The organism is Enterobacter chengduensis (assembly GCF_001984825.2).
Lineage (GTDB): Bacteria > Pseudomonadota > Gammaproteobacteria > Enterobacterales > Enterobacteriaceae > Enterobacter > Enterobacter chengduensis.
Genome location: NZ_CP043318.1, coordinates 1 through 57,540 on the forward strand (window position 1 = coordinate 1; position 57,540 = coordinate 57,540).

Genomic DNA, 57,540 nt, shown 5'->3' on the forward strand with positions numbered 1-57,540 from the left:
GTGTCACTTTCGCTTTGGCAGCAGTGTCTTGCCCGATTGCAGGATGAGTTACCAGCCACAGAATTCAGTATGTGGATCCGCCCGTTGCAGGCGGAACTGAGCGATAACACGCTGGCTTTGTATGCGCCAAACCGTTTTGTGCTCGATTGGGTAAGGGACAAGTACCTTAACAACATCAATGGACTGCTGAACGATTTCTGCGGGTCAGATGCCCCACAGCTGCGCTTTGAAGTGGGCACAAAGCCGGTCACCCACACCGTTCGTGAAACCGTAAACGTCGCAGCGCCAGCGCAGGCCGCTCCTGCGCCAGCGCCTCGCGTCGCACCCGCTCGTCAGGGCTGGGATAACGTGCCTGCACCGGCAGAGCCAACCTACCGCTCCAACGTTAACGTCAAGCACACGTTCGATAACTTCGTTGAAGGTAAATCGAACCAGCTGGCGCGCGCGGCGGCTCGCCAGGTGGCTGATAACCCCGGTGGGGCCTACAACCCGCTGTTCCTCTATGGCGGCACGGGTCTGGGTAAAACGCACCTGCTGCATGCGGTGGGTAACGGCATTATGGCGCGCAAGCCCAATGCCAAAGTGGTGTATATGCACTCCGAGCGCTTCGTTCAGGACATGGTAAAAGCCCTGCAAAACAATGCGATCGAAGAGTTTAAACGCTACTATCGTTCCGTTGACGCGCTGCTGATCGATGACATCCAGTTCTTTGCCAATAAAGAACGATCGCAGGAAGAGTTTTTCCACACCTTCAATGCCCTGCTGGAAGGTAATCAGCAGATCATTTTGACCTCGGATCGTTACCCAAAAGAGATCAACGGCGTTGAAGATCGTCTGAAATCCCGCTTCGGCTGGGGCCTGACCGTGGCGATCGAGCCACCGGAGCTGGAAACCCGCGTCGCGATCCTGATGAAGAAAGCCGATGAAAACGACATTCGCCTGCCGGGTGAAGTGGCGTTCTTCATTGCCAAGCGTCTGCGCTCCAACGTGCGTGAGCTGGAGGGGGCGCTGAACCGCGTTATCGCCAATGCCAACTTCACCGGTCGTGCGATCACCATCGATTTTGTGCGTGAAGCGCTGCGCGATTTGCTGGCATTGCAGGAAAAACTGGTCACTATCGATAATATTCAAAAGACGGTGGCCGAGTACTACAAGATCAAAGTGGCAGATTTACTGTCTAAACGTCGTTCCCGCTCGGTGGCGCGTCCGCGTCAGATGGCGATGGCGCTGGCAAAAGAGTTAACCAACCACAGCCTGCCGGAAATCGGCGATGCGTTTGGTGGCCGTGACCATACGACCGTGCTGCACGCGTGCCGCAAGATTGAGCAGTTACGCGAAGAAAGCCACGACATAAAAGAAGATTTCTCCAATTTAATCAGAACACTATCATCGTGACGCTATGAAATTTACCGTTGAACGTGAACATTTATTAAAACCGCTGCAACAGGTGAGTGGCCCATTAGGCGGCCGCCCAACGCTGCCTATTCTCGGAAACCTGTTGCTTCAGGTCGCGGACGGTACGCTGTCGCTGACCGGTACAGATCTGGAAATGGAAATGATAGCGCGCGTTACGCTGACGCAGCCGCACGACGCGGGCGCGACCACGGTTCCGGCACGTAAATTCTTTGATATCTGCCGTGGGCTGCCGGAAGGCGCTGAAATTGCCGTGCAGCTGGAAGGCGACCGTATGCTGGTGCGCTCTGGCCGCAGCCGCTTCTCGCTCTCCACGCTGCCTGCCGCAGACTTCCCGAACCTGGACGACTGGCAGAGTGAAGTTGAATTCACCCTGCCGCAGGCAACGATGAAGCGTCTGATTGAAGCCACGCAGTTCTCCATGGCGCATCAGGACGTTCGTTACTACTTAAACGGCATGCTGTTCGAAACCGAAGGTGAAGAGCTGCGTACCGTAGCCACCGACGGCCACCGTCTGGCGGTCTGTTCTATGCCGATTGGCGATTCGCTGCCGAACCATTCGGTGATCGTGCCGCGTAAAGGGGTGATTGAGCTGATGCGTATGCTCGACGGTGGCGACACGCCGCTGCGCGTGCAGATCGGCAGCAATAACATCCGCGCCCACGTGGGCGACTTTGTCTTCACTTCGAAGCTGGTTGACGGCCGTTTCCCGGATTATCGCCGCGTGTTGCCGAAGAACCCGGACAAGACGCTGGAAGCCGGTTGCGACAGCCTCAAGCAGGCCTTTGCCCGTGCCGCCATTCTCTCTAACGAGAAATTCCGCGGCGTGCGCCTGTTTGTTCATGAAAACCAGATCAAAATCACCGCCAACAACCCGGAGCAGGAAGAGGCAGAAGAGATTCTGGACGTCACCTACGCCGGGGCTGAGATGGAAATCGGCTTCAACGTCAGCTACGTGCTGGACGTGCTGAACGCGCTGAAATGCGAAAACGTGCGCATTCTGCTGACCGACTCCGTTTCGAGCGTACAGATTGAAGATGCGGCCAGCCAAAGCGCGGCTTATGTTGTCATGCCAATGAGACTGTAATGTCGCTCACCCGTCTGTTGATCCGCGACTTTCGCAACATCGAAAGCGCGGATCTCGCTTTATCCCCCGGCTTTAACTTCCTGGTTGGCGCAAACGGCAGCGGCAAAACCAGCGTGCTGGAAGCCATCTATACGCTCGGCCACGGTCGGGCGTTTCGCAGTTTGCAGATTGGTCGCGTCATTCGCCACGAGCAGGAATCCTTTGTTCTGCACGGGCGTTTGCAGGGAGCGGAGCGGGAAACCGCCATCGGCCTGACTAAAGACAAGCTGGGCGACAGCAAGGTGCGCATCGACGGCACCGACGGCCACAAGGTGGCGGAGCTGGCGCTGTTGATGCCGATGCAGCTGATCACGCCCGAGGGGTTTACTTTACTCAACGGCGGCCCCAAATACAGAAGAGCGTTCCTCGACTGGGGATGCTTTCACAACGAAGCCGGTTTCTTTAACGCCTGGAGCAACCTGAAGCGCCTGCTCAAGCAGCGCAACGCCGCGCTGCGCCAGGTGACCCGTTACGCCCAGCTGCGTCCGTGGGACATGGAGTTAATCCCTCTCGCGGAACAGATCAGCCGCTGGCGTGCCGAATACAGCGCAGGTATTGCCGAAGACATGGCCGACACCTGCAAACAGTTTTTACCCGAATTCTCTCTCACCTTCTCCTTCCAGCGCGGCTGGGAGAAAGAGACGGATTATGCCGAGGTGTTAGAGAGAAACTTCGAGCGCGACCGCATGTTGACCTACACCGCGCACGGCCCGCACAAGGCGGATTTCCGCATTCGTGCCGACGGTGCGCCGGTGGAAGACACGCTGTCGCGCGGGCAGCTCAAGCTACTGATGTGTGCGCTGCGCCTGGCACAGGGGGAGTTCCTCACTCGCGAGAGCGGGCGACGCTGCCTGTACCTGATAGATGATTTTGCCTCGGAACTTGACGACGCGCGGCGCGGGCTGCTTGCCAGCCGCTTAAAAGCCACGCAGTCGCAGGTTTTCGTCAGCGCGATTAGCGCTGAACACGTTATGGACATGTCGGACGAAAATTCGAAGATGTTTACCGTGGAAAAGGGTAAAATAACGGATTAACCCAAGTTGAAATGAGCGAGAAACGTTGATGTCGAATTCTTATGACTCCTCCAGTATCAAAGTCCTGAAAGGGCTGGATGCGGTGCGTAAGCGCCCGGGTATGTATATCGGCGACACGGATGACGGCACCGGTCTGCACCACATGGTATTCGAGGTGGTAGATAACGCTATCGACGAAGCGCTCGCGGGTCACTGTAAAGACATCGTGGTCACCATCCATGCGGACAACTCCGTCTCCGTCACCGATGACGGTCGCGGCATCCCAACCGGTATTCACCCGGAAGAAGGCGTCTCCGCGGCGGAAGTGATCATGACCGTGCTGCACGCAGGCGGTAAGTTCGACGATAACTCCTATAAAGTTTCCGGCGGCCTGCACGGCGTAGGCGTCTCCGTGGTTAACGCCCTGTCGCAGAAGCTGGAGCTGGTTATCCAGCGCGAAGGCAAAATCCACCGTCAGCTCTATACGCACGGCGTGCCGCAGGCACCGCTGGCCGTCACGGGCGATACCGACAAAACCGGTACCATGGTGCGTTTCTGGCCGAGCCTCGAAACCTTCACCAACGTCACCGAATTCGAATACGACATCCTGGCGAAACGCCTGCGTGAACTGTCGTTCCTGAACTCCGGCGTCTCGATTCGCCTGCGCGACAAGCGTGACGGCAAAGAAGACCACTTCCACTACGAAGGCGGTATCAAGGCGTTCGTTGAGTATCTGAACAAGAACAAAACGCCTATTCACCCGAATATCTTCTACTTCTCCACCGAAAAAGACGGTATCGGCGTGGAAGTTGCGCTGCAGTGGAACGACGGTTTCCAGGAAAACATCTACTGCTTCACCAACAACATTCCACAGCGTGACGGCGGTACGCACCTGGCGGGCTTCCGCGCGGCGATGACCCGTACCCTGAACGCCTATATGGACAAAGAAGGCTACAGCAAAAAAGCGAAGGTCAGCGCCACCGGCGACGATGCCCGTGAAGGCCTGATTGCCGTTGTCTCCGTGAAGGTGCCGGATCCGAAGTTCTCCTCGCAGACCAAGGACAAGCTGGTCTCCTCCGAGGTGAAATCGGCGGTTGAACAGCAGATGAACGAACTGCTGAGCGAATACCTGCTGGAAAACCCGTCCGACGCGAAAATCGTGGTGGGCAAAATTATTGATGCGGCGCGTGCCCGTGAAGCGGCGCGTAAAGCCCGTGAAATGACCCGTCGTAAAGGCGCGCTGGACTTAGCCGGCCTGCCGGGCAAGCTGGCTGACTGCCAGGAACGCGACCCGGCACTGTCCGAACTGTACCTCGTGGAAGGGGACTCCGCGGGCGGTTCTGCGAAGCAGGGCCGTAACCGTAAGAATCAGGCGATTCTGCCGCTGAAGGGTAAAATCCTCAACGTTGAGAAAGCCCGTTTCGACAAGATGCTCTCTTCCCAGGAAGTGGCGACGCTCATCACCGCGCTGGGCTGCGGCATCGGCCGTGACGAGTACAACCCGGACAAACTGCGCTACCACAGCATCATCATCATGACCGATGCGGACGTCGACGGCTCGCACATCCGTACGCTGCTGTTGACCTTCTTCTATCGTCAGATGCCTGAAATCGTTGAGCGCGGCCACGTCTACATTGCACAGCCGCCGCTGTACAAGGTGAAGAAAGGCAAGCAGGAACAGTACATTAAAGACGACGAGGCGATGGATCAGTACCAAATCGCGATCGCTCTCGATGGCGCCACCCTGCACGCGAACTCTCACGCCCCAGCCCTGGCCGGCGAGCCGCTGGAGCGTCTGGTGTCCGAGTTCAACGCCACGCAGAAAATGATTACGCGTATGGAACGCCGTTATCCGAAAACGCTGCTGAAGGAGCTGGTTTATCAGCCAACCCTGACCGAAGCCGATCTGAGCAACGAGCAGACCGTCACCCGCTGGGTGAACGCCCTGGTGACCGATCTGAACGAGAAAGAGCAGCACGGCAGCCAGTGGAAATGCGACGTTCAGCAGAACGCCGACCAGCAGTTTGAGCCGATCGTTCGCGTGCGTACCCACGGCGTCGACACCGACTACCCGCTGGAGCACGAGTTTGTCACCGGTCCGGAATACCGCCGTATCTGTACCCTCGGCGAGAAGCTGCGCGGCCTGATCGAAGACGATGCGTTCATCGAACGTGGCGAACGTCGTCAGCCGGTAGCCAGCTTCGAGCAGGCGCTGGACTGGCTGGTGAAAGAGTCCCGTCGCGGCCTTGCGATTCAGCGCTATAAAGGTCTGGGCGAAATGAACCCGGACCAGCTGTGGGAAACCACCATGGATCCGGAAAGCCGCCGCATGCTGCGCGTCACCGTTAAGGATGCGATTGCTGCGGACCAGCTGTTCACCACCCTGATGGGCGATGCGGTTGAGCCACGTCGTGCCTTCATCGAAGAGAACGCCCTGAAAGCGGCGAATATCGACATTTAATTGTCGTTATGCCGCACGAAAACCGGCCGCGCGTTTAGCGCGGCTTTTTTATGGGCGCAGGCATATCCAGCGACATCACGGACGGTAAACGGCTGGCGAGCGTATCTATCGCCATTCTTACCCTCAGCGGCAGATGCGGCGTCTGCTGCCAGACAGCATGAACGTCGAAACGCACTTCCGGCGCCTGCTTTAACAGCGGGACGAGCTTTCCCTGATGAATCTCTTTGCTGACCATCCAGCAGGGCAGCCATGCAATGCCGTGTCCGGCCAGCGCGGCGTCGCAGATCGCCTGTAAGTCATCCATATTGAGCGATGAACGGGGAGTAAAAGTGTGCGACGTCCCGGCGTTATCCATCAGCTGCCAGGATAACACTCTGCCTGCACGGAGATAGTTAATGGCCGCATGCTGGGTTAGGTCAGCCACGCTTTGCGGCTGACCTTTCTTGAGCAAATACTCCGGCGCGGCGCACAGCACCATGCGGTGTTCTCCCAGCCTTCTGGCGACCAGCACGCTGCTGTCCTGCAGCGTGCCGTTACGCACCGCCATATCAAACCCCTCCTCGACGAGATCCACCACGCGGTCGCTGAATGACATTTCCAGATCAAGTCCGGGGTGTTCCTGCGCCAGTTCAATCAACAGCGGGGCGACGCACTGGCGACCAAACAGCACCGGCATGGCAACGCGCAGGCGGCCGCTGACCTGCTGTTTCCCCGTTTCAAGCAGCGACTCTGCGCCCCGAATCTCCTCCAGCGCGCGCAGGCAGCGTTCATAAAAAAGGGCGCCGCTATCGGTCAGCCTCTGGCTGCGTGTGGTGCGCTGAAACAGACGGACCCCTAGCCGTTGTTCAAGGCGAGCGATGCTTTTACCCACCGCCGAGCGTGATAAATGCAGGCGAATGGCGGCCTGAGCAAAACTTCCCGCCTCAACGGCGGCGACGAAAATAGGAATATCCTTCAGCGTATCGGTCATGGATTGTATCTATTAGGGCGTCAATATAGAGAAAAACTATCGCCACTGGTGACGTTAAGTCAACGCTAGACTTAACGTTCATCTGATGGCAGGAGAAATAAAATGACAGAAACAATGCAGCGCTGGTCCATGGACGCTCTCGGGCGCGAGAGCCTCAGGCTCGTTCAGGAGCCTGTTCCCGTGCCCGGCCCGCGTGAAGTGCGCGTAAGGGTGAATGCCGTTGCGCTCAACTATCGCGATAAAATGGTGATTGAAGGCACGATGCCGCTCCCGCTCTCCTTCCCGTTTACCCCCGCGTCCGACATGGCGGGCGTGGTGGACAGCATTGGTGAAGGCGTCACGCGTTTCCAGCCCGGCGCGCGCGTTATCTCAACCTTCTTTCCGGAGTGGATCGACGGCAGGCCGCAGGCGGACGCGCGCAATTTGCCCTATAGAACGTCCGGCGGATACTTTCAGGGAATGCTGGCCGAGCATGTGATTGTGAAGGAAGACGCGCTGGCTGCATCGCCGGAGACCCTGGATGACGCAGAGGCCAGCACCTTACCGTGCGCGGGGCTTACCGCCTGGTTTGCGCTGGTGGAACGCGGCCAGCTGCGCGCCGGGCAATCGGTGCTGGTGCAGGGGACGGGCGGCGTGGCGATATTCGCCCTGCAAATCGCAAAAGCGCACGGCGCAGAGGTGTTTGTCACCTCGGGGAGCGATGAAAAACTGGCGCTGGCCAAAAAGCTGGGCGCCAGCCAGGGCATCAACCGCCTGAAAGGCGACTGGGCTGAACATGCCCTGGCGCTGTCTCAGGATCGCGGCATTGACCATATTATCGAAACCGTGGGGGGCGATAACCTGAAGCATTCTCTGCGCGCGGTTGCCGTTCACGGACGTATCTCGGTCATTGGCATGCTGGCCGGGACGGACATTTCGCTGCCTGCTGGCGAACTGTTGCTGAAATCCCCGGTTATTCAGGGGATTGGCGTCGGACACCGCCGGGCGCTGGAAGATTTCGTTCGCGCCGTGGACGTGACGAGGCTGAAGCCGGTGATTGAGCATCGCTACCGCTTTGATGACCTTGAGCAGGCGCTCGAACATCTGGATCGCGGCGCGTTCGGTAAAATCGTTCTCACCCGCGAGTAAGTCTTTGTTCTCCGGGGTAAGGGTAAAGTGGCTTAATCTTGTAAGCATGAAGCTGCACTCATTTACTCCGGGGAACTCATGGCCAGCTAACTCATCGCTGTCGATATGGATGGCTCTGACTATCCTGTTCCCCGTTTGTTCACAGAGGGGCGGTTAGGATGATGGATATAATTTCTCCAGAGCCTGCTGTATCACAGCCATCGAAATATATTCCTGTTCCAGACGTATCTTCTCACCAAAGCGATCATGCACTAGCGCCTGATAAAGCTGCTGCTCATGCTCTGTCAGGTGAGACAGTAACCGTGAGCAGGGTTTGTCTTCTTTTACCCACGAAGCCCGGTGCGTTAGCAGGGTGTTTTCATCCATCAAAAAACTTTGGGTATGAGGGTAAAGTTGACGGAACTGGCTCAGTATCGCAAAGCCATGGGTGTCAATATCTCCCCAATAAAAGAGCTTTTGACGACAAAGCCAGCGGGCAGATGACAACATGTCAAAGCCATATCCTCGTCCGAAAACCGCCATACTTCCTACTGGCCCAGAAAAGGTCAAAAAATTGATTTCATTTTCAATCACAAAAACGCTGGTGACGGGTAAAGACAGCGAGGAGAATTCATGACTATCAATTTCCCTGTCCTGACGGGCAAAGCGATATCTGACGCGCTGGGGTTTGTCGCGAAAGCCAAAGCGGCGATTAAACTGAAGAATACCACGCGCCGACGGGTCAATGGTTTCTGGCGGTAGGGTCAGATCCAGTAATTCCGTTAAGATACCTCTGTGTTGCTCAATAAACTTACTGTTGATGTCAGGTAGATCGAGTTGGCGCAAGTAAATGCCCGGACGAGGATTTAACTGTAACCAGCCGATAATCGACAGCAGCTTTGTCCAGTCTTGTTCCAATACGCGTAAAGGATACTTGATTAACCAACTGCGCAGGACGGGCTGAGCGACAACAATGTACTGGAATAGATGCAGATAGCGCTCGGAAGTTTTTCGCAAGCCAAGAATTTTCACAGCGTCAAAGGCCGAATCCACCCAAATTTTAGCCGGGAGTCGATTCATGCCAATTACGCGATGCCTGACTTCCCGCCATTCAAGGTGATAGCCTTTCTCTGCACTCTCAGACAACAAGCTGATCCACTGGCGAACTTCATTAAAACGTGAAGAGAGGTCGTCTGAGGTCGGTTTTTTACAGGTCAACTGCCGCGGGAAATAGCCGCTATCCTCCACCAACTCACGTAAAAGCACTCCTTTTTCCCACAGTTTCTGTAACTGCTTTTTTAGCGCCTCAGGCGTTGTCCAGCTCATGTTTTTTCTCTGCTTTTTCCTGCTGATAGACGTCAATACTGATGTTACGCAGCCGAGAAATCTTTCCGGCCTCGTTGTGCACAAACCCCACGTTGGCGACATACGGTTCGATAATATGGATTTTTTGCAATGGTGTGACGATCAGTAATTGCAGATTTAAGCGCTTAAAGAGCTCCAGACCATACTCCGCAGATTCATCTGAACCCCGGCCGAATGCCTCATCAATGACGACGAAGCGGAATGAGCGTGAGCGTTTTTCACCCCACTCAAGGCCGAACTGATAAGCCAGGCTGGCGGCAAGAATGGTATAGGCAAGTTTCTCTTTCTGACCGCCGGATTTACCGCCAGAGTCTGAATAATGTTCATGCTCGGTATCATCTTCTCGCCAGCGTTCGGAAGCTGAGAAGATGAACCAGTTACGCACATCCGTCACCTTCGTGGTCCAGCGCTTGTCATGATCGCTTAACCCTTCCCGGCCCCTGAAGCGTTCAATAATACGTTTCACCTGCAAAAATTTGTCTTCTGAATACTGTTCATCTTCTGAGCCCGTCAATGCACCCTCTGTGCAGACGCGTAGTTCATTCTGAAAATCACGAATATCTGCATCAGCGCTGAGTTGAGCCACCAGTGAAATATAGCGCCCGGGGTTGTAATCAATAGGGACCAGAGAATCATTAATTTTTTCGATACGCTCTTTGATGGTCTCTCTTTCCCGGTTGAGATGGCTTTGAAAACTGGCGATATCATTAATAGTATTTTCATTTAGCAACTGCTTAAAGCGAGCCTCGAAACGGGGGAGATCGTCAGCCTGCAATGCGTTTAGCATTTGACGATATTCATGGGCGGATTCAATATTTGCGTCGATCTCCTGCGTCTCAAGCGGATACTGATGATTATAACCCGTCATACTGTTGATAATTTTGTCACGGGACCGGCCAATTTTTTTATCTTCGTTGTCGATTTTATCCTGCAACCAGTTGCGCATCTCCTGCTGACAATTATCACAAGACTCGACGTTGATTTGCCTGCTTGGGAGAGCCTCTCCACGCCAGTGCTCCAGCTGAGGATAATAGCGAGGCATGTTCTGTTCATTTGCTGTTATTTGCACAGCTTGTGCTTCCTTTAGGCTCTCCTCTGCGCGATCGATCTTTTCCTGCGTGCGTCCACGTAAATCAATTTTATCCGCATGGGTTGTCTCCAGCGTCTGGATTTCCGTCAGGATCTTATTCAGTTGTTGGCTTAACACCGCCAGGTGATCGGACGTCGCTTCAAGTTCGCGTTTTTCAATTTCCAGTCGGGCGATTTCCTGCGCCAGCGGCTGCCAGTCCATAGCCTGATAATCGTTATGTTCACTGAGGCGATTATAAATATCGCGTTGTTGTTGCAGGTTTTTAAGGTTTACATCAATTGATGTTATCTCTTTTCCGAGCTCTGCTAGCTCTTGCTCCAGATCCCCTGCCTGTTTTTCCAGTACGGCGATTTTCTCCAGGTTGCTCCATCCCAGAATATAGCGACTGCGGTCATTAATATTATGACGGTCATCTTTTTCGTGGCGATCTCCTGGGGATTTGATCTGACCGCTACGGGTAATTGCCTTAGTCTCACGACGAAACTGCTCCAGCGTGTCACAACAGATATGGTTAAATTGTAGTAGTCGCCTTTCCAGCCAGTCATACCAGAGAGTATCGGGCTTTATCTGTAGCTTTTCGCTAATCGCGCCAGGAAGCGGGGATAAAGCAGCATGATGCATACCAGCATTTACCCTGAAGTAACTTAACCGACCATTGAGATGGTGATTTTCAACCCACTGCGAGACTTGGGGGTAATGTTCGTCGGAGACCAGAATGGAGAGACCAAAGCCGTGTAAAAGCCGTTCCGCAGCCCCTTCCCAGGCTTTTTCCTCTTCACGTATGGCGATCAACTCACCGACAAAGGGAAGATGTTCTTCATTGAGCCCGAGCGCCTCACAGATAGCGGCGCGTAGCGTAATTTGTCGGGCATCGATATTGCTGCGTCGTGAACGAAGATTGTTTATTTCAGCGCTCAGTTGCTGGTGTATTTCACGTTTGCGAGTAAATTTGAAATGTAACTCGTGTTTTTGTTGCTGCAACTCGGCTTCGCGGTCGGTAAGCTCATCAGAATGAATTTGCAAAAGCTGGCGTGTCGCCAGCCATTCATCATGATCTTTAACCGCTGAGAGATTAACTTTACCTAATAGCTCGTTATAGTTATCTGCCGCCTTCAGACGACGATTTTTCTCTTGCTCGCGATGGCTGATGTTCAGGCGCAGTTGTTCCAGTCGATCGCCGCCATTAGCGGCAATATCAGCACGTAACTGCCTTTCCTGGCTTCGTTTTTCGTACAGTTGTTCAGCCGTTACCGCAAGCGTATTTTGATAGCGCTGTAGCTCATCTTTGAGGTTAAGCAGCCGTTTTTCGAGCAGTGTTTGCTTCAAACTGGCAAACCAACCTGCGAGGGCATCACGGCAGGCGCGCATGGTCTCTGTTTCCTGAATCAAAAGCGCATGCCTGTCGCACTCATCAACAAGTGGCCTTAATTGGTCAACCTGTCGACGAGCTTTCAGTATCGACTCATGCGCGCGATTGAGATCGTCAAAATGTTCAATCAGATGCGTAATCCGCTGGGCCACATCAAACGGCTCCAGCATATGGCTACGGACGAACTCAGTGAGATTACCGACTGATTTCATCGAAACGGTCTGATGAAACAGCTCCAGTGCTTGTTCATTGTTTATGCCAAAGCGGCGACGGAACCAGGTACCGTAAGGTGGGAATGAATCAAATATCTCTGCGCTGTTTTTTCTGAGTTTTTTACGCAAGTTATTAATATCGGAACCGAAACCAGAAAAATCTTGTGCGATAGAGAGATCATTATCCGTAACGACGTAAAAAGCGACCGGTTTTCCTGCCGGTTCTTTTAACGAGAATACCTGCGCCAGAGTAACGGTTTGACCAAAACCTTCATTACGAAAAACACCAAGAATAACGGAATAATTTCGATGATCACGGAGTGCGACGGGTTTTCCCCCCATGCTGTTTTCCAGGCGCTCTGATTTGTAGTACCCCAGCACGTACGATCGGAGAGAGCGTTCTTTATTTTCCGCTCCAGCGGCTTTGTTGTAGGCAATACGATGAGATGGCACCAATAATGTGGTTATCGCATCAACAAGGGTTGATTTTCCGGAACCAATATCGCCTGTGAGAAGAGCATTTTTTCCCTCCAGGTTAAAGGTCCAGACCTGATTGTTAAATGTACCCCAGTTAAAAATTTCCAGGCGTTCGAGGCGAAAACCGGCAGATGACTCGTCGCTGCTAAAATCGAGCTCCAGTGCATTAGTCATTATTTTCTTTCCTGAGATGTTGGCTATAGGCCTGCAAGCGCGTATCGAAATCAGATAACCACTGCGCATCGACAAACGCTTTCAAAATACGTCGGACTTCCCAAGTTTGATTTTGGTTACGTAGCGGGCGTAAGAAACCCATTTCAACGATTTTGTTGATATGACGGCCAATCTGATCGACCAGACGAGCTTCGTTGGTGCTTTCAGCCATGAAGACCCGCAGTAAATCAACTATCTGTTCTTGAGTAAGAATCAAACGTGTTTCGCTACCGCTGGCGTCGAATTCCGCCATTTTTTTGCGTAACAACGCCAGTAAGAGGCTCACGGGAAACGAAAGCGGTCTTCGGGAAATAAGGCGAGCAGCGGATTCATCATCGGCATTATCAGGATCTGAACGCAAAAAAGCGTAACCTTCCGCTTCGTCAAGATGAAGTTCCAGATTCATTACCCGACAGTAATCCCGAATCTGAATTTGTAAACGCAGTAATGCTCCCCACAGATGAGGATCGTTTTCCTGATAAATAACCCCTTTTAGTAATGAGATAATGAGCGTTGAAAGCGCGCTATCCGGTGAAAATGAGGCATCATTCTGTTCCATTAATTATCTCCTGTGCTCGGGTAAAAATGACGGTGTTGATGCGCGCCATTTTTTCTTCACCCGTTGCGGTAAACCAATAGATGCTTTCACTACTACATTCATCAAACGTTGCGGTAGCGGACTCGCTGGCGAGTTGTATATAGGTGACCAGTTCAGCCAAGCCCTGCTGCAGGGGATACAGGGATACCAACTCATGTAACGTGATTTGGGACCGGGTTTGTAGTTCTTTGCGAATATTGCGCACTAAGCGAGATTTGTCGACGGTGATTTGCGAAAAAAGAATATCAATATCTATTGATTCATCACCCTGCTCAAGTATCTGCTGAATTATTTGGGCTTTAACAGGAGGGGTGTAAAGCGGACGTTCGCAAGGCAACATTATCTGTGGCTGAGCATCACTGATATCCATTATGTCGCCTTCTGGCGGCGCTTTTTTTAAGGCGATGGCATGATGTTCAATATTATGTAAAATTTCCATAATACGTTTATTTTCAAGCCACGCCTGATCGTCAAGGAAACGTCGTAATTGTTGTGAGAGTTGCGCAACGGTGCGTTGCGTATATTCCCCGGCTTCAAGCCAGTCATAGTGAATACGTTTGATGCGAGAATCGGGCTGTGTTTCGGCAATAGCGTCAAGGGATAATAACTTTTCAAGCAATCGAGAGAACTCTTCCTGTCTCGATTGTGACATCAAAAAGTCCCAAAAAGCGCGAAAGCTTCGCCCTTGATCTGATTCCGTGATGGCATCGCGCTCACCCAGTACTTGCATTAACAGGTCGCCTTTAGCCCCGTTCCATAAGGCAATTCGCTCGCGAACATTTCGATCGAGTTGGCGGAAATTATGCTCAACCTGTCGGAAGTCTGAGAGTAATTCACGCGATAATTGCACAATTTGCTGGAAGCGCTCTTTTTGCGCGGTGCTGTCTAATAGTGACAGTTTGCCGTTGCGGATTGCCATTATCTCTGCATCAATCTCGTTACGCTGTTGCTCAAGCTCCTGAATGCGCAGTTCAGGATTATGTTCACTGCCGGAGATCACTTGTTTGAGCAGCTCAAACAAAGTGACCAGCCTGGATTCAGTACCGATAAAAGAAGAATCACCCAGTTTATCCAGCCAGCTTAATGCCTTTTCCGTCGCAGGTGTAAGATCGAACCAGGGGCGGTCATCTCCCGGAAGATAAAATTTTCGTAACCAGCCGCGCTCTGGCGCTGCCCAGTCGTTCAGATAATCCCGTGCAGCACGAGGATAAAGCTCATCTCCGTATTGTTGGCGTAAGACATAGAGCGTGTCTTCGAGTTTTTCTGTCAATGCTTCCTGTGTAATGCTGCGGGCGTTCGGTAATGCAAATGCGTGCCAGAGAAAGCTGGCAATAAGTGCGGCGGAATCTGCGCGTAGTAATTTCCATGCAGGGTGGTTTGTGCGCATGGTATCCAGAGTGTCAAAATCCATAAATGCGCATCTCCCGAAAATATAAGGTTATTTCCTATCTTATCTTGATTATCTTCTGCCAAAAAAGAGGGACAGATCGCATTGCTATAATCCCCTTTTAATCTGCTGTTTTTTGAGCGGAATCGCGTTAGCATGAAGTAGCACTCATTTATCCCGGGGAACTCATGGCTATCAAACTCATTGCAATCGACATGGACGGCACGCTGCTGCTGCCAGACCACACTATCTCTCCAGCCGTTAAGAACGCGATCGCCGCGGCACGCGCGAAGGGCGTGAATGTGGTGCTGACCACCGGACGTCCGTATGCGGGTGTGCACAGCTACCTGAAAGAGCTGCACATGAACCAGCCTGGCGACTACTGCATCACCTATAACGGCGCGCTGGTGCAGAAAGCCGCGGATGGCAGCACGGTTGCGCAAACCGCGCTGAGCTACGATGACTATCTGTTCCTGGAAAAGCTGTCCCGTGAAGTGGGTTCCCACTTCCACGCGCTCGATCGCAATACGCTCTATACCGCCAACCGCGATATCAGCTACTACACGGTACATGAATCTTACGTTGCGACCATTCCGCTGGTGTTCTGTGAAGCGGAGAAAATGGACCCGGCGACGCAGTTCCTGAAAGTGATGATGATCGACGAGCCGGAGATACTGGATAAAGCCATCGCGCGCATTCCGGCAGAGGTCAAAGAGAAGTACACCGTGCTGAAAAGCGCGCCGTACTTCCTCGAAATCCTCGATAAACGCGTCAATAAAGGCACGGGCGTGAAATCGCTGGCCGACGCGCTGGGTATTAAACCTGAGGAGATCATGGCGCTGGGCGACCAGGAGAACGACATCGCGATGATTGAATTCGCCGGTATGGGCGTGGCGATGGATAACGCGATCCCGTCGGTGAAAGACGTGGCAAACTTCGTCACTAAATCCAATCTGGAAGACGGCGTGGCGTACGCCATCGAGAAGTTTGTGCTGAACTAATCACCCGCTTGCTATACCCTGATGCGATAACTGCGCATCAGGGTATCCTCATGAAACAAATCACCTTCGCTTCCCGCAACCACCAGCTAACCAACATCAATACCTGGACGCCGGACAGCCAGTGGCTGGTCTATGACGTGCGCCCGTCTGGTGCGTCGTTTACCGGTGAAACCATCGAACGGGTGAACGTCGGTACGGGGGAGGTTGAGGTGATTTATCGCGCCACCGACGGTGCGCACGTTGGCGTGGTGACCGTTCATCCTGCACAAGAGAAATACGTTTTTATCCACAGCCCCAAAAACCCGGATGCGGACTGGCGCTACGATTTTCACCATCGCCAGGGGGTGATTGTGCATCAAGGCCAGGTGAGCAACCTGGACGCGATGGATATCACCGCGCCTTACACCGCCGGCGCGCTGCGCGGCGGCAGCCACGTCCATGTCTTCAGCCCAAACGGGCAGCTCGTCAGCTTTACCTATAACGACCATGTCTTGCATATGCGCGATCCAAAGCTTGATTTACGCAACGTTGGCGTGGCGGCGCCTTTCGGCCCGGTGAATCCACAGGGGAACCATCCGCGTGAATATCCGGGGGCTTACTGGAGCGTGCTGGTCAGCCGCACAACGCCAACGCCAGAGCCGGGCAGCGACGAGATTAACCGCGCCTACGAAGAGGGCTGGGTGGGCAACAGCAGGCTGGCGTTTATCGGGGATACTCTCTCTACGAAGGGCGAAAAAATACCGGAACTGTTTATCGTGGACCTGCCTGAAGACGAACAGGGCTGGAAGCGTGCGGGCGATGCGCCGCTACAGGGCACGCCAGAAACGCTGCCTGCGCCGCCAGCGGGCGTGATGCAGCGTCGGTTAACCTTCACGCATCACAATCGCTATCCGGGCCTGGTGAACGTGCCGCGCCACTGGGTTCGCAGCAATCCGCAGGGAACGCAGATCGCGTTTCTGATGCGTGATGATAACGGCATTGTGCAGCTGTGGCTGATCTCGCCTGATGGCGGCGAGCCGCGCCAGCTGACGCAGACCGCGAGCGGTATTCAGTCTGCGTTTAACTGGCATCCGGCGGGTGACCGTCTGGGGTTTGTGCTCGAAAACCGGATCGCCTGTTGCGACGCACGGACCGGAGAAGTGACGTTTTTGACGTCCGATCGCGGCAATCCGCCGTCTGCGGATGCGGTCGTGTTTTCCCCGGACGGGCGCTTTATTGCGTGGATGGAAGAGACGAGCGGTTTCCGTCAGCTTTGGGTAACGGAAACCGCACAGAACTAGCGTGGAGGCAGGTTTGCGGGCGGGATGACGGCGTTTGTCGCCAGATTTTCCTGCTCGCTTTTCTCTACCCGTGAGCGCACGGAGCTGTCCTTACGAAACATATCCCACGGCAGCAGAACCGTATCCGCCACGGCCGTAAAGGGCATATCCAGGATAACCAGGGATTTGGTGCCCCAGTTTGTATCGTCATCGGAGATCATCGCCGCGCTGGCGCGCGTCCCCGGATATGTTCCTTCTTTACCGCCGGTGTGAGACATCACGCTCGAACACCCGCAAAGTAAAACTACCCCGCTGAACGTCGTCAGCTTTATCAGAACATTTTTCATCATCACTCAGTCATCGTTAATGGCACTGCATAGACCTGCAACTCAGGGTTATAGCGAGCCTTATCCCAAATGGATAGCCCGATAACCCCGCACTGTGGCAGCCATCGCAATTTAACCCTTTGTGCTGTTGTCCCAGAGTCTATGCGACAACCAGCAAAGTGCAAAAAAATCTCACATAAATGGCCTTGAAAAGCGCGGTTGCAGACCCATTTTAAGAATACGACCCGATAACGAACTCGCCTGATGGGTTTTCGGGGTCGCAAGGCCTGTCCATGGTGGAAGGCTGCAATTTCTCGCTGATTTCAGGAGTTTTATTTATGCGTAACTTCGATCTTTCTCCGCTATACCGTTCTGCAATTGGTTTTGACCGCCTGTTTAACCATTTAGAAAATAACCAAAGCCAGAGCAACGGCTACCCTCCATACAATGTTGAGCTGGTTGACGAAAACCACTACCGCATCGCCATTGCCGTCGCCGGTTTTGCAGAAAACGAACTGGAGATCACCGCGCAGGACAACCTGCTGGTGGTGAAAGGTTCCCATACGGCCGAGCAGAAAGAACGTACCTACCTCTACCAGGGCATCGCCGAGCGCAACTTTGAACGCAAGTTCCAGTTAGCCGAGAACATTCACGTCAAGGGCGCGAACCTGGTTAACGGCCTGCTGTTTATCGAACTGGAACGCGTGATTCCGGAAGAGAAAAAACCGCGCCGTATCGAAATTAACTAATTATGCGGGTCGCAAACGCGGCCCACACAGACTTGCTTGCCGTAACGGGAGCATATGCGAATCCATCCGGATTTGCAGGAACAACTGCGCACAAAATTAAACTGTGCCGAACTCGCTTCTCAGAAGGAGATTTAGTATGCGTAACTACGATTTATCCCCCCTGCTGCGTCAGTGGATTGGTTTTGACAAACTGGCTAACGCCCTGCAAAGCACCACCGAGCAACAGACGTTTCCGCCGTACAACATCGAAAAAAGCGACGATAACCACTATCGCATCACCCTCGCGCTGGCCGGCTTCCGCCAGGACGATCTGGATATCCAGCTCGAAGGCACGCGTCTGACCGTGAAAGGTACGCCGGAAAAACAAGAGACCGAAACCAAATGGCTGCACCAGGGGCTGGTTAATCAGCCGTTTAGCCTGAGCTTTACCCTGGCAGACCATATGGACGTCTCCGGCGCAACCTTTACCAACGGGCTGCTGCATATTGACCTGACCCGTAACGTGCCGGAAGCCATCGCGCCGCAGCGTATCGCCATTAGCGACCGGCCAGCGTTAAACAGTTAATCGTGTGCGGGCTGGTGCCCTCACCCCGGCCCTCTCCCTCAGGGAGAGGGTGAAAAGATAAGGCCCTGCCCCGGCAGGGCTTTTTTGTGCGCCATCGCCCATACAACGCCCCACGGCTCTGAGAGAATCCCTGGTATAACTAAGGTTATGGGCAGGGAGTGGATCATGAGTGATATCGCGTTAACCGTCAGCGTGTTGGCCCTGGTCGCTGTTGTTGGCCTGTGGATAGGGAATATCAAAATCCGCGGCGTCGGGTTTGGGATAGGCGGGGTGCTGTTTGGCGGCATTTTTGTCGGGCACTTTGCCGACAAGCTCGGGCTGGTCCTCAGCGCCGAAATGCTGCACTTTACGCAGGAGTTCGGCCTGATCCTCTTCGTTTATACCATCGGTATTCAGGTGGGCCCGGGGTTTTTCGCCTCTCTTCGTGTCTCCGGATTACGGCTTAACCTGTTTGCTCTCGGCATTGTGGTGATGGGCGGGCTGGTCACCGCCATTCTGCATAAAATCTTCGATATCCCGCTGCCCGTGGTGCTGGGCATTTTCTCCGGGGCGGTCACTAACACGCCCGCGCTCGGTGCCGGGCAGCAAATCCTGCGCGATTTGGGCATAGAACCCGGCATTGTCGACCAGATGGGGATGAGCTACGCCATGGCCTATCCGTTTGGGATTTGCGGCATTCTTCTCTCCATGTGGCTGGTGCGCGTCCTGTTTCGCATTAACGTCGACAAAGAGGCGAAAGACCACGAAACCACGCTTACCAACGGCCATATGCCGATCAAAACCATCAACATTCGGGTCGATAACCCTAACCTGAACAATATGGCGATTCAGGACGTGCCGATCCTGAACAGCGCCAATATCATCTGCTCCCGCCTCAAGCGTGACGATATGCTGATGGTGCCCGCGCCCGGCACCGTTATTCAGCAGGGCGATCTGCTGCACCTGGTCGGCCAGCCGGGGGACTTAAACAACGCGCGGCTGGTGATTGGCCAGGAAGTGGATACTTCGCTCTCAACCCGCGGCACCGATATGCGCGTTGAGCGCGTTGTGGTGACGAACGAGCACGTGCTGGGCAAGAAAATACGCGATTTGCAGGTAAAAGAGCGCTATGACGTGGTGATCTCCCGCCTCAACCGTGCGGGTGTCGAGCTGGTCGCCAGCCCGGAGGCCAGCCTGCAGTTCGGGGATATCCTCAACCTGGTTGGCCGCCCGTCGTCCATCGACGCCGTGGCGGATATGGTGGGTAACGCCCAGCAAAAACTGCAGCAGGTGCAGATGCTGCCCGTGTTTATCGGCATCGGGCTCGGCGTGCTGCTCGGCTCTATTCCGCTGTACGTGCCGGGCTTCCCGGTGGCGCTCAAGCTGGGCCTGGCGGGCGGGCCGCTGATTATGGCGCTGATCCTCGGGCGCATCGGCTGCATCGGTAAGCTCTACTGGTTTATGCCGCCGAGCGCCAACCTGGCGCTGCGCGAGCTGGGCATCGTGCTGTTCCTGGCGGTGGTCGGGCTAAAATCCGGCGGGGATTTTGTCGATACGCTGGTCAAAGGCGAAGGGTTGAGCTGGGTCGGCTACGGCATATTTATCACCGCGATTCCTCTGCTGACGGTGGGCATTCTGGCGCGGATGTTCGCCAAAATGAACTACCTGACGCTATGCGGGATGCTGGCGGGCTCCATGACCGATCCGCCCGCGCTGGCCTTTGCCAACAACCTGCACACCACCAGCGGCGCGGCGGCGCTCTCCTATGCTACCGTCTACCCGCTGGTGATGTTCCTGCGCATCATCACCCCGCAGCTACTGGCGGTGCTGTTCTGGGGGATGGGCTAGCAGGTCGTCCGGGTGGATGCGCCGCAGATGGTAGTCCACCTGATAATCGCTGGAATTTCGGAACATCACGGAATAATTGAGGAACTCGCCGCTGTCGCTGTAGGAAAGGGAGGTGATACGCAGCAGCGGCGTCTGTTCCGGCAGGTTCATATAACCCGCCAGCTGCTTATCGGCCAGCACCGGCGTCAGGCTCTCATAGTTGCCGCTGATGGTGATCCCGCACTCCTTCTCGATGTAATCAAACTTTGACCCTTCCAGATGCGCCAGCGACAGATTGCGAAACAGCTTCACCGGCATAAAGCTGTCCTCCAGCATCAGCGGCTTTCCGTCCACGTAGCGCACCCGTCGGGAAAAGTAGATCCGCTCATCCACCTGAATCCGCAGCTGGCTGGCGATGGCGGGCGGGGCGGGCATCACTTCGAACTGCAGCACCTTGCTCTGCACCTCTTTTCCCTGCTGGCGCAGCACCTCCACCAGCCCGGTCAGGTTGGTGGTTTCGTGGTGAACGTCTTTGCGTGACACAAACGTTCCGCTCCCGTGCCGCCGTTCAACCAGCCCCCAGCCCACGAGGAGATCCAGCGCCTTGCGAATGGTCATGCGCGCCACGCCGAACTCCTGTGCCAAAGCCTTCTCACCGGGCAGCGGGCTGCCGATGTTGTAGTCCGACGAATTCAGCCGCAGCCGCAATCTGTCGGCGATAGATTTGTAGATCACCAGTAGACCTCTCTGCCCCCATTATGGCGTCGGTTACGTCTTAACATGTCCATATTTACAACGAAAAGTAGACCTGATTGGTCAAAATAAAACCATGAATGCGATCACGAATCGCAGCGGCACGCCATGTTCGCGCATCAGTAAGTTCTTATGCTCACCTCAGGCCAGCAAAAAACCATAAAGGCCTCTACCCCTACAGGTTGTTTCATGAGGATTTAAAAATGCTCAGTCAAATACAACGTTTCGGCGGTGCCATGTTTACCCCGGTGTTGCTGTTCCCCTTCGCCGGGATCGTGGTGGGAATCGCCATCATGCTTCGCAATCCGCTGTTTGTCGGCGAAGCCTTAACGGCCCCCGATCATCTTTTCGCGCAGATCGTTCACATCATTGAAGAGGGCGGCTGGGCGGTGTTTCGCAATATGCCGCTGATTTTTGCCGTGGGCCTGCCGATTGGCCTGGCGAAGCAGGCGCAGGGCCGCGCCTGTCTGGCGGTGCTGATTAGCTTTCTGACCTGGAACTACTTCATCAACGCGATGGGGATGACCTGGGGCCACTTCTTTGGCGTCGACTTCTCCGCCGAACCGACGGCGGGAAGCGGGCTGGCGATGATTGCCGGCATCAAAACGCTTGATACCAGCATCATCGGCGCCATCGTGATTTCGGGCATCGTGACCGCCATCCACAACCGCTATTTCGACAAGCCGCTGCCGGTTTTCCTGGGGATTTTCCAGGGAAGCTCCTTCGTTGTTATCCTCGCGTTTTTCGTCATGATCCCCTGCGCCTGGCTGACGCTGCTGGGCTGGCCGAAAGTGCAGATGGGCATTGAGTCCCTGCAGGCGTTCCTGCGCTCCGCCGGGGCGCTGGGCGTGTGGGTGTATACCTTCCTGGAACGCATTCTGATCCCAACCGGATTGCACCACTTCGTCTACGGCCCGTTCATCTTCGGCCCGGCGGCGGTTGAGGGCGGAATTCAGGTCTACTGGGCGCAGCATCTGCAGGAATTCAGCCAGAGCACCCTGCCGCTGAAAACCCTCTTCCCGGAAGGCGGGTTCGCGCTGCACGGCAATTCAAAAGTGTTTGGCTCGGTCGGGATTGCGCTGGCGATCTGGTACACCGCGTCGCCGGAAAACCGCGTCAAGGTGGCGGGCCTGCTGATACCGGCCACGCTCACCGCGGTGCTGGTGGGCATTACTGAACCGCTTGAATTCACCTTCCTGTTTATCTCACCGCTGCTGTTTGCCGTTCACGCCGTGCTGGCGGCCACCATGGCAACGGTGATGTACGCCTTCGGCGTGGTCGGGAACATGGGCGGCGGCCTGCTGGACCAGTTCCTGCCGCAAAACTGGATCCCGATGTTCCACAACCACGCCTCAACGGTCTTTACCCAAATCGGCATCGGCATCTGCTTTACCGGCCTCTACTTCGTGGTCTTCAAAACGCTGATCGTGCGTCTGAACCTCAAAACGCCGGGCCGGGAGGAGAGCGAAATCAAGCTCTACAGCAAGGCCGACTATAAGGCGGCGCGCGGGCAAACCACCGCCCCGGCGGCGGCCAGCCAGCAGGTCGGACAGGCCGCCGGATTCCTGCAGGCGCTCGGCGGCGCGGCCAACATCGAAAGCATCAACAACTGTGCTACCCGCCTGCGTATCGCCCTGGTCGATATGGCCAAAACGCAAAGCGATGACGTCTTCAAAGCCCTCGGCGCCCACGGCGTGGTGCGACGCGGCAACGGCATTCAGGTGATAGTTGGCCTGCACGTTCCTCAGGTGCGCGACCAGCTGGAATCGCTGATGAAAACCCCTTTATCGAATGAACAAACCACCCTGACAGAGGCTATATCATGAAAAAATTCTCAGTTGTCATTGCCGGCGGCGGCAGCACCTTTACGCCTGGTATCGTCCTGATGCTGTTAGCCAACCGTGACCGTTTCCCGCTTCGCGCCCTGAAGTTCTATGACAACGACGGCGCGCGTCAGGAGACCATCGCCGAAGCGTGCAAAATCATCCTTAAGGAGCAGGCCCCGGAGATTGAGTTCAGCTACACCACCGATCCGAAAGCGGCGTTTACCGATGTCGACTTCGTGATGGCGCATATCCGCGTGGGCAAATACCCGATGCGTGAAAAGGATGAAAAAATCCCGCTGCGCCACGGCGTGCTGGGCCAGGAAACCTGCGGGCCGGGCGGCATCTCCTACGGCATGCGCTCTATCGGCGGCGTGCTGGAGCTCGTTGACTATATGGAGCAGTACTCCCCGAACGCGTGGATGCTGAACTACTCCAACCCGGCGGCGATTGTCGCAGAAGCCACGCGCCGTCTGCGCCCGAACGCCAAAATCCTCAACATCTGCGATATGCCGATCGGCATTGAAGGGCGCATGGCGCAGATTGTCGGCCTGAACAGCCGTAAAGAGATGCGCGTGCGCTACTACGGCCTGAACCACTTCGGCTGGTGGACCTCGATTGAAGACCTGAACGGCAACGATCTGATGCCGAAACTGCGCGAATACGTGGCGAAAAACGGCTATGTTCCGCCTTCGGAAGACGCCCATACCGAAGCGAGCTGGAACGATACGTTCGCTAAAGCAAAAGACGTGCAGGCGCTGGATCCGGACACCATGCCGAACACCTACCTGAAATACTACCTGTTCCCGGACTACGTGGTCGCGCATTCCAACCCGGAACGCACCCGCGCCAATGAAGTCATGGATCACCGTGAGAAGAACGTGTTCAGTTCCTGTCGGGCGATTATCGAGGCGGGAAAATCCTCAGCCGGGGAACTGGAAATCGACGAACACGCGTCGTACATCGTCGATCTGGCGACCGCGATTGCCTTCAATACCCAGGAACGCATGCTGCTGATCGTGCCAAATAACGGGGCCATTCATAACTTTGATGCCGATGCGATGGTGGAAATTCCGTGCCTGGTGGGCCATAACGGACCGGAGCCGCTCACGGTGGGCGATATTCCGCACTTCCAGAAAGGGCTGATGAGCCAGCAGGTGGCGGTGGAAAAACTGGTTGTGGACGCCTGGGAGCAGCGCTCGTACAAGAAACTCTGGCAGGCGATTACCCTGTCGAAAACCGTGCCGAGCGCGTCCGTCGCGAAAGCGATTCTGGATGACCTGATCGAGGCCAACAAGGACTACTGGCCGGAACTGCACTAACCTTCCTGACCGGCATCGCCCGATGCCGGTCTCCTTGTCCTTGTCGATTTACGCTATGCTGAAGCCTGCCTGCAGCACGACAAGGAACCTCCATGAAAATTTCCCGCCTCGGCGAAGCGCCGGACTACCGCTTCTCTCTGGCTAATGAACGCACGTTTTTAGCGTGGATCCGCACCGCGCTGGGCTTTCTTGCCGCCGGGGTGGGGCTCGATCAGCTCGCGCCTGATTTCGCCACGCCGCTGATTCGCGAGGTGCTGGCGCTGCTGCTGTGCCTGTTCGCGGGCGTGCTGGCGATTTACGGCTACCTGCGCTGGCTGCGCAACGAGAAGGCAATGCGCCTGAAGCTGGATCTGCCCTACACGCGCGGGCTGCTCATCATCAGCGCGATCCTGCTGGCGGTGGCGGGCGTGGTGATGGTGCTGGTGTTCTATGGCGGATAGCCGCAAAGCGCGACGCGAAGCGGACCCCGGCCTGCAGCCGGAGCGGACGTCGCTCGCCTGGCTGCGCACGCTGCTGGGGTATGGCGCGCTGATTGCCCTGGCGATTAAGCACAACTGGCACCGCACGGGAATGCCGTTCTGGATCTCGATTGTTGTGCTGGCGCTGGTGGCCTTTATTTTGTGGCGCTATACCCGCAGCCGTAAGCTGATGGACGTGGCGCAGGATGATTTTGTGCAGCCGAAGGCGGTGCGGGATAAGTTCCTGATCGCCCTGGCCGTGCTGTCTCTGTCTTTACTCTTTGCGGTGACCCATATTCAGCAAATTGTGAGCTTATAAGCCCGGTGGCGGCTACGCCTTACCGGGCCTACGGTTAGCGGCCTTGTGCTAAATACTTCGCCATCTCGTCTTCCGGCACCATGCCGCCGCCGGTTGCCCATACCAGGTGGGTGACGCCGGCATCTGAATCCACACGCAGCGGCCCGGCCATGCCCGCCAGCGCGGACGGTTCCAGCCGAATGCCTTCCTCCTGCGCCAGCCAGCCGAGCATGTCGTACATGCTCCGATCGGAAAGCGTATAGAACCCGTCCAGCAGGCGCTCCATCGCACGGCCCACGAAGCCGGACGCGCGCCCGACCGCCAGCCCGTCCGCTGCCGTCACGTTATCAATGCCCAGATCCTGCACCGCAATCTCATCGTGCAGGCCGGTGTAGACGCCCAGCAGCATGCACGGGGAGTGCGTGGGTTCCGCGAAGAAACAGTGGACGTTATCGCCAAAGGCCAGCTTCAGGCCAAACGCCACGCCGCCGGGGCCGCCGCCGACGCCGCACGGCAGGTAGACGTACAGCGGGTGTTCCGCATCCACCACGCGGCCCTGCTCGGCAAACTGTGCCTTCAGGCGCTCGCCCGCCACCGCGTAGCCCAGGAACAGGGTGCGGGAGTTTTCATCGTCAATGAAGAAGCAGTTCGGATCGCTTTCTGCCGCCTTGCGCCCCTGTTCCACCGCCACGCCGTAGTCCTGCTCATACTCCACGACGATGACGCCGTGGCTGCGGAGCTTCGCTTTCTTCCACTCGCGGGCGTCGGCGGACATATGCACCGTCACCTTAAAGCCGATGCGTGCGCTCATGATGCCGATGGACATCCCCAGGTTGCCGGTTGAGCCTACCGCAATGCTGTACTGGCTGAAGAAGTCCTTAAAGCGCGGCTCCAGCAGAATGCTGTAGTCGTCTTCGGTGCTCAGCAACCCGGCCTCCAGCGCCAGTTTCTCCGCGTGGGTCAACACCTCGTAGATGCCGCCGCGCGCCTTAATCGAGCCGGAGATCGGCAGATGGCTGTCTTTTTTCAGCAGCAGGGTGCCGGGAATAACCTTGCCGGATTCTTTCTCCAGCCGCGCCTGCATGGCCGGAATGGCGACCAGTTCGGATTCAATAATCCCGCCCTTTGCTGCCGTTTCCGGAAAGGCTTTCGCCAGATACGGCGCGAAGCGGTTGAGGCGCGCGTGCGCGTCGTCCACGTCGGCTTTGGTCAGCCCGACGTAAGGCAAGCCTTTCGCCAGCGTCGTGGTACGCGGGTTAAGCCAGGTGGTTTCTTTCAGGGCAATCAGATCCTCAACCAGAGGAAACCGTGCGGTTAAAGTGGTGATAGTTGCGTTTTCCATAGTACGTCTCTTCGCGCTCAGATAATGAAAGAAAGCAGGAATGTGCCGCCAAGTGCAAGCACCGAGGCGATAAACGTCGCCGTCGTATAGTATTTGAAGGTCTCATTCAGGGTCGCGCCGCAGTATTGCTTCACCAGCCAGAAGAGAGAATCGGTCACGATCGTGCAGCCAATGGCGCCGGAACCGATGGCAATGGTGATGATCTCCGGGCTAACGTTCGGGTAGAGCGGCAGCATCGGCGCGACTATCGCCGTGGCGCCCATCATCGCGACCGTCGCGGAGCCGACGGCGGCATGCAGCACCAGCGCCACCAGCCAGGCGAGCAGGATAGGGTGCATGTGCAGGTTCGAAAGAATATGCGCCAGAGAGTCCGCCAGTCCGCTGGTTTTGAGGATGGCGTTGAACGCCCCGCCCGCGCCGATGATCAGCAAAATGTTCGCAATAGAGCCAAAGCCGTGCTCGGTGTGCGTGAGCATCGCCCCCATGCCCATATGCTGGCGGATCCCCAGCAGGTAGTAGGCGACAAACACGGCGATAAACATCGCGGTGATCGGGTTGCCGATAAACTCCAGCAGCGTATACAGCGACCCTTCTTTTGCCATATTCAGCTCGGCGATGGTCTTCACCAGCATCAGGGCAATCGGCAGCAGCACCGTGAACAGCGTGGCGCCCAGCGACGGCAGGGTGTGCTCTTCCCGCACCTTGAGGTCCGAAAATTCCGCCGGAACCGGTTTAAACGGCAGGCGATTGCCGAGCAGTTTCAGGAACAGCGGGCCGCCGACCAGAGACGCCATCAGGCCTACCATCAAACCGTAGACGATCACCGTTCCAACGTCCGCGCCTAACTTATTGGTCACAAACAGCGCGGCCGGGTGCGGAGGCACCACGCAGTGCACCGCCATCAGCGCGGTACAGAGCGGAATGGCCAGCTTGAGCAGCGACGTGTGGGTCTTTTTGGCAATGGAAAACGCCAGCGGGATCAGCAGCACAACGCCCACCTCCACGAACAGCGTAATGCCGCAGATCAGGCCCACCAGTACCATAATCACGTCCGCTGACAGCCAGCGGCAGCGCTGGAGCGTAATCCCGATGCGCTCTGCCGCGCCGGAAACCTCCATCATCTTGCCGAGAATGGTGCCCAGACCAATCACCGCCGCCAGGAAGCCCAGCGTGCCGCCAATCCCACTCTCAATGGCGTTCACCATATCCAGCGGGCTCATTCCCATCATCGCGCCGACGAAAAAGCTCGCCAGCAGCAGCGCGAGGAACGGGTGAAACTTCAGCTTAACGATGGTTAAAACAATTAACACAATGCTGACCAGCAGCGTTGCCACAACCCAGACCTGAGATCCCATATCTCACCTCACCCTTATGTCATCTGTGGGTATTGGACGAAAAAACGGCGTGGGCTGACAAACGATATAAATTGGCGTTCAGATGAGCCAGATTGGATCAACTGAGTGACTGTGCTCTAAAAACCGCACTTAATCCGCATTAGGTTCACATAAATTCACCCTTAAACGGTATGCTGAGCGCAGAAACCACGCACGAGAATTGTGATGACCGATGCAAATGAAGCCAGAAACCGGCTGTTAAACGGCTGGCAGCTGTCGAAAATGTACACCTTTGAAGTGGCCGCCCGGCATGAGTCCTTCGCGCTGGCGGCGGAGGAACTGTCGCTCAGCCCCAGCGCGGTGAGCCACCGCATCAACCTGCTGGAGGAGGAGCTCGGCATTCAGCTGTTTGTTCGCTCGCACCGTAAAGTTGAGCTGACGCAGGAGGGAAAGCGCGTTTACTGGACGCTTAAATCGTCGCTGGACACCCTGAATCAGGAGATCCTGGATATTAAAAACCAGGCGCTCTCCGGTACGCTCACGATCTATTCCCGGCCGTCCATCGCCCAGTGCTGGCTGGTACCCATGCTGGGCGACTTTACCCGCCGCTACCCGTCCATTTCGCTCACCGTCCTGACCGGCAATGATTACGTCAATATGCAGCGAACGGGTGTCGATCTGGCGCTCTATTTTGACGATACGCCGCCTAACCATCTTTCTCATCATTTCCTGATGGACGAGGCGATTTTGCCCGTCTGTTCACCGCAGTATGCCCGCGAGCACGATCTGCTGAAAAACCCCGATAACCTCGGCCACTGTACCCTGCTGCATGACCGTCAGGCCTGGAGTAACGATTCCGGCACGGATGAGTGGCTGAGCTGGGCGCAGCATTTTGCGGTAAATATGCCGCCATCGTCGGGCATTGGCTTCGATCGTTCAGATTTAGCGATTATTGCGGCTATCAACCACGTCGGCGTGGCGATGGGCAGAAAGCGGCTGGTGCAGAAACGGCTCGAGCGGGGTGAGCTGATCGCCCCGTTTGGTGACAAGACCCTGAAATGCCATCAGCACTACTATATTTCGACGCTTTCTGGCCGCCAGTGGCCGAAAATAGACGCCTTTATTGGCTGGCTGAGAGAGCTGGCAGGTTGAAGAATTATTACGCTTTCGCTCTACACCAAATGTGAAAAAGCGTGCTAAATACAGGTAATGCTTTCGATTTATCCAGGGTAAACCGTGTTAAAGCCTTTTGTTGTCTCTGCATTACTGATCTCTTCCGGCTGGGCGATTGCCGCCGAGCCGCCGATGACGGCTGCCCGCTATGCTCAGCAGTTGGGTGTGGGGATGGATGTAGACTGGGCGCGTACCGAGCGCGGGATCCGTGAATTTGACCCGCTGGTGGTACGCGATTTTCGTGCAAAAGGCATTACCCACGTGCGCATCCGCGTGGCCGGTGAGCCAACGGAAGCGCGGCTGATCCACCTGCGCAAGCTGGTGGAAGCCTGCGAGCAGTATGGCGTGATCCCAATCGTCGCGTATCAGGCAGATGAATATAAAAACGACCCAAAAGCCGATAATGAGAAAGAGACAATCAACTGGTGGATTGCCGTGGCGCACTATTTCGGCCAGAGCTACCCGCTGCTGGGTTTTGATCTCATTTATGAGCCGGCCGACAGGCTTAACCACAACCTGGCGTCGTTAAACCGCGTGTACGAAAAAACCATTAAGGCAATCCACGACATCGACCCGCAGCGGATGATCTTCATTGCTCCACGCCTGCGCGCCGCGCCGGAAGATTTATCCAGCCTGAAGCTACCCGCGCACAGCCAGAACTACCTGCTGGCGGAGTGGCATATTTTCCCGTGGGGGCCGCTGAAAAATGGCGGCAAATACCCGTGGACGTCCGGCACGGCGGCGGAGAAAGCGGCTATCCATAACCGCATCAATACCGCGCTGCGCTGGCAGCAAAAAACCGGGCACGTTAGCTGGGTCGGGGGCTGGGGCGTAGGTGAATCAAGCCGCGTCACGCCAACCGCCTCGCAAATAGCCTTCGCCACCTTTATGGCCTGCGAGCTGCAAAAGGCGAAAATCCCGTATGCGCTTAACGCAGATTTCCAGTTTTACGATGGGGAAGAGGGGGCCTGGCGACCTGCGCCGGAGCCGCTATTGCAGGCTATGATGACGCCCGTTTGCGAAAAGCCCGGCGAGAAGCCGGGCCATCATGCCGTTAAACCGGCTGCTCGTGATGCGGAACACGCGACGCCAGCGGCAGCCAGCACAGCAAAATCAGCAGCCCCATCAGCGTCATCAGCAAACCCAAACTAGCCTGCCCGGTCTGCGGCATCATGGCCGAGAGCCAGGCCAGCGCGCCGGAGCCGATGTTCTGCAGACCGCCCACCAGCGCGCCCGCCGTGCCCGCGAGGAACGGGAACGGCTCCATCGCGCCGCTGGTCGCCAGCGGGAACAGCATTCCCGCGCCGAAGAAGAACAGCGCAGCCGGGATGAGCAGCGTCCAGACGGTCATCACGCCAAACAGCCCCGGGATCCACATCATCAGTCCCGCCAGCAGACAGCTAATCACTGCCTGCCACATCAGGGTGGAGAAACGCTTGTTCTGACGTCCGGCAAACCAGGCGCCGAAGAACGCCGCCGGGATAGGCAGAATAAACAGAATACTCACCACCATGCTGCTCAGGCCAAGCCCAGCGCCCAGCAGCACGCCGGAGCAGGCTTCGAACACCGCTATACCTGCCAGGCCGCCGATCAGCATCAGCAGGTAACAGGTAAACGCGCCGTTGCCGAACAGCGTTTTGTAGCTGGCGATAAGCTTCGTGCGCGGCGCGTCCTGCGGGCGCGTTTCCGGCATCCAGCGCGCCATGCTGAAGGTGACAATGATGCACAGCACCAGCAGGAAGGCGTAACAGGCGCGCCAGGACCACATCGTGTCCAGCAGGCCGCCAATCAGCGGTGCCAGCAGCGGGCTGACCAGAATCCCCATGTTCAACAGGCTATTGGCATGACGAAGCTGGGTGCCCTGGTACATATCGCGCGGTAAGGTTCGCGCCATCACCCCGCCGACGCCGGTTCCGACGCCCTGCAGGGCGCTGGCGGCAATCAATACGGTCAGGCTATGGGTGGTGATGGCAATTACCGTCGCCACCATGAATATGCTCATGCCGACCAGGATCACCGGGCGACGCCCGACGCGGTCGGAAAGCGGGCCGTAGAAGAGCTGTGAAACGCCGTAGGTCAGCAGGTAGGCGGCCATTACGCTTTGTACTGCGCCCTCGCGGACGTTTAATTCCTTTGCCATGTCGGCAATCGCCGGAATGTAGATGGTTTGCGCCATCTGACCGACGGCCACCAGTAACACCAGCATCAACAATAAGTTAACGTTCCTTTGTTTTTTCATGTCGCTGAATACTTTTGCCAAAAGAGAGAAATGAAGAATAAGTAACTACGCATTCCCATAAATGCGCGAGGAATCTACCACAGTGAGATGACAATTTAAGCATTGCGGTGGTGAATGGATGAACGACAAAAGGCAGGATTTGTAAACAAAAACGGCAACTAATGTTGCCAGTGATTTATGCGAGGCGCAGGAGAATAGCGCCGCCGGCAATGCCCAGCGCCGCAGCGATGCGCAGGCCCGCAACCTTCTCTTTTAAAAGCACAAAGGCAATCAGCGCCCCGAAAAGAATTGAGGTTTCACGCAGCGCCGCGACTACGGCCAGCGGTGCCTGCGTCATCGCCCACAGTGCCAGGCCATACGATCCCATGGTACCGACGCCGCCGAGCAGCCCCTTTTTCCAGTGCAGACGCAGGTAGCCGGAGGCTTCACGCCGACGCGCCACCATCGCCCAGCCGAGCAGGCAAAAACCGTTCATAAAAAAGGTCCACAGCGTGTAGCCCAGCGCGGTGTCCGAGAGCCGCACCCCGGTGCCGTCCACCAGCGTATACCCGGCGATAAAACAGGCGTTCAGCAGCGCCAGCTGGATCCCTTTTCGGGACTGCATGCGCCCGTTCATCGCCATCGCCAGAATCGACAGGCAAATGACCCCGATGCCGGACCAGGCGAGCCAGGAGAGACGATCGCCAAGCGCCAGGACGCTGATCAGCGCCACCAGCAGCGGCGCGGTGCCGCGCATCAGCGGGTAGGTCTGACTCATATCGGAAACCTGATAGGTCTTCGCCACCAGCACGGTGTACACAACCTGTAGGGCACAGGAGACGATCAAAAACGGCCAGCTTGCGGCAGAAGGCTGCGGAGAGAAGGGGAGCAACACCAGCGCAATCAGCGTGGCGGAGCCGCTGACGCTTATCGCGGCATAGAGCTTGTCCGTTCCGGCCTTAACGATGGCGTTCCAGCCGGCATGCAGCAGCGCGGCAAACAGCAAAATGCAGAATACGGTGATGGTCATGGCGTATCGGGTGGTGAATTGTCACTCAACTGTAACATTCACGTCCTGATGCTGCCAGCCGGTTACACCGCACAAAAAAGGCGGTGCGTCACCCGCGGTTCGTCTGAGACCAGCGTGAAACCCGCCCGGCTGTAGAACCCATACGCGGTATCCGGCGCGCGGGTATTCAGGAAATCAAACCAGATGCTGGCATCGGCCATCACCACGGTTAAAAGCTGTTTGCCGATGCCTAGCCCGCGACACTTCTCGCTGACGTAAAGATGGCGAATGCGCCCGGCGCGCGGCTGCTGGCTGAACGGATCGCGGTTGAGGCCGCAAACGCCGACCAGCTTGCCGTTAAGAAACGCCCCCAGCAGCTTTTCACCCGGCGCGTTAAAGCGGTTTTCACCCCGCTGCCAGCTCTCTTCCAGCCTGCGCAGCATGTTGAAATTCAATGCGATACTTTCCGCCTTCAGGGCGATATAGCCCGGTTCATCGGGCGTAACAGGCTCAATTAACAGACGCGACATAGCATTCCCTCGTTATTAAAGAGGGGCGGTTGCCCGCCCCTCTCAGGTGCGACTTGAACCTGAATTACCGAAGGAATTTCAGGGCAGCATCAAGCAGTTGCAGTACAGCAACAATGAGTTTGAGGATAAGTATCACCATATCCACGATGCTCATACGCGTCTCCTTTTGGTAAAAAGGAGCACGATGCTGGCGTACCTTTCCGCCGCCTGTTGCCAGCACCTGGATTGACGTAACACAGTGTGCTCACTTCAGGGGTTAAGGCACTGACGGCACCACCCGTTTCAGCCAGGACTTCGTTGCGCCGGTAAAACTGCGGCCCCCTCGCTCACTGCGAACACCCTCAGTATAGATAAATACTGTATGCATGAACAGTATTTTTTTTTGGACAAAAATCGAAAGGCGATCCATACTCAAAAACGTCAAAATCCGTGCCGGAATTGCGCGTTCGTCCTCGATCGCGTATACTTTTTGCGTTGACGTAACACAGTGTGTTCTGCGGCGACCAACCGCAAAACCCTGATAATAACCTCGCTCCGGCGGGGTTTTTTGTTTTCATCACCCAACAAACGAAACGTGATCTCCGACGCATTTTTGCGCAGATGAAAATATTTCCATTGTCACGCCCGAAAACCTGTGTTTGTATAAATTCAATCAATGATTCCAAACACAGGTCCCCAATGACTTCATCCATCTTCACTTCGACCCTACTAAAAACTGCGCAACCAGCCGCAGTGGTCGTCGTGCGTGTGGTGGTGGTCGTCGGCAATGCGCCGTAGGGACTGGATCAACACACGAATCCAAAACCCCGCCGGCGCAAACCGGGCGGGGTTTTTCGTTTAGGACCCTCCCCGGAACGTCGGCCCAGAAGAAAAGGACTGGAGCATGGCAAGTTCGGGCACAACATCCACCACGACGCGTTTTACCGGCGCGCAACTGATCGTTCATTTACTGGAACGGCAGGGCATCACCACAGTTGCGGGCATCCCGGGCGGCACGGTGCTGCCGCTGTACGACGCGTTAAGCCAAAGCACAAAAATCCGCCACGTGCTGGCGCGCCACGAGCAGGGCGCGGGCTTTATCGCGCAGGGCATGGCGCGTACCCAGGGCAAACCGGCGGTCTGTATGGCCTGCAGCGGCCCGGGCGCAACCAACCTGGTGACCGCCATCGCCGACGCGCGCCTCGACTCCATTCCGCTGATCTGCATTACCGGCCAGGTGCCGTCCTCAATGATCGGCACCGATGCGTTCCAGGAAGTGGATACCTACGGCATCTCTATCCCCATCACCAAACATAACTATTTAGTTCGCGATATCAGCGAGCTGCCTCAGGTTATCAGCGATGCGTTCCGCATTGCGCAGTCCGGCCGCCCGGGCCCGGTGTGGATAGACATTCCTAAGGATGTCCAGACCGCAGCGATCGAGATTGACGTGCTGCCGGAGCCGGGCGACCGTGCCCCCGCGCCGGAATTCAGCGCGGAGAGCGTGCGCGACGCCGCCGCCATGATTAACGCCGCCAAACGTCCGGTGCTCTATCTGGGCGGCGGGGCGATTAACGCCGCAGATGAAATCCGCCAGTTCGCTGAAAAAGCCAACCTGCCGACCACCATGACCCTGATGGCGCTCGGCATGCTGCCAAAAGCGCACCCGCTCTCGCTCGGCATGCTGGGCATGCACGGCGCGCGCAGCACCAACTACATCCTGCAAGAGGCGGATTTGCTGATTGTAATGGGCGCGCGTTTTGATGACCGGGCGATTGGCAAAACCGAGCAGTTCTGCCCGAACGCCAAAATCATTCACGTGGACATCGACCGCGCCGAGCTGGGTAAAATCAAGCAGCCGCACGTGGCGATTCAGGGCGACGTGGCTGAAGTGCTGGCGCAGCTGATCCCGCAGACGGACGCGACCGACCGCGCCGACTGGCGCCAGCTGGTGGCCGATCTGCAGCGCGAGTTCCCGGGCGCCATCCCAACCGAAGGCGACCCGCTGAGCCACTACGGCTTGATCAACGCCGTGGCCGCCTGCGTGGACGACAGCGCGATCATTACCACCGACGTTGGCCAGCATCAGATGTGGACCGCCCAGGCCTACCCGCTGAACCGTCCGCGCCAGTGGCTGACCTCCGGCGGCCTCGGCACCATGGGCTTTGGTCTGCCTGCGGCCGTGGGCGCGGCGCTGGCGAATCCGGACCGCAAGGTGATCTGCTTCTCCGGCGACGGCAGCCTGATGATGAACATTCAGGAGATGGCGACCGCGGCCGAAAACCAGCTGGACGTGAAAATCATCCTGATGAACAACGAGGCGCTGGGGCTGGTGCACCAGCAGCAGAGCCTGTTCTACAAGCAGGGGGTATTTGCCGCGACCTATCCGGGGATGATTAACTTTATGCAGATTGCCGCCGGTTTTGGCCTGCATACCTGCGATCTGAACGCCGAAGAGGATGCCCACGCGGCGCTGCAGGCGGCGATTTCGCGCCCGGGCCCGGCGCTGATCCACGTGCGTATCGACCCTGAACAAAAAGTGTATCCGATGGTGCCGCCGGGTGCGGCAAATACTGAGATGGTGGGAGAATAAGCCATGCAGAAACAACATGATAACGTCATTCTGGAACTCACCGTCCGCAACCACCCTGGCGTCATGACCCACGTCTGCGGGCTGTTTGCCCGCCGGGCGTTTAACGTGGAAGGCATCCTCTGCCTGCCGATTCAGGGCAGCGAGCACAGCCGTATCTGGCTCCTGGTGAACGACGACCAGCGTCTGGAGCAGATGATGGCGCAGATCGACAAGCTGGAAGACGTTACCAACGTGGCGCGCAACCAGTCCGATCCCACCATGTTTAACAAAATTGCGGTGTTTTTCGAGTAGATCGCTTAAGGTAAGCAGCTTTTGCCGGATGGCGCTGCGCTTATCCGGCCTACAAACACCTTGCCCGTAGGCCGGATAAGCGCAGCGCCATCCGGCGCGTTCACGCATCAGGATCACACCATGACCACCATCGCGCTTATCGACGACCACCTTATCGTCCGCTCCGGCTTTGCCCAGCTTCTCAACCTCGAACCCGATTTTCAGGTCGTGGCCGAGTTTGGCTCCGGTCGCGAGGCGCTGGCGGGCCTGCCGGGGCGTGGGGTGCAGGTCTGCATCTGCGATATCTCAATGCCGGATCTCTCCGGTCTGGAGCTGCTAAGCCAGCTGCCGAAAGGGATGGCGACGATCATGCTCTCGGTCCACGACAGCCCGGCGCTGGTCGAGCAGGCGCTCAACGCGGGCGCACGCGGGTTCCTCTCAAAACGCTGTAGCCCGGACGAGCTGATCGCCGCCGTGCGCACCGTCTCCACCGGCGGCTGCTATTTAACACCGGATATCGCCATCAAGCTGGCGGCCGGGCGTCAGGATCCGCTCACCAGACGCGAGCGTCAGGTCGCCGAGAAGCTCGCACAGGGGATGTCGGTGAAAGAGATTGCCGTAGAGCTGGACCTGTCGCCAAAAACCGTTCACGTCCACCGCGCCAACCTGATGGAAAAACTCAACGTCAGTAACGACGTCGAGCTGGCGCGCCGCATGTTCGACGGCTGGCAATGAGCTCCGCGTTTTCACGGCTGATCGCCGTCGTCGCCAGTTTTTTTATCTTCTCCGCCGCCTGGTTCTGCCTGTGGAGCATTAGCCTGCATCTGGTGGAGCGCCCGGAGCTGGCGGTGCTGCTGTTCCCCTTCGGCCTGCGTCTGGGGTTAATGCTCCAGTGCCCGCGCGGCTACTGGCCCGTTTTGCTGGGGGCCGAGTGGCTGGTGCTGGTCTGGCTGGCGCAGGAAGTGGCTCTCGCACATCTGCCCTTATTGATGATCGGAAGCCTGCTCACGCTTCTCCCGGTTGCCCTCATTTCCCGCTACCGCCACCAGCGCGACTGGCGCACCCTGCTGCGCCAGGGGGCGGCGCTGATTGCCGCCGCGCTGCTGCAGTCCCTGCCGTGGGTCGGCGAGAAGGAGATGCTTAACGCCCTGCTGCTGACCCTCACCGGCGGCCTGACGCTGGCCCCGACCTGCCTTGTCATCTGGCACTACCTCACCAGCACCGTCTGGCAGCCGCTCGGTCCTGCGCTGGTCTCCCAGCCCGTCAACTGGCGCGCCCGGCACCTTATCTGGTATCTGCTGCTGTTTGTGGTGAGCCTCTGGCTACAGCTCGGCCTGCCCGCCGAGCTTTCACGCTTCACGCCGTTTTGCCTGGCGCTGCCGATTATCGCCCTGGCCTGGCACTACGGCTGGCAGGGGGCGCTGATCGCCACGCTGATGAACGCCATCGCGCTCATTGCCAGCCAGACCTGGCACGATCACCCCGTCGATCTGCTGCTTTCCCTGCTGGCCCAGAGCCTGACCGGGCTGCTGCTGGGGGCGGGGATCCAGCGTCTGCGCGAGCTGAACCAGTCCCTGCAAACCGAGCTGGCGCGCAACCGCCGTCTGGCGGAGCGTCTGCTGGAGACCGAAGAGAGCGTGCGGCAGGAGGTGGCGCGCGAGCTGCACGACGATATCGGCCAGACCATCACCGCCATCCGCACCCAGGCGGGCATTGTCCAGCGCCTGGCGGCGGAAAACGCGGGCGTGAAGCAGGGCGGGGCGCATATCGAACAGCTTTCGCTGGGTGTCTATGATTCCGTTCGCCGGTTGCTGGGACGGCTGCGCCCGCGCCAGCTGGACGATCTGTCGCTGGAGCAGGCGGTGCGTTCCCTGATGCGCGAGATGGAGCTGGAAAGCCGCGGCATCGTCAGCCATCTCGACTGGCGTATTGATGAACGGGCGCTGAGCGAAGGCCAGCGCGTGACCCTGTTTCGCGTCTGTCAGGAGGGGCTGAACAATATCGTTAAGCACGCTAACGCCAGCGCGGTGACGATCCAGGGCTGGCAGCAGGACGAGCGCCTGATGCTGGTGATTGAAGACGATGGCTGCGGCCTGCCGCCGGGATCCGGCCAGCAGGGCTTTGGCCTGGCGGGGATGCGCGAGCGCGTCAAGGCGCTGGGCGGCACGCTGAACCTCTCCTGCACCCACGGGACGCGCGTCAGCGTCAGCCTGCCGCTAAGGAGCCACCATGTTTAAAACCCCCGCGAACGCCGCGCCGATTGGCGATAAAGCGGAGATCGACGCCCGCTACCGCTACTGGCGTCGCCATATCCTGATGACCATCTGGCTCGGCTACGCGCTGTTTTACTTCACCCGCAAAAGCTTCAACGCCGCCGCGCCGGAAATCCTCTCCAGCGGCGTGATGACGCGTACCGATATCGGCCTGCTGGCGACGCTGTTTTACATCAGCTACGGCCTGTCGAAGTTCTTCTCCGGCATCGTCAGCGACCGCTCCAACGCGCGCTATTTTATGGGCGCTGGGCTGATGGCGACCGGCGTGGTGAACATTTTATTTGGCTTTTCAACCTCCCTGTGGGCCTTTGCCCTGCTGTGGGCGCTGAACGCCTTTTTCCAGGGCTGGGGCGCGCCGGTCTGCGCCCGCCTGCTCACCGCCTGGTACTCGCGCAACGAGCGCGGCGGCTGGTGGGCAATCTGGAACACCGCGCATAACGTCGGCGGGGCGCTGATCCCTATCGTGGTGGGCGCTGCGGCGCTGCACTACGGCTGGCGTGCCGGGATGATGATTGCCGGTGGCCTCGCAATTGTCGCCGGGCTGTTCCTCTGCTGGCGCCTGCGCGACAGGCCGCAAACCGTTGGCCTGCCGGCGGTGGGCGACTGGCGGCACGACGAGATGGAGATCGCCCAGCAGCAGGAAGGGGCGGGGCTGACCCGCAAAGAGATCCTCACTAAATACGTGCTGAAAAATCCCTACATCTGGCTACTCTCGCTCTGCTACGTGCTGGTCTACGTGGTCCGGGCGGCGATCAACGACTGGGGCAACCTGTACATGTCCGAGACGCTCGGCGTGGATCTGGTTACGGCCAACTCGGCGGTGACGATGTTCGAGCTGGGCGGGTTTATCGGCGCGCTGGTGGCGGGCTGGGGCTCGGACAAGCTGTTTAACGGCAACCGCGGCCCGATGAACCTGATCTTCGCCGCCGGGATACTGCTCTCCGTCGGCTCGCTGTGGCTGATGCCGTTCGCCAGCTACGTGATGCAGGCGGCATGCTTCTTCACCACCGGCTTCTTCGTGTTTGGCCCGCAGATGCTGATCGGCATGGCGGCGGCGGAGTGCTCGCACAAAGAGGCGGCGGGCGCGGCGACGGGGTTTGTCGGGCTGTTTGCCTATCTTGGAGCATCCCTCTCCGGCTGGCCGCTGGCGCGGGTGATCGACACCTGGCACTGGAGCGGTTTCTTCGCGGTCATCGCCATCGCGGCGGGGATCTCCGCCCTGCTGCTGCTGCCATTTCTGCATGCGCAGGCCCCGCGCGAGGCCAGCGTGATGTGATGCGCCTCACCTTTTCGCCCCGAGTGGCCTAAAACTAAGAAATTTTCCCGGTTTTACCTGGACGCTGTCTCAGGCATCTCTCCCGGCTGATTTTTACAATGCTGCAAAAATCAGCTCAGGAGTAAACCAACCATGCTGGCCTTCTTAAACCAGGTGCGCAAGCCGACCCTGGATCTGCCGCTCGACGTGCGGCGCAAGATGTGGTTCAAACCGTTCATGCAGTCGTATCTGGTGGTCTTCATCGGCTATCTGACCATGTACCTGATCCGCAAAAACTTTAACATTGCGCAGAACGACATGATCTCAACCTACGGGCTGAGCATGACGCAGCTGGGGATGATTGGCCTGGGCTTCTCCATCACCTACGGCGTGGGGAAAACCGTCGTTTCCTACTATGCGGACGGTAAAAATACCAAGCAGTTCCTGCCGTTTATGCTGATCCTCTCCGCCATCTGTATGCTCGGCTTCAGCGCCAGCATGGGCGCGGGCTCCGTCAGCCTGTTCATGATGATCGCCTTCTACGCCCTGAGCGGTTTCTTCCAGAGTACCGGCGGTTCGTGCAGCTACTCGACCATCACCAAATGGACCCCGCGCCGCAAGCGCGGTTCGTACCTCGGCATGTGGAACATCTCGCATAACCTCGGCGGGGCGGGTGCGGCAGGCGTGGCGCTGTTCGGTGCAAACGTCCTGTTCGACGGTCACGTGATCGGCATGTTCATCTTCCCGTCGATTATCGCCCTGATTGTTGGCTTTATCGGCCTGCGCTACGGCAGCGACTCCCCGGAATCTTACGGCCTCGGCAAAGCCGAAGAGCTGTTCGGCGAGGAGATCAGCGAAGAGGATAAAGAGACCGAAGAAAACGAGATGACCAAATGGCAGATCTTTGTTGAGTACGTGCTGAAAAACAAAGTGATCTGGCTGCTCTGCTTCTCGAACATCTTCCTCTACGTGGTGCGTATCGGCATCGACCAGTGGTCCACCGTTTACGCCTTCCAGGAGCTGAAGCTCTCTAAAGAGGTGGCGATTCAGGGCTTCACCCTGTTCGAAGTGGGCGCGCTGGTCGGCACGCTGCTGTGGGGCTGGCTCTCCGATCTCGCCAACGGCCGTCGCGCGCTCGTGGCCTGCGTCGCGCTGGCGCTGATTATCGCCACCCTCGGCGTCTACCAGCACGCCAGCAACCAGTACGTTTACCTGGCTTCCCTGTTCGCGCTCGGCTTCCTGGTGTTTGGTCCGCAGCTGCTGATCGGCGTGGCGGCGGTTGGGTTTGTCCCGAAAAAAGCGATCGGCGCCGCCGATGGGATTAAGGGCACCTTCGCCTACCTGATCGGCGACAGCTTCGCCAAGCTGGGGCTGGGGATGATCGCCGACGGCACGCCGATTTTCGGCCTCACCGGCTGGGCGGGTACCTTCGCGGCGCTGGATGCGGCAGCGATTGGCTGTATCGTCCTGATGGCGATGGTTGCGGTGCTGGAAGAACGTAAGATTCGCCGCGAAAGGCGAGTGCAGAAATTGAAAGCAGCCTGAGTGTGCAGGTGACTTCTTTGCCCGGCTGACCGTCGGGCTTTTTTTATTTTGCACGGACTACCTTTACCCCGCTTTACATACCTGCCCCTCTCCATGCTCTACAGTTTTTTTGCTGCCGCCTTTCGTGCAGCCTTAGCCCCTTTTGCTAACGGAGAGCTTGCATGTTGGCCCGACGATTATCCTGCCTGGCGCTGCTGATGGCGCTGGCATCCCCCACAATGGCCGCGAATGCCCCCACCTACGGCGAGAAGCTGGAAGGTTTTGACTACGGCTGGCCGGTAAAACACTTTACCTTTACCTCGCAGAACCAGTCTCTGGATATGGCTTACCTGGACGTGAAGCCGGAAAAACCCAACGGCCGCACCGTGGTGCTGATGCACGGCAAAAACTTCTGTGCTGGCACCTGGGACGGCACGATCCGCGCGCTTTCAGCCAGCGGGTTTCGCGTGATCGCACCCGACCAGATCGGCTTCTGCAAATCCACCAAGCCGGAGCATTATCAGTACACCTTCCAGCAGCTGGCGGATAACACCCACGCGCTGCTGAAAACGCTGGGCGTCGATCGCGTCACGGTTATCGGCCATTCGACCGGCGGCATGCTGGCGACCCGCTACGCGCTGATGTGGCCGCAGCAGGTGGAGCAGCTGGTGATGGTGAACCCAATAGGGCTTGAAGACTGGAAAGCGCGCGGCGTGCCGCATATTACGGTCGACCAGTGGTACCAGCGCGAGCTAAAGGTCAGCGCCGAGGGTATCCGTCAGTACGAGAAAAACACCTACTACGCCGGGGAGTGGAAGCCGGAGTACGAGCGCTGGGTCACCATGCTTGCCGGGTTAAACAACGGGCCGGGCAAAGCGCGCGTGGCGTGGAACTCGGCGCTGCTCTACGACATGATTTATACCCAGCCGGTCGTCTATGAATTTAACGAGCTGAAGATGCCGGTATTATTGATGATCGGCACGAAGGACAACACCGCCATCGGGAAAGATCTCGCCCCACCGGAGATCCGCAAGACGCTCGGCAACTATGCGGTGCTGGGGAAAGAGACGGCAAAGCGCATCCCGCACGCGACGCTGGTTGAATTTAACGACATGGGCCACGCGCCGCAGATGCAGGATCCAGCCCGCTTCCACAAGGCGCTGCTGAAAGGGCTTCAGGCGCGCTGAGTACTTTTCAGAATTTTTCTATTTTTCAGTTGTTTAACTTTTATCCTGCGCATGTCACCATAAGCCCTTTGTACTATTTTTTGTAGGGTTATGTTATGGATAACTTGCAGGCGCTCTTTGACGGGCAGACCCGTTACTCGCTTGAGATAAACGACAGCCGCGCCCGCAGGTGTACGGCACGCTGCCGGCGCGTATTGAGAGCCGGGAGAAGGGCGATATCTACGTGCACCAGGACCGCGAGGGGCGCTACCGTGTGAAGCTGGACTTCAGCCGGGCTACAGCTACCTGTGGATACGCCAGGCGAAGCCGTATTCCGGCGACACGTACGGCTGGCACACGCCGCTTGCCGACGGGACGGAGGTGGGGATTGCGTACGACGGGGCGACATTGACCGCCCGTACATCGCCCACGCGTTCCACGACTCGGCGCACCGGGACATCGTCACCCGGGATAACCGCAGCCAGAACATCCTGTGCACGGCGGCAGACAACGAGCTGCGGATGGAGAACCGGCGCGGGCAGGAGCACATCGCCCTGACCACGCCTTACGGCAGCACGCAGCTCGGCCAGGGGTATCTCGTGGACGCGCAGGACCAGCTGCGCGGGACGGGGTTTGAGCTCCGGACCGACGAATACGGGGTCATTCGGGTGGCGAAGGGGCTGTTCATCACCGCTGACGGCCAGCAGGCGATGTTCGCCCGGCGGCTGGCGCCGCTGAACGGGATGCTGCACTTCCACGGGCCGCAGGGCGTGGCGTTCACCTGCGGGGAGCATATTCAGCTGACGGCCGCGCAAAACGTCGCCGTGAACGCGGGCGGGGATATCAGCAGCGGGTCGCTGAGCCACACGGCAGTGCTTGCGGGGGAAAGCCTGGGGCTGTTTGCGAGAAGCGCTGCCCTGACGCTGAACGCCAGCGAAGGGCCGGTGCAGATACAGGCGCAGAACGGGGAAATGCACCTCATCGCGGAGCAGAGGGTGAGCCTGATATCGGCGGTCGACATGCTGTTTGCGGGAAAGAAGAAGGTGATCCTCATCGGGGGCGGGAAAATAGAGTACGTGACGGACATGACGTACACGCGCAAGATTAGGCGGACGCATCTGACGGGGCCTGCATCGCAGCCCGTGGAATTCCCGGAGATTAACCCGGCGATGATGGACAAAATCTGTATCCCGTGCCTGCTAAAAGCGATTCAGGACAACGACGTCATTGTGCAGGGAGCATAACGATGGATAAGACAGCGTTACTAGCCGCTTTGCCCGTCAAATCGGATGAGAATATTTGCCTCCTGTTTGAAGCAGGCGCGCAGCCGGAAGAGGCGTTTCTCGCGTTTAAGGCCAGCCACGAAAGCAGACTGCATTCACTTTATATCCACCCGCAGCTGACGGAACTTCAGAACTACGGCCCCTGGCTGCTGGAGGTAGATGATAAAGAGCAGCTTAAGGCGTATCTGGAAACAATACCGGGCTGCGTTGCCGTCATTATCTCAACCCGTTATCCCCCATCGCTGGCCGTGCAGTTATCGCGCGGATGCACCATCGTGCCCCCGGAAGGTACGGCGGTGCTGGTTCGCTTTTATGCCAGCCACGTCATTCAGGTTCTTGCTAACTGTGCAGCGCATGATTGGCACGTTTCCCTGTTTAGGGGCATTTCGCAATGGTGGATACCGGCAGAAGCGCAGTGGCAGCTGCTCAGTATTTCAGCCTCCTGTAATGAAAACTCTGCTGATCATGTCATCCGACTGGATAACGCCACCTGGCAGCGGATTTCCGACAAGCCCGAAATAACCTCTGTTCTGAAAGAATGGCAGACGATGCCGGCCAGCAAGGGCATATCACCCTGCGCCCAGAGATTGCTGGTGATAAAGGCGCTGAATAAAGCGGATAAGGTGGGGCTGGAGAAGCCTGTAGACCGAATGCTTTATGCGATTTGCTATCTCAATGGCGCAAAAAAGATGCTGGAATCCGAACGCTTTAGCGCCGCTTTACCCCGGATCCTGAATGGTCAAATCAGCTTAAGCCAGGTGATTTCTGGCATCTCATCTTAAGGGAGTTTTAACGGATGGGCTTTTTTAAACGGCTTAAAGAGGTGGATGGGGCAGTGACGCGCTTTTACGCCAGGAAAAAAGTTTGGCTGTGGAGCGCTGTTGCGCTGCCGGTGGTGTTTGTCCTGGGCTGGATGGTCTGGGTGATGTTCTGGGCGCCTCCGATGGGAGGTGTTGCGCTGATAATTCATACCCGAATTAACCGACCGATTCTGGGATTCAGTGTGAACGGAGTGGCTGGTCCAAACTCATCGGCACATAACCCCAATAAACGCGGAACATACGGTGGGGTGGCAGCAACCTGCTGCGGCATGATTAAGGGAAGGACAGCGGAGGTGATCTGGACGCTCAGCGTCACTGGGCCACAGTATGAAAGAGGGATGCGTCCTGAGCAACGGCGGGTGGTAATACAGTTACCTGAGCGTAAGCGGGGTGAGAATGACCTGCATGTCTATTTCTTACCGGGAGACAAGGTGCTGCTGGGGTGGAGCGATAACGCGTTCTCTCCGTACGATCCGCGTAGCCCGAACTATACCCCCTCACCGCTTCTTGAAGGAAAATGAAAATGGCATTTGATCTGAATGCCTGCATTGCGGCGGCGAACAGGGCATCCCAAGCCAGTGAATACGGGTTGGGGAATTGCTCACGTACACTTCATATCGGGTTCTTTTTTGACGGCGTGGGGCGCAATATTGAACAGGATGCACCAGAAAATAGGCTGAGTAATATTTCACGCCTATTTAGGGCATTTCCTACCCCAGAAGACAGCCTACCAGGTACAACATACTCGAAATTTTATATTCCAGGGCTGGGAACCCCGTTCCTGGAAAGGGAGGGCGAAGCTCTCCAGCAGTTTATGGACGGAACGATTAATTCGGTGCAGGACGCCCTGAAAGACCAGCCCACCGATGTGCTTAAAGATATTTTTAAATCAAAAGCGGGCGGTGCCAGTACGCCTGATGCTCTCAATGAGCTTAGGCAAAAGCTGCTGACGCCTAAAGGTCTGCACAAGCTTATGGTCGAAACCACCCTGAAGGGGGCTATAAAGGCAGATATTGAGGCCACCCCTTGGCTGCGGGATAGCGAATTTTTTGCCTATAGCACTGTGAGCGGCGCTGATACCCGGTTGAACAGTGTCAAGATACGTTTTGAGCGCGCCGTTGAGGATGCACAGAAGCAAGGGGAAGTACCCGTTCGTCTGATTTCGTTGTCGGTGTTTGGCTTCGATATGGGCGGAACGCTGGCCCGGCAGTTTATTGATCTGTTGCTGGAAGATTTATGTGAACAACGCATTGATGGAAAAACAATTTTTAAGGGAATCCCGGTTGATATTGTGTTTGCCGGGCTATTCGACTGCTCTCGGGACACGCCGATGAGCAGCGACAACGGCCTGGACTATGCCAGCAGCGTGATGGAGTGGACCCCGGGAAAATATTCGGAAATGGCTGGGAAAATTGTCAGTCTTTTCGGGCGTAAATACCTTGGCCATCAGTCGCCGCTTCCTAAGGCCGTCAGACATTCGCTACATCTGGTGGCGGCACATGAGCGCCGTCGCTGGCGCTGCGTATACCGTACGGGGCGAGAAGGATATGAGCATCAGGAGATGCTGATGCCGGGATGCAGCGATGATATTGGGGGTGGATTAAAGTCAGATCAGCAGAAACCGAGTGCAGAACTCAGCCGGGTTCCGCTACGCAAAATGTATCAGGAGGCCATGAAGGCCGGTGTTCCCTTCCCTGATTTAAATGCTCTATATAATACTGACCGTATCGTCTGGTCTTATATGAACATACAGGACAGCGTCGAAAGCCAGACTGTTGACCAATGGGTGAAGACGTATCAGCAGGCGGTAAATGCGAATGCCCTGAGCTACCGGGCGCTGAATCGCCATCTCGACGGGTATTTTGAGTGGCTGGGGCGTCAGTTTTACGAATACAAGAGTGAACTGCGCCGCCTGGAGGGGATCCGTAGCGGGATTGTGACGTCAACATCTTCTGTAGCAGGGCTGCTGGGCTTGTCTTCGCAGGCACATCAGGAAGTGGGAAGGGTAACGGATAATATCGTGGCGTTGAAAAAGCACTGGGGCTGGCTGTCGGATGTGGCGAATGCGGCGAACCTTTTGCTCACCCAACAGTTCCATTATCCCCCGCAGTTATATCTGGAAAATATTCTTGAACCGGCGCGCTTGCGCGCTGAGACTTTCCTGGCGTGTGGCGCAGCGGGGCATGATGGCACTGCACCTCCCGTAAGATGGTGCGTGGATGCATCCGTGCTGTATGCGTGGTTTGTGCATGATGTACAGCGCACGGAAGGTATTAATGACGGCTATTTTTCGGTGCGCTGGATGGAGCCAAAGTAGTCGAAACGTTATGTGGCGGCAGGGGGTAATTTACCCTTTCCGCCCACTCGCCCCCAGCAGCACCAAAAAGCTGCTCACCGACAGGCCTACGTGACGCGTGCGGCCAATTTTTGCCAGCGCCTCGTCGGTCACGCCGTGAAAACCCTCTCCCTCGTAGGAAACCAGCACATGCTCAAGCGCGCAGAAACGGTCGAGGGTCAGCGGTTTTGCGGCCTCCGGGTGATTGGCGCGCATCATGCAAACGTACCGTTCATCATAAAGCGCGCGGCTGTGAAGCGCCTGCGGCGTGGTGTGCTGCGTCAGCAGGGCGAGGTCAATGTTGCCCTGTTCGAGCTGGTTTACCAGACGATCGGGCTCGACCGGCACTACGCGCACGCGAATGCCGGGAGCCTGCACCTTTAGCGCGGCGATAAACGGCACGATCACCGCGCGTAATGCGTAGTCGGTGGTGGCAATCGTGAAGGTCAGGTTCGCCGTAAGCGGATCAAAAGCGACGGGCTGCAACAGTACGTTGATATCCGCCAGAATGCGTTTTATCGGTGTCGCCAGTTCTTCTGCCCGGGTGGTAGGCACGATGCCGTGCGGCGCGCGGATAAACAGCGGGTCTTCAAAGTAATCCCGCAGGCGGCTGAGCATGCCGCTTACCGCGGGCTGGGTGAGCGCAAGGCGCGCCGCCGCGCGGGTGACGCTGCGTTCGTCCAGAAGGGCATCCAGCGTTTTCAGCAGGTTAAGATCCAGCGTGCGCAGATCCGCTTTCATGACGTTTTTCCACCTCTTTTCCGTTTACTATTATGTCGCTGCCCGCTGTTGACGCGCTGCGTTTCCCGCTATGATGAGCGGCTAGTCTAAGGAGAACGCATGGTCTGGATAATGCTGGCAACGCTTGCCGTGGTGTTTGTGGTGGGATTTCGCGTCCTGACCTCAGATTCCCGCCGCGCCATCAAACGCTTAAGCGAGCGGTTGGGGATCACCCCGATGCCGGTCGAGTCGATGATTGACCAGTTCGGTAAAACGCCGGGCAATGAGTTTATCCGCTACCTTGAACGCCCCGACGAGGCGCATCTGCAGAACGCTGCCCAGGTGCTGCTGATCTGGCAGGTCTGCATCGTCGACGCCAGCGAAGAGAATGTGCATACCTGGCACCGCATGCTGCGTAAAGCGCGCCTTGCTGCGCCGATCACCGATGCGCAAATCCGCCTCGCACTCGGCTTTATGCGCGAGATGGAGCCAGACCCGCAGGAGCTTAACGCCTTCCAGCTGCGCTACAACCAGCTTTTCCTGCCGGAAGAGGGCGTGTTTTACCTGCACTGATCCCCTTTAAAAACGACAAAAGTTGTCAAATCGTTAAATCCGTCACACTTTTGATGATAAACTGCGCGACTTTTCCGCACGTTTTTATCTTCAGGTGATGCCATGACAGAACATATCCAGCCCACGACCCCGCCGCAGACCAAAGAGGTTTCACGCCCCAACTGGTCGGCGGTTTTTTCCGTGGCGTTCTGCGTTGCTTGCCTGATCACCGTTGAGTTTCTGCCGGTCAGCCTGCTGACGCCAATGGCGCAGGATCTGGGTATTTCCGAAGGCGTGGCGGGGCAGTCCGTCACCGTGACCGCGTTTGTGGCGATGTTTGCCAGCCTGTTTATCACCCAGGTGATTGGCACCATCGACCGCCGCAAAGTGGTCATTCTGTTTAGCGTCCTGCTGACGCTCTCCTGCCTGCTGGTCTCCTTGGCGGAAAGCTTTACCCTGCTGCTGCTCGGGCGCGCCTGTCTGGGGCTGGGGCTCGGCGGCTTCTGGGCGATGTCCGCCTCGCTGACCATGCGTCTGGTACCCGCCCGTACGGTGCCGAAAGCGCTGTCTGTTATCTTTGGTGCGGTCTCCATCGCGCTGGTGATTGCCGCGCCGCTGGGCAGCTTCCTCGGGGGGATTATCGGCTGGCGTAACGTCTTCAACGCGGCGGCGGTGATGGGCCTGCTCTGCATCATTTGGGTGTGGAAAGCGCTGCCGTCGCTGCCGGGCGAAGCGGCGCACCATAAACAGAACATGTTCGCATTGCTGAAGCGCCCCGGCGTGCTGGCAGGGATGACCGCTATTTTCATGTCCTTCGCCGGACAGTTTGCCTTCTTTACCTACATTCGCCCGGTGTATATGACCATGGCGGGCTTTGACGTGGATGGCCTGACGCTGGTGCTGCTGAGTTTCGGTATCGCCAGCTTTGTCGGCACCTCGCTGTCGTCACAGTTCCTGAAACGCTCTCTGAAGGTGGCGCTGGCGGGGGCACCGCTGGTGCTGGCGGCGAGCGCTACGGTACTGGTGCTGTGGGGCAGCGACAAGTGGGTTGCGTCAGCCATTGCGATTGTCTGGGGCTTTGCCTTTGCGCTGGTGCCGGTGGGCTGGTCAACGTGGATCACCCGCTCGCTTGCCGATCAGGCGGAAAAAGCCGGGTCGATTCAGGTGGCGGTGATCCAGCTGGCGAACACCTGCGGCGCGGCGGTGGGCGGCTTGGCGCTCGACCACCTTGGGCTGACGTCACCGCTGGTGATTTCCGGCACGCTGATGCTGCTGACCGCGCTGCTGGTGGCGGGGAAGGTTAAGGCGAAGTAGTCAATTTTCCCCTCACCCTAACCCTCTCCCCATAGGGGAGAGGGGACTGCTCGGTGCTGTCTTTTCACCCTCGCCCCTTTGGGGAGAGGGCCGGGGTGAGGGGACATTCGCTACGCCGATGCCTTAACCCTTCTGCGCGAATCCATCGAAATCAACACCACCGACGACACAATCAGCAGCGTCCCCAGCCAGTCCGGCAGGGTGAACGCCACGCCCAGCAAAACCACCGACAGCAGCGCGCTGCTCAAGGGTTCGGCGCAGCTCAAAATGCTCGCCTTCGGCCCGCCAATCATCTGTGCGCCTTTCAGATACAGGCTGAACGTCAGCGCCGTACCGATCACCACCAGGTAGAAAAACGCCAGCAGCAGGCTGCCGTCGATCGCAAAGGTGGTGCCGCGTCCGGCGTAGAACGGCGTCAGCATTAGCCCGGCAATCAACATACTCCAGCCGACAATCGGCAGCGTGCCGTAGCGGGCGATCAGCGTTGACGGGTACGTCGTATAAAACGCGGCGGCAAAGGCCGAGGCGATGCCGAAGAACAGCGCGGCAGGGGAGATGGAGAGCGAGGTTGGGTCGCCGTGAGTCACCAGCAGAAAGGTACCGATCAACGACGTAAAAATCGCTGACAGGACAAACGCGCCGGGACGCTTTTTTCGCGCCAGCGCAAACCATGCCACGATAATGGTCGGTGAGAGGAACTGCAGCACGGTGGCGGTCGCAGCGTTGGATTTTTCAATCGTCAGCAGGAAGGTGAGCTGCACGGTAAGCGCGCCAACCAGCGAGAAGAACAGCAGGCTGAGGGCGTCTTTACGATGCTTGACGACCGAGAAAATCTTGTCGCCGTGAACGAACGACAGCGTCAGCAGGATCACGCCGGTAAACAGCAGGCGAACCATGGTCAGGTAAGGCGAAGAGATGTGGCTTTTCTCCATGATGTACTGCGCGCAAACCCCTGAACTGCCCCATAATACGGCGGCGATCAGGACGTTTAGCATCCCTTTACGTGTGGAACCCATGTTCTCCCCTGCGATGTTGTCGTTAATGAGCCCACAGCATAGCATGATCGTGCGGCCTGATACCCTCACCCCGGCCCTCTCCCACTGTACAGTCCGGGGACATAGTGAACACTTGTTCGGGGACATGGTAGACACTTACAACTAAGGCATAAGAACCCGTTTATGGAGTCGCTTATGCCGTGGGATGCGAGAGATACCATGTCATTACGTACCGAGTTTGTTTTGTTCGCCTCGCAGGACGGGGCGAACATCCGTTCCCTCTGCCGTCGCTTCGGCATTTCACCTGCTACCGGCTACAAGTGGCTTCAGCGCTGGGCTGTCGAGGGCGAACCCGGCCTGCAGGACCGCCCCCGCACGCCGCATCATTCCCCCAACCGCTCGTCTGACGACGTCACCGCCCTGCTGCGCATGGCACATGAGCGTCATGAACGCTGGGGCGCCCGCAAGATTAAGCGCTGGCTGGAAGACCAGGGACACCGTATGCCTGCCTTCAGCACTGTCCATAACCTGATGGCCCGTCACGGCCTGCTGCCCGGCACGGCTCCGGGTATTCCGGCCACCGGACGGTTCGAACATGACGCCCCGAACCGGCTCTGGCAGATGGATTTTAAGGGGCACTTCCCCTTTGGCGGCGGCCGTTGCCATCCGCTCACCCTGCTCGACGACCACTCCCGTTTTTCCCTGTGCCTCACACACTGTACCGATGAACGGCGTGAGACCGTGCAGCAACAGCTGGTCAGCGTCTTTGAACGCTACGGCCTGCCGGACCGGATGACGATGGATAACGGCTCACCGTGGGGCGACACAACCGGCACCTGGACGGCGCTGGAGCTGTGGCTGATGCGCCACGGTATCCGGGTGGGCCATTCCCGGCCTTATCATCCGCAGACGCAGGGCAAGCTGGAGCGTTTTCACCGCAGCCTGAAGGCGGAAGTGCTGCAGGGGAAATGGTTCGCGGACAGCGGCGAGCTGCAGCGTGCCTTCGACCACTGGCGGACGGTCTATAACCTTGAACGCCCGCACGAGGCGCTGGATATGGCGGTCCCGGCCTCACGCTATCAGCCGTCTGCGCGGCAGTACGGCGGCAGCGTGACGCCCCCGGAATATGATGAAGGTGTGCTGGTCAGGAAAGTGGATATCAGCGGGAAGCTGAGCTTACAGGGAGCCAGTCTGAATGCAGGAAAGGCGTTCAGGGGAGAACGGGTGGGGCTGAAGGAGACGCAGGAGGATGGCTGCTATGAAGTGTGGTGGTACAGCACGAAAGTGGGGGTGATCGACCTGAAGAAAAAGTCGATCACCATGGGTAAAGGATGTTAAAAAGTGTTCACCATGTCCCCGAACACCTGTCTACCATGTCCCCGGACCGTACACCCACAGGGAGAGGGAGAAAACACGCAAAACGGCAACGTTGCGTTGCCGTTTTGCGTTTACCTTGCTAGAACCACGCCTCCCACATCGCGCCGACGTTGAAGTCGTCGAGCGTCTCGTCTTTGGTGCCGTTCACGCGCGCGGTGCGTTCGTTATCCACCTTGCCGCCGGTCACGTAGAAGCGCAGCATCGGACGGAACTCCGGCCCCATGGCGATAGACATATTCTGCGAGAGGGTCAGCTTCCAGCCCTTGTTATCGCCGCCGTTGTCATAATCAACGTGCTGCCAGCCCGCTTCCAGCCAGGTGGAGTGAACGTCGTTCCACCAGTGCATCGGACGCACGATGGCGTTGTAGTTCTTGCGGTTGTCGGTCTTATCGCGGCTGTTGTCGTAGTCGTGGAAGGCGAGAATGTACTCCACCTGCGTGGCCTGGGTGAATTTGTACAGCCCTTCGAAACTGGCGTAGACCGTGGTCAGATCTTCGGTTTTGTTGAATACGCTGTTGTCCGAGTTATCGGAGTAGCGCGCGATCACCTTATTCACGCCGCTGTCGTTGGTGTGGCTCAACACCACGCCGCCCTGCCAGGCGTTCAGACGCTCGTCGCTCTCCACCGCTTTCGAATCAAAGCCGTAGTTGGCGTACAGCTCCAGGTCGATCGGGCCAAGCTTCATGCCGTGGATCTTTGACGTCGCGGCGTAGTTGCCTTTGTCGCCCGTGCCGGAACCGCCGGTACAGGTAATGCGCGATGGGTTGGCCTCATCCTCCATCACTTCCGGGCTACAGGATTCCACTGCCGCCACGGCGGCCACGTCGAACTGCACGCCGCCGATGTCGAAGTTCTTCACCCCCGCGCCCTGGCCGTCGTGGTTCATCCAGAAGTAATCGTTGATGCCCTGCTGCGGACGCTGGTGGAAGTCACGACCGGCCCAGAAATAGGCGTTCGGGTTAGACGCCATAATGTTGGTCACCCCGGCGTAGGCTTTTTTCAGGTTAACTTCGTCGCCCCAGTGGTCGATCATCACGTTGATGTCCCAGATGGCGCCGTTTTCACCCTTAAAGGCCTTGGAGAGCTGGAATTCCCCGCCGTTGCCCTCGTTACCCAGACGACCAATGGCGGACGCGCCGTTGTAGGAGCCATCCACCGCCACGTATTTCTGATCGGCGGCCTGGAAGTGAGCGCCGTAGCGGGCGTAGCCGGTAAACTTAATCCCGAACGGGATCGCCATATCCGGGGATTGCGCCGCGCTTTGCGGCTCGGTCACCACGTCCGCCTTTTTCGCGACCGCCGCATCCATTTTGGCCTGACGCTCGGCCAGCGCTTTGTCCACCGCTTTGGCCACAATGGCGTCAATTTGCTCCTGGGTAAATTCTTGTGCGAGCACGGAAATTGGGCAAAGCGCGGCGATAACCGCCATGGTTAATGGAAGTTTTTTAATCGTATTCATGGTTATCTCAATATAGTTTAATTTTATTCAGACAATAACCATCCCGCTCCGATCTGACAGAGTATGTCGCTATCATCAGAACAAGTGGATCTCTATTTAGGGTACAGAGGTATTACACTAATTATTTCGCCATAAGTTATCTCTGATATAAATGAATAATTTCTTCGGACAATTCCCGCGCTAATAAGGAATTCATTAAATGATCCTGCGCGTGAACCATGATTAACGTCATCGGCTGGCGGCCTTCACCCGCATCCTGTTCAATCAGTTTGGTCTGCATCTTGTGCGCCTGGCGCGCGTAGCCGTCGGCTTCGCGCAGCAGGCTTTTCGCTTCGTCAAGGTTGCCCTGGCGCGCCGCGTGCAGCGCCTCGAAGCACAGGCTGCGGGACTGCCCGGCGTTGACGATGATTTCCATTACGGCTTCTTCTAATGCGATCATCATTATTACTCTTTTTCAAAACAATTATTTAAGGCGGTGGCGGCAAACCATTCTCCGCTTTTCTTAATGGTGCGCTGCTGCGTCTCTATATCGAGCTGAATAAATCCGTAGCGATTTTTGTAGGCGTTGCACCACGACCAGTTATCAATAAACGTCCACATATGGTAGCCAAGACAATTACACCCTTCGCTAATACCCTTATGCAGCCAGGCTAAATGTTCGGAAATAAAATCAATGCGGTACCGATCGTTAATCTGGCCGTTTTCAATAAAGCGCTGCTCGTTTTCGACGCCCATGCCGTTTTCAGAAATAAAGCAGCGCGGGTTGCCGTAATTGTCGCGCAGGTTGACCAGAATATCGTAAATACCCGGCGCGTAGATTTCCCAGCCGCGGTACGGGTTCATCTTACGGCCCGGCATCTCGTAGTTATCAAAGAACCACTCCGGCATAAACGGCGCCTGCGGGTTCACCGCGCTGTCGCGACACTTCACGCGACGCGGCTGATAGTAGTTCACGCCGAGCAGGTCGATTTTCCCTTCCGCAATCAGGAAACCGTCTTCCGGTTTACAGACAGGCAGCTGATTGTAGGATTTCAGCAGCGCCACCAGGTCCGCCGGGTATTCGCCGCGCAGTACCGGGTCGAGGAAGCTGCGGTTAAACATCAGGTCCGCAACATGCGCCGCCTTCACGTCCGCCGGGCTTTGCGAGCGCGGATAGGATGGCGTCAGGTTTAATACGATGCCGATTTCCCCCGCGTAATGCCCGGCGCGGTAGGCCTGAACCGCCTTCGCATGGGCCAGCACGGTGTGATACGCCACGGTGGCCGCCCGACGAAAATCCACCACGTTCGGGTAGTGGAAGTCGTACAGATACCCGCCTTCCACCGGCACGATCGGCTCGTTGAAGGTAAACCAGTGCAGCACGCGGTCTCCGAACAGCTCGAAGCAAATCTGCGCATAGCGGGCGTAAGCGTCCACCACGTCACGGTTTTCCCACCCGCCGATTTCCTGCATCGCCATCGGCATGTCGAAATGGAACAGGGTCATAAACGGCGTGATGCCCTGTTCGTTCAGCTCATCAATGACCTGATTGTAAAAATCGACCGCTTCCGGGTTCACTTCACCGATACCGTCAGGGATCAGGCGCGCCCAGCTAATCGAGGTGCGAAAGCTGTTGTGGTTCAGCTGCTTTAACAGCTGAATGTCCGTTTTCCAGTGCTGGTAAAACGTGGAGGTCTGCTGCGGCCCCACGCCGTTGTGAAAACGGTTCGGCTCGCGGGCAAACCAGTAATCCCACGTGGTTTCCCCCTCTCTTGCCCCTTCCGTCTGGAGAGCGGAGCTTGCGCTGCCCCACCAGAAGTTATCGGGAAATGCGTATTTCATGACCCTTCCTCTTTGACTTAATTGCTAACTGTTTCAGCGGTGCCGACGGTTGTCTGGGCCTTCTGCTCTTCATTTTTGATGAGCGTACGCTCATAGGCGCGCAGGAAAGGCAGGTACATCAGCGCGGACATCACCATACAAACCAGGCACATCACCACCGGGCTCAGCGCCCAGTTCGCCGCCCACGAGGCGCCAATCGGCGCGGGGGGGGTCCACGGGGTTAACGACACCACCTGCGCCAGCCAGCCGAGCTTCGTCGCGCCGTACGCCAGGCAGGCGTTGACCAGCGGAACAAACACGAACGGGATAAACAGCATCGGGTTCATGATGATCGGCGCGCCGAACAGAATCGGTTCGTTGATGTTAAAGAAGCTTGGCACCACGCCCATTTTGCCGATGGTGCGCAGGTGCGTAACGCGGCTGCGCAGCAGCAGGAAGGCCAGCGGCAGCGTGGAGCCTACGCCGCCAATCAGCAGGTAGTGATCCCAGAAGCCCTGCAGGTATACGTGCGGCAGCGCCGCGCCGGCCGCCAGCGCCGCCTGGTTTGCCGAGAGGTTCGCCATCCAGAACGGGTTCATGATGCCGGTGACAATCAGCGAGCCGTGGATACCCGCGAACCAGAAGATCTGGCACAGCAGCACGGAGAGCAGAATGGCGGGCAGGGAGTCGGACGCGGAAACCAGCGGCTCCAGCAGATGCATGATCGCCTGCGGGATAATCATGCCGGTTTGCGCTTCGATGAACAGGTTCAGCGGGTGCAGGGTACCGATCACCACCATCACCGGGATCAGGATCTCAAATGAACGCGCCACGCCGGTCGGGACTTCCTTCGGCAGGCGGATGGTCACGTTGTTCTGCTTCAGCCACGCATAGACGCGGGTAGAGTAGATCGCGGTGATAAGCGCAGTGAAGATGCCCTGGCCGGAGAGATACTGGGTCGAGATTTTGCCGTCAGCATACGGCGCGGCGACCAGCAGGAAGGCCATAAAGGCCAGCAGGCCGGACATCACCGGGTCGAGGTTAAACTGACGCCCGAGGCTCGCACCGATCCCCACCGAGATGAAGAAGGTCATCACGCCCATGCTGAGGTTAAACGGCAGCATCAGCTGTTCGCGGTAGGTCTGGGAGAAATCCAGCCAGCCGCGCGCAAAGCTATTGGTAGTATCCGCCGAAAACGGCGGGAAGATGAACACCAGCATAAACGAGCCGATGATCATGAACGGCAGCGCGGCGGTAAAGCCGTCGCGGATAGCAATCACATACTTTTGCTGACCAAGTTTGGCGGCCAGTGGGGTAATTGACTGCTCAATCACCGCGACCATGGATTGATATAACGAACTCATGTGAACACCTTTTAGTGTGCCGCTTCGATGAGCGACAGAGCATAGTCCAGTACTTTATCGCCACGCTGCATGCCGTAGTCCATCATGTCGATGGGCTGCACCGGAATGCCATGCGTCGCCGCCTTGTCTGAGAGTGTCTGTAACATGTATTTCACTTGCGGTCCGAGAAGTACCACCTGGTATTGCGGAAACTGCGTATCAAATTCGGAAACACCGTACGCATCAATCTTCACCGGCAAACCACGTTCTTTCGCGACATCGACCATTTTGCTGACCAACAGGCTGGTGGACATCCCGGCAGAGCAGCACAGCATAATCTTGAACATCGACAACCATCCTCTAAATGTAAAAAGTTATTGCGAGGATGATTGGACATTATACGGAAACCGGTTTCCATTTATAAAAGACAGAAGTGTGACAACCATCAAGATCCCTTACTTATGAGGCTAATTAACCCGATGCGCATCACATAATTTGGCTGTTTTGACATCATTTTGAGTGGAAACGGAAAATCGGTTTCCATGGAAAACGGAAACGGATATACTCCGTTCTGGCTATAATATGAGCCGAAGCGGTCATGGAATTTGCAGGCGCGAGGTAAGCCTGTCAGGGGAAAGAGATGTCGACAATCAATGATGTATCACGTCTTGCCGGGGTATCTAAAGCCACGGTATCGCGAGTGTTGAGCGGGTCGCGTGGCGTAAAGGAAGCCAGCCGTCAGGCCGTACTGAAAGCGGTGGATGAACTTAACTATCGGCCTAATGTGATTGCCCAGTCGCTGCTGAGCCAGTCGACGGGATGTATCGGCGTCATTTGCGCACAGGAAAATATTAACCAGACCACCGGTTATCTGTACGCGCTGGAAAAACAGCTCAGCCAGCATCAAAAACACCTGCTGCTGCGCTTCGCGCATAGCAAAGCCGAAGTGATGAATGCGCTCGAAGAGCTCTCCTGCGGTTTGTGTGATGATATCCTGGTCATTGGCGCGCGTTTCCCGCTGGACGTCGATATGGACAACGTCATCCTTGTGGACTGTATGGAGTCTGATAATTCCAACAGCATTCAGTTCGATCACGCCTTTGCCGCCGAAACCGCCTGTAACTACCTGACAAGCCAGGGGCGTCGCCAGATTGCCCTGATCCACCCGCACGGCAGCGGGTTTGCCGACCAGGTGCTGCTCGGCTACAAGCACGCGCTGGAGAAAAATTTCCTGCCCTTTAATCGCAGCCTCGTATTTATGGACGCAACCTCGTCGTCCGTTGCGCTGCAGGAGCTGCTTAACAACGCCAGCACCCTCAACTTCAACGCGCTGCTGGTGGCGGACGAGCAGGAAGCCCAGCGGGTGATCCCGCAGCTGCAGGCGTTTAACAAATCGGTGCCGGACGACATTATGGTCTTCAGCCTGGCCGGATCGCTGCATCTGCCGGGTATTCCGGTGATCCCGGCGATTGAATATTCTATGGATGCCATGGCGGCGCGTATCGTGAGCTGGCTGACGGAGAAAACGCAGATGCTGGGCTCATATGTGCTGCGCGGAGATTTAATTATTCCGGACGTGCGGAAGCGTTAAAATATTTTCCAGGCCGGGTAAGGCGCAGCCGCCACCCGGCAAGCAGCGCTCAATAATCTTCCATACAATCCACCTGTCCTACCGCCTCCCAGTACGCATCCAGATTGTCGCGCTTGACGGCGG

At 57.2% G+C, this 57,540-nt stretch carries 51 protein-coding genes, 2 pseudogenes and 1 other annotated feature (1 of these 54 only partly in view); of the genes and pseudogenes, 32 read left to right on the plus strand and 21 right to left on the minus strand.

What is annotated here, in order from left to right:
* The 4 genes from dnaA to gyrB are packed head-to-tail and all read left to right on the plus strand — an operon-like array spanning position 1 to position 6,013.
* Positions 1–1,395: a chromosomal replication initiator protein DnaA gene (dnaA, locus tag FY206_RS00005; RefSeq protein WP_032644250.1), complete on the plus strand. Its 1,395-nt coding sequence runs from the start codon at positions 1–3 to the stop codon at positions 1,393–1,395.
* Between the two features lie 4 nt (positions 1,396–1,399).
* A complete protein-coding gene (gene dnaN / locus FY206_RS00010; protein ID WP_032644248.1) occupies positions 1,400–2,500 on the plus strand; it encodes a DNA polymerase III subunit beta in 1,101 nt (366 codons plus the stop codon).
* Positions 2,500–3,573, plus strand: coding sequence for a DNA replication/repair protein RecF (gene recF / locus FY206_RS00015; protein WP_032644247.1), 1,074 nt, complete (start codon positions 2,500–2,502; stop codon positions 3,571–3,573). Before dnaN ends, recF begins: the two co-directional genes overlap by 1 nt.
* Before the next feature lie 28 nt (positions 3,574–3,601).
* Positions 3,602–6,013, plus strand: a complete 2,412-nt coding sequence (gene gyrB / locus FY206_RS00020; RefSeq protein WP_032644246.1) for a DNA topoisomerase (ATP-hydrolyzing) subunit B — start codon at positions 3,602–3,604, stop codon at positions 6,011–6,013.
* 34 nt (positions 6,014–6,047) lie between these two features.
* Here gyrB and FY206_RS00025 read toward each other — a convergent pair whose 3' ends face one another.
* A complete protein-coding gene (locus FY206_RS00025; protein ID WP_032644245.1) occupies positions 6,048–6,983 on the minus strand; it encodes a LysR family transcriptional regulator in 936 nt (311 codons plus the stop codon).
* A 102-nt stretch (positions 6,984–7,085) separates the two neighbouring features.
* Between FY206_RS00025 and FY206_RS00030 the strand changes: the two genes are divergently transcribed.
* A complete protein-coding gene (locus FY206_RS00030; protein ID WP_077064359.1) occupies positions 7,086–8,111 on the plus strand; it encodes a zinc-dependent alcohol dehydrogenase family protein in 1,026 nt (341 codons plus the stop codon).
* Positions 8,112–8,264: 153 nt separating this feature from the next.
* Here FY206_RS00030 and FY206_RS00035 read toward each other — a convergent pair whose 3' ends face one another.
* The 4 genes from FY206_RS00035 to FY206_RS00050 are packed head-to-tail and all read right to left on the minus strand — an operon-like array spanning position 8,265 to position 14,825.
* Positions 8,265–9,416 carry a DUF3322 domain-containing protein gene (locus FY206_RS00035; RefSeq protein WP_032644243.1) on the minus strand — a complete coding sequence of 384 codons (1,152 nt, stop codon included), beginning with the start codon at positions 9,414–9,416 and terminating at the stop codon, positions 8,265–8,267.
* Complete coding sequence (locus FY206_RS00040; RefSeq protein WP_045890425.1) at positions 9,397–12,777, minus strand: ATP-binding protein; 3,381 nt, start codon at positions 12,775–12,777, stop codon at positions 9,397–9,399. The genes FY206_RS00035 and FY206_RS00040 overlap by 20 nt, the downstream gene beginning before the upstream one ends.
* Complete coding sequence (locus FY206_RS00045) at positions 12,770–13,375, minus strand: DUF4194 domain-containing protein (RefSeq protein ID WP_032644241.1); 606 nt, start codon at positions 13,373–13,375, stop codon at positions 12,770–12,772. Before FY206_RS00045 ends, FY206_RS00040 begins: the two co-directional genes overlap by 8 nt.
* Positions 13,362–14,825, minus strand: a complete 1,464-nt coding sequence (locus FY206_RS00050; protein ID WP_032644240.1) for a DUF3375 domain-containing protein — start codon at positions 14,823–14,825, stop codon at positions 13,362–13,364. The genes FY206_RS00045 and FY206_RS00050 overlap by 14 nt, the downstream gene beginning before the upstream one ends.
* Before the next feature lie 164 nt (positions 14,826–14,989).
* Between FY206_RS00050 and yidA the strand changes: the two genes are divergently transcribed.
* Entirely contained in the window at positions 14,990–15,802 is an 813-nt protein-coding gene (gene yidA, locus FY206_RS00055; RefSeq protein WP_032644239.1) for a sugar-phosphatase, read from the plus strand.
* 50 nt (positions 15,803–15,852) lie between these two features.
* Positions 15,853–17,082: a YidR family protein gene (locus FY206_RS00060; protein ID WP_045890423.1), complete on the plus strand. Its 1,230-nt coding sequence runs from the start codon at positions 15,853–15,855 to the stop codon at positions 17,080–17,082.
* Here the strand turns inward: FY206_RS00060 and FY206_RS00065 are convergent.
* Positions 17,079–17,411 carry a YceK/YidQ family lipoprotein gene (locus FY206_RS00065; RefSeq protein WP_032644237.1) on the minus strand — a complete coding sequence of 111 codons (333 nt, stop codon included), beginning with the start codon at positions 17,409–17,411 and terminating at the stop codon, positions 17,079–17,081. The genes FY206_RS00060 and FY206_RS00065 overlap by 4 nt on opposite strands.
* A gap of 249 nt (positions 17,412–17,660) precedes the next feature.
* Positions 17,661–17,732, plus strand: a sequence feature (ROSE (Repression Of Heat Shock gene Expression) occurs in the 5'-region of heat shock genes and acts as an RNA thermometer to modulate expression.).
* Between FY206_RS00065 and ibpA the strand changes: the two genes are divergently transcribed.
* The 3 genes from ibpA to FY206_RS00080 all read left to right on the plus strand — a co-directional run bounded on the left by ibpA (position 17,726) and on the right by FY206_RS00080 (position 20,528).
* The gene (gene ibpA / locus FY206_RS00070) at positions 17,726–18,136 is read left to right on the plus strand and encodes a small heat shock chaperone IbpA (protein WP_008500162.1); all 411 of its coding nucleotides are present in this window, start codon (positions 17,726–17,728) and stop codon (positions 18,134–18,136) included. Its footprint overlaps the feature before it by 7 nt.
* Positions 18,137–18,272: 136 nt before the next feature.
* On the plus strand, positions 18,273–18,701 hold the full coding sequence (gene ibpB / locus FY206_RS00075; RefSeq protein ID WP_032644236.1) for a small heat shock chaperone IbpB: 429 nt from the start codon (positions 18,273–18,275) through the stop codon (positions 18,699–18,701).
* A 165-nt stretch (positions 18,702–18,866) separates the two neighbouring features.
* Positions 18,867–20,528, plus strand: a complete 1,662-nt coding sequence (locus tag FY206_RS00080) for a putative transporter (protein ID WP_032644235.1) — start codon at positions 18,867–18,869, stop codon at positions 20,526–20,528.
* On the opposite strand, the gene FY206_RS00085 is transcribed toward FY206_RS00080, so the two are convergent.
* Positions 20,496–21,242 (minus strand): GntR family transcriptional regulator, encoded by a 747-nt coding sequence (locus FY206_RS00085; RefSeq protein WP_077064361.1) that lies wholly within the window; start codon positions 21,240–21,242, stop codon positions 20,496–20,498. The genes FY206_RS00080 and FY206_RS00085 overlap by 33 nt on opposite strands.
* Positions 21,243–21,463: 221 nt before the next feature.
* Between FY206_RS00085 and FY206_RS00090 the strand changes: the two genes are divergently transcribed.
* From FY206_RS00090 to FY206_RS00105, 4 genes are all read left to right on the plus strand, one after another.
* On the plus strand, positions 21,464–23,086 hold the full coding sequence (locus FY206_RS00090; RefSeq protein ID WP_032644233.1) for an alpha-glucoside-specific PTS transporter subunit IIBC: 1,623 nt from the start codon (positions 21,464–21,466) through the stop codon (positions 23,084–23,086).
* Positions 23,083–24,405 carry a 6-phospho-alpha-glucosidase gene (locus FY206_RS00095; RefSeq protein ID WP_032644232.1) on the plus strand — a complete coding sequence of 441 codons (1,323 nt, stop codon included), beginning with the start codon at positions 23,083–23,085 and terminating at the stop codon, positions 24,403–24,405. The genes FY206_RS00090 and FY206_RS00095 overlap by 4 nt, the downstream gene beginning before the upstream one ends.
* Positions 24,406–24,497: 92 nt before the next feature.
* Complete coding sequence (locus FY206_RS00100; RefSeq protein WP_032644231.1) at positions 24,498–24,845, plus strand: YidH family protein; 348 nt, start codon at positions 24,498–24,500, stop codon at positions 24,843–24,845.
* Complete coding sequence (locus FY206_RS00105; RefSeq protein ID WP_032644230.1) at positions 24,835–25,182, plus strand: DUF202 domain-containing protein; 348 nt, start codon at positions 24,835–24,837, stop codon at positions 25,180–25,182. The genes FY206_RS00100 and FY206_RS00105 overlap by 11 nt, the downstream gene beginning before the upstream one ends.
* A 34-nt stretch (positions 25,183–25,216) precedes the next feature.
* On the opposite strand, the gene dsdA is transcribed toward FY206_RS00105, so the two are convergent.
* Together dsdA and dsdX are read right to left on the minus strand one after the other, a co-directional pair.
* Complete coding sequence (gene dsdA, locus FY206_RS00110) at positions 25,217–26,503, minus strand: D-serine ammonia-lyase (protein WP_032644229.1); 1,287 nt, start codon at positions 26,501–26,503, stop codon at positions 25,217–25,219.
* A gap of 17 nt (positions 26,504–26,520) precedes the next feature.
* Positions 26,521–27,858, minus strand: coding sequence for a D-serine transporter DsdX (gene dsdX / locus FY206_RS00115; RefSeq protein ID WP_032644228.1), 1,338 nt, complete (start codon positions 27,856–27,858; stop codon positions 26,521–26,523).
* A 204-nt stretch (positions 27,859–28,062) separates the two neighbouring features.
* On the opposite strand from dsdX, the gene dsdC reads away from it, so the two are divergent.
* Entirely contained in the window at positions 28,063–28,989 is a 927-nt protein-coding gene (dsdC, locus tag FY206_RS00120) for a DNA-binding transcriptional regulator DsdC (RefSeq protein WP_032644227.1), read from the plus strand.
* Between the two features lie 84 nt (positions 28,990–29,073).
* Positions 29,074–30,162 carry a cellulase family glycosylhydrolase gene (locus FY206_RS00125; RefSeq protein WP_045890420.1) on the plus strand — a complete coding sequence of 363 codons (1,089 nt, stop codon included), beginning with the start codon at positions 29,074–29,076 and terminating at the stop codon, positions 30,160–30,162.
* Here the strand turns inward: FY206_RS00125 and emrD are convergent.
* From emrD to tisB, 4 genes are all read right to left on the minus strand, one after another.
* A complete protein-coding gene (emrD, locus tag FY206_RS00130) occupies positions 30,065–31,249 on the minus strand; it encodes a multidrug efflux MFS transporter EmrD (protein ID WP_032644514.1) in 1,185 nt (394 codons plus the stop codon). The two genes, FY206_RS00125 and emrD, sit on opposite strands and share 98 nt — an antisense overlap.
* A 175-nt stretch (positions 31,250–31,424) precedes the next feature.
* Positions 31,425–32,258, minus strand: a complete 834-nt coding sequence (locus FY206_RS00135) for an EamA family transporter (protein WP_032644225.1) — start codon at positions 32,256–32,258, stop codon at positions 31,425–31,427.
* Between the two features lie 62 nt (positions 32,259–32,320).
* On the minus strand, positions 32,321–32,767 hold the full coding sequence (locus FY206_RS00140; protein ID WP_032644224.1) for a GNAT family N-acetyltransferase: 447 nt from the start codon (positions 32,765–32,767) through the stop codon (positions 32,321–32,323).
* A gap of 64 nt (positions 32,768–32,831) precedes the next feature.
* Complete coding sequence (tisB, locus tag FY206_RS00145; protein ID WP_072001249.1) at positions 32,832–32,921, minus strand: type I toxin-antitoxin system toxin TisB; 90 nt, start codon at positions 32,919–32,921, stop codon at positions 32,832–32,834.
* A 524-nt stretch (positions 32,922–33,445) separates the two neighbouring features.
* On the opposite strand from tisB, the gene ivbL reads away from it, so the two are divergent.
* From ivbL to FY206_RS00205, 12 genes and pseudogenes are all read left to right on the plus strand, one after another.
* Positions 33,446–33,544 (plus strand): ilvB operon leader peptide IvbL, encoded by a 99-nt coding sequence (gene ivbL, locus FY206_RS00150; protein ID WP_057979964.1) that lies wholly within the window; start codon positions 33,446–33,448, stop codon positions 33,542–33,544.
* Positions 33,545–33,650: 106 nt separating this feature from the next.
* The gene (ilvB, locus tag FY206_RS00155) at positions 33,651–35,339 is read left to right on the plus strand and encodes an acetolactate synthase large subunit (RefSeq protein WP_032644222.1); all 1,689 of its coding nucleotides are present in this window, start codon (positions 33,651–33,653) and stop codon (positions 35,337–35,339) included.
* Positions 35,340–35,342: 3 nt separating this feature from the next.
* A complete protein-coding gene (gene ilvN / locus FY206_RS00160) occupies positions 35,343–35,630 on the plus strand; it encodes an acetolactate synthase small subunit (protein WP_008500144.1) in 288 nt (95 codons plus the stop codon).
* Between the two features lie 120 nt (positions 35,631–35,750).
* Positions 35,751–36,344 carry a response regulator transcription factor UhpA gene (uhpA, locus tag FY206_RS00165; protein ID WP_032644221.1) on the plus strand — a complete coding sequence of 198 codons (594 nt, stop codon included), beginning with the start codon at positions 35,751–35,753 and terminating at the stop codon, positions 36,342–36,344.
* Positions 36,341–37,846 carry a signal transduction histidine-protein kinase/phosphatase UhpB gene (uhpB, locus tag FY206_RS00170; RefSeq protein ID WP_032644220.1) on the plus strand — a complete coding sequence of 502 codons (1,506 nt, stop codon included), beginning with the start codon at positions 36,341–36,343 and terminating at the stop codon, positions 37,844–37,846. Before uhpA ends, uhpB begins: the two co-directional genes overlap by 4 nt.
* Positions 37,839–39,158 (plus strand): MFS transporter family glucose-6-phosphate receptor UhpC, encoded by a 1,320-nt coding sequence (gene uhpC, locus FY206_RS00175; protein WP_077064362.1) that lies wholly within the window; start codon positions 37,839–37,841, stop codon positions 39,156–39,158. The genes uhpB and uhpC overlap by 8 nt, the downstream gene beginning before the upstream one ends.
* A 132-nt stretch (positions 39,159–39,290) precedes the next feature.
* Complete coding sequence (gene uhpT, locus FY206_RS00180) at positions 39,291–40,682, plus strand: hexose-6-phosphate:phosphate antiporter (protein ID WP_032644218.1); 1,392 nt, start codon at positions 39,291–39,293, stop codon at positions 40,680–40,682.
* Between the two features lie 161 nt (positions 40,683–40,843).
* Positions 40,844–41,848: an alpha/beta fold hydrolase gene (locus tag FY206_RS00185; protein WP_032644217.1), complete on the plus strand. Its 1,005-nt coding sequence runs from the start codon at positions 40,844–40,846 to the stop codon at positions 41,846–41,848.
* Between the two features lie 160 nt (positions 41,849–42,008).
* Positions 42,009–43,071 (plus strand): annotated as a pseudogene (locus tag FY206_RS00190) (DUF2345 domain-containing protein); the annotation flags it as partial.
* 2 nt (positions 43,072–43,073) lie between these two features.
* Complete coding sequence (locus FY206_RS00195; RefSeq protein ID WP_032644216.1) at positions 43,074–43,892, plus strand: DUF4123 domain-containing protein; 819 nt, start codon at positions 43,074–43,076, stop codon at positions 43,890–43,892.
* A 14-nt stretch (positions 43,893–43,906) separates the two neighbouring features.
* On the plus strand, positions 43,907–44,452 hold the full coding sequence (locus FY206_RS00200; protein ID WP_032644215.1) for a DUF3304 domain-containing protein: 546 nt from the start codon (positions 43,907–43,909) through the stop codon (positions 44,450–44,452).
* Positions 44,453–44,454: 2 nt separating this feature from the next.
* Entirely contained in the window at positions 44,455–46,248 is a 1,794-nt protein-coding gene (locus FY206_RS00205) for a phospholipase effector Tle1 domain-containing protein (protein ID WP_032644214.1), read from the plus strand.
* Positions 46,249–46,305: 57 nt separating this feature from the next.
* Here FY206_RS00205 and FY206_RS00210 read toward each other — a convergent pair.
* A pseudogene (locus FY206_RS00210) lies at positions 46,306–47,007 on the minus strand (LysR family transcriptional regulator); the annotation flags it as partial.
* A 99-nt stretch (positions 47,008–47,106) separates the two neighbouring features.
* Between FY206_RS00210 and FY206_RS00215 the strand changes: the two are divergent.
* Both FY206_RS00215 and nepI read left to right on the plus strand, forming a co-directional pair.
* Complete coding sequence (locus FY206_RS00215; RefSeq protein WP_032644213.1) at positions 47,107–47,559, plus strand: DUF1198 domain-containing protein; 453 nt, start codon at positions 47,107–47,109, stop codon at positions 47,557–47,559.
* A 102-nt stretch (positions 47,560–47,661) separates the two neighbouring features.
* The gene (nepI, locus tag FY206_RS00220) at positions 47,662–48,852 is read left to right on the plus strand and encodes a purine ribonucleoside efflux pump NepI (RefSeq protein WP_077064363.1); all 1,191 of its coding nucleotides are present in this window, start codon (positions 47,662–47,664) and stop codon (positions 48,850–48,852) included.
* A 110-nt stretch (positions 48,853–48,962) separates the two neighbouring features.
* Here nepI and FY206_RS00225 read toward each other — a convergent pair whose 3' ends face one another.
* Positions 48,963–49,868, minus strand: a complete 906-nt coding sequence (locus FY206_RS00225; protein ID WP_032644211.1) for an EamA family transporter — start codon at positions 49,866–49,868, stop codon at positions 48,963–48,965.
* Positions 49,869–50,042: 174 nt separating this feature from the next.
* Between FY206_RS00225 and FY206_RS00230 the strand changes: the two genes are divergently transcribed.
* On the plus strand, positions 50,043–51,185 hold the full coding sequence (locus FY206_RS00230) for an IS481 family transposase (protein ID WP_032638743.1): 1,143 nt from the start codon (positions 50,043–50,045) through the stop codon (positions 51,183–51,185).
* A 118-nt stretch (positions 51,186–51,303) separates the two neighbouring features.
* Here the strand turns inward: FY206_RS00230 and FY206_RS00235 are convergent, their stop codons facing one another.
* From FY206_RS00235 to FY206_RS00255, 5 genes are all read right to left on the minus strand, one after another.
* Positions 51,304–52,683: a carbohydrate porin gene (locus FY206_RS00235; RefSeq protein WP_032644364.1), complete on the minus strand. Its 1,380-nt coding sequence runs from the start codon at positions 52,681–52,683 to the stop codon at positions 51,304–51,306.
* 136 nt (positions 52,684–52,819) lie between these two features.
* Positions 52,820–53,122, minus strand: a complete 303-nt coding sequence (locus FY206_RS00240) for a PTS lactose/cellobiose transporter subunit IIA (RefSeq protein WP_074166029.1) — start codon at positions 53,120–53,122, stop codon at positions 52,820–52,822.
* Positions 53,123–53,127: 5 nt separating this feature from the next.
* A complete protein-coding gene (locus tag FY206_RS00245; protein ID WP_032644365.1) occupies positions 53,128–54,504 on the minus strand; it encodes a glycoside hydrolase family 1 protein in 1,377 nt (458 codons plus the stop codon).
* A 17-nt stretch (positions 54,505–54,521) separates the two neighbouring features.
* A complete protein-coding gene (locus FY206_RS00250; RefSeq protein ID WP_032644366.1) occupies positions 54,522–55,847 on the minus strand; it encodes a PTS sugar transporter subunit IIC in 1,326 nt (441 codons plus the stop codon).
* Positions 55,848–55,858: 11 nt separating this feature from the next.
* Complete coding sequence (locus FY206_RS00255) at positions 55,859–56,173, minus strand: PTS sugar transporter subunit IIB (RefSeq protein ID WP_032644367.1); 315 nt, start codon at positions 56,171–56,173, stop codon at positions 55,859–55,861.
* Between the two features lie 293 nt (positions 56,174–56,466).
* On the opposite strand from FY206_RS00255, the gene FY206_RS00260 reads away from it, so the two are divergent.
* Positions 56,467–57,417, plus strand: a complete 951-nt coding sequence (locus FY206_RS00260) for a LacI family DNA-binding transcriptional regulator (protein WP_045890234.1) — start codon at positions 56,467–56,469, stop codon at positions 57,415–57,417.
* Positions 57,418–57,466: 49 nt separating this feature from the next.
* Here the strand turns inward: FY206_RS00260 and FY206_RS00265 are convergent, their stop codons facing one another.
* Positions 57,467–57,540 carry the end of a YicS family protein gene (locus FY206_RS00265; RefSeq protein ID WP_341474259.1) on the minus strand. It continues 247 nt past the right edge of the window, so 74 of the gene's 321 nt are visible here — the last part of the coding sequence; the start codon falls outside the window, past its right edge; its stop codon occupies positions 57,467–57,469.

Excerpts from the sequence above, each read along its gene's own strand:
- FY206_RS00135 (WP_032644225.1), bottom strand. The coding sequence starts at position 32,258 with ATGACCATCACCGTATTCTGCATTTTGCTGTTTGCCGCGCTGCTGCAT.
- ivbL (WP_057979964.1), top strand. The coding sequence starts at position 33,446 with ATGACTTCATCCATCTTCACTTCGACCCTACTAAAAACTGCGCAACCA.
- FY206_RS00205 (WP_032644214.1), top strand. The coding sequence starts at position 44,455 with ATGGCATTTGATCTGAATGCCTGCATTGCGGCGGCGAACAGGGCATCC.
- FY206_RS00200 (WP_032644215.1), top strand. The coding sequence starts at position 43,907 with ATGGGCTTTTTTAAACGGCTTAAAGAGGTGGATGGGGCAGTGACGCGC.
- FY206_RS00250 (WP_032644366.1), bottom strand. The coding sequence starts at position 55,847 with ATGAGTTCGTTATATCAATCCATGGTCGCGGTGATTGAGCAGTCAATT.
- FY206_RS00230 (WP_032638743.1), top strand. The coding sequence starts at position 50,043 with ATGCCGTGGGATGCGAGAGATACCATGTCATTACGTACCGAGTTTGTT.
- emrD (WP_032644514.1), bottom strand. The coding sequence starts at position 31,249 with ATGAAAAAACAAAGGAACGTTAACTTATTGTTGATGCTGGTGTTACTG.
- FY206_RS00045 (WP_032644241.1), bottom strand. The coding sequence starts at position 13,375 with ATGGAACAGAATGATGCCTCATTTTCACCGGATAGCGCGCTTTCAACG.
- FY206_RS00255 (WP_032644367.1), bottom strand. The coding sequence starts at position 56,173 with ATGTTCAAGATTATGCTGTGCTGCTCTGCCGGGATGTCCACCAGCCTG.
- FY206_RS00215 (WP_032644213.1), top strand. The coding sequence starts at position 47,107 with ATGGTCTGGATAATGCTGGCAACGCTTGCCGTGGTGTTTGTGGTGGGA.
- recF (WP_032644247.1), top strand. The coding sequence starts at position 2,500 with ATGTCGCTCACCCGTCTGTTGATCCGCGACTTTCGCAACATCGAAAGC.
- FY206_RS00035 (WP_032644243.1), bottom strand. The coding sequence starts at position 9,416 with ATGAGCTGGACAACGCCTGAGGCGCTAAAAAAGCAGTTACAGAAACTG.
- dnaN (WP_032644248.1), top strand. The coding sequence starts at position 1,400 with ATGAAATTTACCGTTGAACGTGAACATTTATTAAAACCGCTGCAACAG.
- FY206_RS00060 (WP_045890423.1), top strand. The coding sequence starts at position 15,853 with ATGAAACAAATCACCTTCGCTTCCCGCAACCACCAGCTAACCAACATC.
- dsdX (WP_032644228.1), bottom strand. The coding sequence starts at position 27,858 with ATGGGATCTCAGGTCTGGGTTGTGGCAACGCTGCTGGTCAGCATTGTG.
- FY206_RS00095 (WP_032644232.1), top strand. The coding sequence starts at position 23,083 with ATGAAAAAATTCTCAGTTGTCATTGCCGGCGGCGGCAGCACCTTTACG.
- ilvN (WP_008500144.1), top strand. The coding sequence starts at position 35,343 with ATGCAGAAACAACATGATAACGTCATTCTGGAACTCACCGTCCGCAAC.
- FY206_RS00050 (WP_032644240.1), bottom strand. The coding sequence starts at position 14,825 with ATGGATTTTGACACTCTGGATACCATGCGCACAAACCACCCTGCATGG.
- FY206_RS00140 (WP_032644224.1), bottom strand. The coding sequence starts at position 32,767 with ATGTCGCGTCTGTTAATTGAGCCTGTTACGCCCGATGAACCGGGCTAT.
- FY206_RS00245 (WP_032644365.1), bottom strand. The coding sequence starts at position 54,504 with ATGAAATACGCATTTCCCGATAACTTCTGGTGGGGCAGCGCAAGCTCC.
- FY206_RS00240 (WP_074166029.1), bottom strand. The coding sequence starts at position 53,122 with ATGATCGCATTAGAAGAAGCCGTAATGGAAATCATCGTCAACGCCGGG.
- FY206_RS00105 (WP_032644230.1), top strand. The coding sequence starts at position 24,835 with ATGGCGGATAGCCGCAAAGCGCGACGCGAAGCGGACCCCGGCCTGCAG.
- uhpC (WP_077064362.1), top strand. The coding sequence starts at position 37,839 with ATGTTTAAAACCCCCGCGAACGCCGCGCCGATTGGCGATAAAGCGGAG.
- FY206_RS00195 (WP_032644216.1), top strand. The coding sequence starts at position 43,074 with ATGGATAAGACAGCGTTACTAGCCGCTTTGCCCGTCAAATCGGATGAG.
- FY206_RS00260 (WP_045890234.1), top strand. The coding sequence starts at position 56,467 with ATGTCGACAATCAATGATGTATCACGTCTTGCCGGGGTATCTAAAGCC.
- FY206_RS00235 (WP_032644364.1), bottom strand. The coding sequence starts at position 52,683 with ATGAATACGATTAAAAAACTTCCATTAACCATGGCGGTTATCGCCGCG.
- FY206_RS00030 (WP_077064359.1), top strand. The coding sequence starts at position 7,086 with ATGACAGAAACAATGCAGCGCTGGTCCATGGACGCTCTCGGGCGCGAG.
- nepI (WP_077064363.1), top strand. The coding sequence starts at position 47,662 with ATGACAGAACATATCCAGCCCACGACCCCGCCGCAGACCAAAGAGGTT.
- dsdA (WP_032644229.1), bottom strand. The coding sequence starts at position 26,503 with ATGGAAAACGCAACTATCACCACTTTAACCGCACGGTTTCCTCTGGTT.
- FY206_RS00040 (WP_045890425.1), bottom strand. The coding sequence starts at position 12,777 with ATGACTAATGCACTGGAGCTCGATTTTAGCAGCGACGAGTCATCTGCC.
- uhpB (WP_032644220.1), top strand. The coding sequence starts at position 36,341 with ATGAGCTCCGCGTTTTCACGGCTGATCGCCGTCGTCGCCAGTTTTTTT.
- FY206_RS00080 (WP_032644235.1), top strand. The coding sequence starts at position 18,867 with ATGAGTGATATCGCGTTAACCGTCAGCGTGTTGGCCCTGGTCGCTGTT.
- ibpA (WP_008500162.1), top strand. The coding sequence starts at position 17,726 with ATGCGTAACTTCGATCTTTCTCCGCTATACCGTTCTGCAATTGGTTTT.
- FY206_RS00185 (WP_032644217.1), top strand. The coding sequence starts at position 40,844 with ATGTTGGCCCGACGATTATCCTGCCTGGCGCTGCTGATGGCGCTGGCA.
- uhpT (WP_032644218.1), top strand. The coding sequence starts at position 39,291 with ATGCTGGCCTTCTTAAACCAGGTGCGCAAGCCGACCCTGGATCTGCCG.
- ibpB (WP_032644236.1), top strand. The coding sequence starts at position 18,273 with ATGCGTAACTACGATTTATCCCCCCTGCTGCGTCAGTGGATTGGTTTT.
- FY206_RS00225 (WP_032644211.1), bottom strand. The coding sequence starts at position 49,868 with ATGGGTTCCACACGTAAAGGGATGCTAAACGTCCTGATCGCCGCCGTA.
- FY206_RS00090 (WP_032644233.1), top strand. The coding sequence starts at position 21,464 with ATGCTCAGTCAAATACAACGTTTCGGCGGTGCCATGTTTACCCCGGTG.
- FY206_RS00025 (WP_032644245.1), bottom strand. The coding sequence starts at position 6,983 with ATGACCGATACGCTGAAGGATATTCCTATTTTCGTCGCCGCCGTTGAG.
- FY206_RS00065 (WP_032644237.1), bottom strand. The coding sequence starts at position 17,411 with ATGATGAAAAATGTTCTGATAAAGCTGACGACGTTCAGCGGGGTAGTT.
- uhpA (WP_032644221.1), top strand. The coding sequence starts at position 35,751 with ATGACCACCATCGCGCTTATCGACGACCACCTTATCGTCCGCTCCGGC.
- gyrB (WP_032644246.1), top strand. The coding sequence starts at position 3,602 with ATGTCGAATTCTTATGACTCCTCCAGTATCAAAGTCCTGAAAGGGCTG.
- ilvB (WP_032644222.1), top strand. The coding sequence starts at position 33,651 with ATGGCAAGTTCGGGCACAACATCCACCACGACGCGTTTTACCGGCGCG.
- dsdC (WP_032644227.1), top strand. The coding sequence starts at position 28,063 with ATGACCGATGCAAATGAAGCCAGAAACCGGCTGTTAAACGGCTGGCAG.
- tisB (WP_072001249.1), bottom strand. The coding sequence starts at position 32,921 with ATGAGCATCGTGGATATGGTGATACTTATCCTCAAACTCATTGTTGCT.
- FY206_RS00100 (WP_032644231.1), top strand. The coding sequence starts at position 24,498 with ATGAAAATTTCCCGCCTCGGCGAAGCGCCGGACTACCGCTTCTCTCTG.
- yidA (WP_032644239.1), top strand. The coding sequence starts at position 14,990 with ATGGCTATCAAACTCATTGCAATCGACATGGACGGCACGCTGCTGCTG.